The following is a 56,936-nucleotide window of genomic DNA, read 5'->3' as shown; positions in this document are numbered from 1 at the left end:
GCCAACGCCACCACGTCGGCCCGGCCACGCAGTTCCTCGCCGAGTTCCTGGCAGCCGCGCACGGCGAGGGCGTTGCTGCCGCCCTCGGGGACGACGTACGCGTCCTCGGCGCCCGCGGCGCGGAGAATCGCGTCCAGCGTCTCCGGATCGGCCTTGTGGCGGTACGCCGACCGCGCGACGAAGTGCAGCCGCATGCCGTCGGCCGCGCACCGGGCCAGCGACGGGTTGAGGGGGCGGTCGGCCAGTTCCTCGCCCCGTACGACCCCCACGGTGGGCAGCCCCAGCAGGCGGCCCGCGGCGGCCGTGGCCCGCAGGTGGTTCGAGTACGCGCCGCCGAAGGTGACCACGGGGCGGCCCGCCGCGGCGCGCAGGTTCAGGGCGAGCTTGCGCCACTTGTTGCCGACCAGCTCCGGATGGATCAGGTCGTCCCGCTTCACCACCAGCCGCACACCGTGCCGCCCGAACCTCTCGTCCTCGACGTGCTGGAGGGGGGACGGCAGGTTCGGCTGCAGGGCGGCGAGGCTGTTCACCTGCCCATTGTCGGGCAGAGGGGCCGGGCGAGCGGGGGTGTGGAGGCGGGGCGGCGCGGGCCCCGGTGTGCCGGCGGGACGGTGGTCGCCACCGCCCCGCCCTCAGCCGGAGACGCGTGTCACTTCAGCCGGTCGTCGATGCGCTCCCTCATCGACGCCATCGTGAAGCCGCGGGGATCCACCTTGCCCGGCTGCCACTCCAGGTGCCCGATCACCGAGCGGGCCGTCCAGCCGTGGTGGCGGCAGACCGCCGCGGAGACACGTGCGATGGCGTCCAGCTGTGCCTCGGGCCAGGGATCCTCGCCGTCGCCGAGGTTCTCGCACTCGAAGCCGTAGAAGTGGCGGTTGCCGTCCGTGTTCGCCTCGTTGTCCGGCGGGAGGGCCTTCTCGGCGATCACCGCCTGCAGGACGTCGTCGTCGCCCAGCCCGGCGTGGTTGGCGCGGCCGTAGCCCACGAGGTGGACACGGCTGTCCTTGGTGATGACGCCGTGGCACAGCGGGCCGGGCAGGCCCGAGTAGCCGTCGCGGCAGATCTCGACGGTTCTCGCGCTGCCCGACGTCACCGTGTGGTGGATCATCACGCCGTGGACCGGGCCCCAGGGGCCCTTGTGGTTGCGATTGTGGTGCTCCCAGTCACCGACCTCGACGACCGTGACGCCTTCGTCCCTGAGGATGGTGAGAAACCTGCCCGCGGACATGGGTGGGGCCATGACCGCCTCCTTCGCACTGGGCAACGGCCACCTGTCGCGGCCGCCTCGTACCGCAGCTTGTACTCCCAACCAGACGGTCGCGACCAGTCCTTTCGCACGGTGAGCGAGCCGATCCGGTCAGGCGGCCACCGGGCCCTCGGGGCCTGTACCGGGATGATGGTCGGACCGCCGGCGCCAGTCGTCCGGAGGTGAGGTCGAGCGGTTGTGCGATGAGGCCGACGCGACGCCGCCGGCTGTGGCGTGAGACCGGTGCGGCGCCGCCAGTCGTGCGGTGGACCGGTGCGGCGCCGTTGGTGCGGCGCCGCACCCGTTTCAGCCTCGCAGGAAGCCGTCGCCGTGCGTGGCGACGTGGGCCTCCAGTGCCTGGAGGGCCTGCTGCGTGGCTGCCGGCGAGCCGGTGCCGTGCCGCTCGGCGTAGTACGCCGCGCCCAGCTTCTTCAGCAGATCACTGCCGGCCCGCTGGGTCTGCACGTCGTCGAGCTTCTGCTTGCCCTGGACAAGGCCGCGCTGTGCCTGCTCCTTTGCGCGGTCCAGAAAGCCTGCCATGACGTCTCCCGTCGTCGAGTGGATCGAGTCGTTCGAGGGTGGGGGGTGAGTCGATTGGTCGAAGGTGGCCGAAGGGCCCGTCACGCCGACAAACGGACGACCGGATCTTGAAGTTCCCATCTCCACGCATGAGCACATCCGTCCCGTCCCTCGCCGGCGTTCCGGCGGGGGACCACAGTGTGCCCAGCACGGCGAAGATCCATTCCCGCTCTTTCGGGTAATAGCACCATCACCCTCCGTGCTGGAAGGCTGTCCGTGAGATCGGCGCACGACCGCGAGATCAGGGCACGACCGGGAGGGCATTCCTTTATGTCGGTAGGCGAAGAGGTCCACGCGCAGGAAAAGCCGCAGCAGAGTCTCGGCACCTCGGCCGCGCGGAACCTGGCCACGACCACCAAGTCCGCACCTCAGATGCAGGAGATCAGCTCGCGCTGGCTGCTGCGGATGCTGCCGTGGGTGAACGTCCAGGGCGGCACGTACCGGGTGAACCGGCGGCTCAGCTACGCGGTGGGAGACGGCCGCATCACCTTCGTGAAGACCGGTGACCAGGTCACCGTCATCCCCGCGGAGCTGGGCGAACTGCCGGCCCTGCGGTCGTACGAGGACGACGACGTCCTGGGCGAGCTCGCCCGGCGCTGCGAGCAGCGGGAGTTCGAGCCCGGCACGGTGGTCGCGGAGTTCGGCAGCCCCGCCGACGAGGTGTTCCTGCTCGCCCACGGCAAGGTGGAGAAGATCGGCACGGGGCCGTACGGGGACGACGCGGTCCTCGGGGTCCTGGCCGACGGGGCGTACTTCGGCGACCAGGCGCTCCTCGACCCGGACGCGATCTGGGAGTACACGGCACGCGCGGTGACCGCGTGCACCGTCCTCGCCCTGCCCCGCCAGGCCCTCGAGCAGATCGCGGAGCGCTCCGACTCCCTGCGCGAGCACCTCCAGCAGTTGCGTTCCATCCCCGCCCAGCGCACCAACAAGTACGGCGAGAAGGAGATCGAGCTCGCCGCCGGCCACACCGGCGAGCCGGACATCCCGCACACGTTCGTCGACTACGAGGCCGCGCCGCGCGAGTACGAGCTGAGCGTCGCCCAGACCGTCCTGCGCATCCACACGCGCGTGGCGGACCTCTACAACCAGCCCATGAACCAGACGGAGCAGCAGCTCCGGCTGACCGTCGAGGCGTTGAAGGAGCGCCAGGAGCACGAGCTCATCAACAACCGGGAGTTCGGTCTGCTCCACAACTGCGAGTACGACCAGCGACTCCAGCCGCACGACGGCGTGCCCAGCCCGGACGACCTGGACGAGCTGCTCAGCCGGCGGCGCGGATCCAAGCTGTTCCTCGCCCACCCGCGCGCGATCGCCGCGTTCGGCCGTGAGTGCAACAAGCGCGGGCTCGTGCCGGAGAGCGTCGAGATCGCGGGCAACCGCATCCCAACCTGGCGCGGGGTGCCGATCTTCCCGTGCAACAAGATCCCGGTCAGCGACACCAGGACGACGTCCATCATCTGCATGCGTACCGGGGAGGAGGAGCAGGGAGTCATCGGGCTCCGGCAGTCGGGCGTCCCGGACGAGATCGAGCCGAGCCTGTCCGTTCGGTTCATGGGCATCAACGAACAGGCGATCATCAAGTACCTGGTGACGGCCTACTACTCGGCGGCGGTGCTCGTGCCGGACGCGCTCGGCGTTCTGGAGAACGTCGAGATCGGCCGCTGGCGGTGACCGACCGCGCCCCGCACGCCTTCCTTCGCGGACTCTCCGAGCTGAGCCCGTGGGTGGGTTCATGACGGAGACGACACGGAGCCCGACCGAGATCCTGGAAAGGCTGAGCCCCATCTCGAGTTCCATAGGCCCGACAGGCTCGACGGACGATCCATCGGACCAGGAAGGCGCGGCAGCCCTGGGAAGCCCGGCAGACCCGGAAGGTCAGGCAGACCCGGAAGGTCCGGCTGCCTCGGTACCTCGGGCGTCCTTGGCAGCACCGGCAGCACCGGCAGCACCGGCACCGCCAGTGCACGCGGTGTCCCGCGCCCCTCAGGTGAACCCGGCAGGGGACACCCGTTCGGCAGGCTCGGCGAGTCCCGCAGGTCCGACACACCCCGTTGGTGAGGTGAGCCCCGCTGCTGCGGCGGGCATCGCGGGGGCGATCGGACCGCAGGGCTCGTCGAGCCCCCTCGACGCGCGGGAGGCGGCCGGAATCCTGGAGCGGGCTCGGGCATCGGTCGACCCCGAGCTGCGCCGGGCCGTCGAGTCGTTGCCGGGGTCGATGCGCCGGATCGCGCGCTACCACTTCGGCTGGGAGCACGCGGACGGCAGCCCGGCGTCGGGCGGCGCGGGCAAGGCCATACGTCCGGCACTCGTGCTGGCCGCGACCTCGGCGCTCGGCGGGCCGCAGTCCGTCGCCGTACCGGCCGCCGCGGCGGTGGAGCTGGTGCACAACTTCACGCTGCTCCACGACGACGTCATGGACCGGGACAGCACCCGCCGGCACCGGCCCACCGCCTGGTCCGTGTTCGGCGACGCGGACGCGATCCTCGCCGGGGACGCCCTCCAGGCGCTGGCCCAGCGGCTGCTCGCCGAGGACCCGCACCCGGCGTCCTCGGCGGCCGCCGCCCGGCTGGCGGCCTGCGTCGTCGAGCTCTGCGCGGGCCAGCACGCGGACACGGCCATGGAGAAGCGAGCCCCCGACGAGGTCACCCTCGACGAGGCGCTCGCCATGGCCGAGGCCAAGACGGGGGCGCTGCTCGGGTGCGCCTGTGCGTTGGGAGGGCTGTACGCCGGTGCGGACGAGGAGGACGTGCAGGCGCTGGACGCGTTCGGGCGCGCGGCCGGGCTCGCCTTCCAGCTCATCGACGACGTGATCGGCATCTGGGGTGACCCGAGGCGCACCGGCAAGCCGGCCGGGGCGGACCTCATGGCCCGCAAGAAGTCGCTGCCCGTCGTCGCCGCCCTCACCTCCGGCACCCCTGCGGCGGCCGAACTCGCCCAGCTGTACGGACTGCCGTTCGAAGCGGGAGAGCTGGAGCGCACGGTCCTCGCGGTGGAGCGGGCGGGAGGGCGTGACTGGGCCCAAGGACAGGCGGCCGACCGTATGTCACAGGCGATGCACGAGCTGTCCCGTGCGGTACCCGACCCGGAGGCGGCGGGCGGCCTCCTCGCGCTGGCGGAGTTCGTGACGCGACGCAGCAACTGAGCGTCGCGTCCATGCAGGCAGAGATCGGCGCGTCCGCGCAGACGAGGATCAGCCGTCCGTGCGGATGACGACCCGCAGGTGAAGACCCCGGAGCCGCCGGTCCCGTGCTGACCTGACTTCGTACGGCATCGGTGGCTCCGGCCAGGGCGGGTCCCGCGCATCCCCACGGTGCGCGGGCCCCGCCCGTCTCCGACGAGCGGGGCGGAACGCGGCAGCCCGGGGCCAGTGGTCCGTGGTCCGTGGTCCGTGGTCCCGGGGCAGGGTGCCAGGATGCAGGGGGTGAGCGTTGTCGGCCCTATCCCTCCGGCACGATCGTCTCGACGATCCGCTCCAGTAGTCCGTCCGGTACGTCCACGCCCGGCAGTACGCCGTCAAGGACGCCGGGAAGTGTCAGCTGTTCGAGGATCAGGCCCCGCATGGCGAGGTAGAGCACCGTGACGGTTTCGTCGCCTCCGGGCAGCCCGGCCTGCCGGTGGAACTCGATCCCGTACTCCAGGTCCCCGCGGACCGACTTCATGTACGAGGCGCGGAGTTCCGGGCGACGCGAGGCCTCGATGCGCATTTCGTAGCCCGCGAGGAATCCGCTGCGGTCGCGAAGGGCGCGTCCCATGAGGTCGCGCATGAAGGCGAGGACGAGGGAGCGGTCCTTCGGTGCCTCAAGCAGCCGTTCGATGACCGCGGGGTCGGGCGCGAGGCGCTCGTGCAGCCGCGCGTCGATCTGCCGGAGCAGGTCGTCGCGTCCGGTGAAGTAGTTGGACGCGGTGCCCACCGGCACCTCGGCCTCGGTGTCCACGGCGCGGAACGTCAGCCCGCGCGCTCCCTCCCGAGCCAGCACCTCCACGGCGGCGTCCACCAGGGCGCCCCTGCGCTCCGGATTCCTCACCATCCTGGCCTCCTCGGGTAATTCCCTTGCAACCACTCCATGTGAAGTACTATAACTGAAGTTGTTCAAGCCCGAGCCGTCCCCCGACCGGGGCTCGGCGTCAGGCCGCACGGCCCTTCTGTCACCTACGGAAAGAGACCGGTTTGCGTCAGCTCACGTACTTCATCGCCTGCTCGATCGACGGCTTCATCGGGGATCCGGGCGGTGACGCGTCGTCCATGTACCCGTTCGTGGACGAGGAGTTCTTCGAGTTCCTGAAGGCGGAGTACCCGGAGACGATCGCCACCCACGGCCGCCGCGCCGTCGGCATCGACGACCTCCCGAACAAGAAATACGACACGATCATCCAGGGCCGTGCCAGCTACGACCTGGCGCTGGGCATGGACGTCACCAGCCCGTACGCCCACATGCGCGAGTACGTCGCCTCACGCACGCTCAAGGAGTCGCCCGACCCGCACGTCGAGATCGTTTCCGAGGATCTGGTCGGCAGGGTGCGCGCACTCAAGTCGGAGGACGGTGAGTTCGGCATCTACCTCTGCGGTGGTTCGCAGATCGCCGGTGAGCTGATCGACGAGATCGACGAGCTCGTCATCAAGACGTACCCCGTCGTGCTGGGCACCGGCATGCCGATGTTCGGCTCCGGGTTCGCCGTCACCGAGTTCACGCCGGGCGAGGTGCGCACCTTCAAGAACGGGGCGATCGTGCGGACGTACACGAGGAAGCGCTGATCCGCGGAGCCCGGGGGCAGCGACGGCTCCGAACACCTCCGGCACGGAGGGGGCGCGGGGCTCCGTCCCGCAATACCCTTGGGGGATGGACAGAGATGAGCAGGTCTGTCCCGTCTGCGGACAGCCCGTCGCCACGGTGGTACGGCGCCACAAGACGCTCGGCACCTGGGTGCCCGTCTGGACCCCGGGGCCCTGCCGGAACCCGCAGTGCACCGCGTACGCCGAGTCGGCCGAGGAAGGAGCCCGGGGCAAGCAGCCCGGCGGGCCGGCCGTGAAGGGCGCCGCGGCCTCGCCGCCACCGAAGTAACCCGGATGGCGGGCCGGAAATCACCCGCGTGGCCGTGTAGAGAATCGCCGGTCGGCTCCGACGTCTCCTGTGAGAGCCGCCCACCAGGGCGGCCCGACCGAAGGAAGCCGGAGGAGCGGAATCATGAAGTACCTGGTGATGATTCAGGGCACACAGGCCGACTACGAGGGCATGCGCGGCAAGGAGTCCCCGGGTTCCCCCAACTGGAACCCGGAGCAGCTGCAGTCGATGTACGCCTTCATGGGCGAGCTCAACAACGACCTCGCCGAGTCCGGGGAGATGGTCGACGCACAGGGCCTGGCCGAACCCGCGCGGACCCGGTCGGTCGGGCTCGGCACCGACGGCAAGCCGGTGATCACCGACGGCCCGTACGGCGAGACCAAGGAGGTGCTCGCCGGGTACTGGGTCCTGGAGTGCGAGAACGTGGAGCGGGTCACGGAGATCGCCGAGCGCATCCTCCAGTGCCCCGGCCCCGAGGGCATGACCGTGTACCCGGTGGTGATCCGTCCCATCCTGGACGGCGCGGGGGACGTGTGAGCCGTCCCGCCGGGCGAACGACCGAGGTCGAGGACCTGCTGCGCCGTCACGCGCCGCAGGTCCTCGGCGCGCTCGTACGCCGCTACGGGCACTTCGACGCGGCCGAGGACGCCGTTCAGGAGGCGTTGCTCGCGGCCGCCGGGACGTGGCCGTCCGGTGGGGTGCCCGACAATCCGCGCGGCTGGCTGATCAAGGTCGCCTCGCGGCGGCTCACGGACGCTCTGCGCAGCGAGGAGGCGCGGCGGCTGCGGGAGGAGAGGGCGGCGGCCCTCACGCCCCGCGACGCGTTCGTGGCGCCTCCGCCGGGCACGGCCCGGGCGCCCTCCGAGGACGACACGCTCACCCTCCTCTTCCTCTGCTGCCACCCTGACCTCACCCCGCCCGCGCAGATCGCGCTGACCCTGCGGGCGGTCGGCGGACTGACGACGGCGGAGATCGCCCGGGCGTACTTCGTGCCCGAGGCGACCATGGCCCAGAGGGTCAGCCGGGCGAAGCAGCGGGTGCGGGGCGTGCGGTTCGGGCGCCCGGACAACTGGGAGGAGCGGCTTCCGGCGGTCCTCCACACGCTCTACCTGATCTTCAACGAGGGCTACACGGCGACGTCAGGGGCGAGCCTCAGGCGCGCGGAGCTGGCGGGCGAGGCGATCCGCCTGACCCGTACCGTGCGGTGGCTGCTGCCCGAGGACCGCGAGGTGGCCGGGCTGCTCGCCCTGATGCTCCTCACCGACGCCCGCCACGCCGCCCGCACCGGCCCGCACGGCGAACTGGTCCCGCTCGACGAACAGGACCGCGGCCTCTGGGACAAGGCGGCGATCGACGAGGGCGTGGCGCTGGTGACGGAGGCCCTGTCGCGAGGACGGGAACACCGGCGGGAGCCGGGACCAGGGCGGGGTGAGCGGACGGTCGGGCCGTACCAGGTGCGGGCGGCCATCGCGGCCGTCCACGACGAGGCGCCGTCGCCCGAGGCGACCGACTGGCGGGAGATCCTCGGCCTGTACGACATCCTGGTCGCCCTCGTCCCCGGCCCGGTCGAGCGCCTCAACCGGGCGGTCGCGGTGGCCATGGTCCACGGCCCGCACGCGGGGCTCGCCGAACTCGACACCCTGGAGCCCGAGCTGGGCGCGACCCACCGCCTCGACGCGGTCCGCGCCCACCTCCTCGAACGCGCCGGCGACACGGAATCGGCCCGCGGCGCCTACGAGTCGGCCGCCCGCAAGACGCTCAGCCTCCCCGAACAGCGCTACCTGCAGGAGCGGGCCGCCAGGCTGAAGCCATAGCCTCAGGCGGAAGCCGCGACCGGCAGTCCACCCGTCTCCGGGTCGCGGCCCGTCAGGCAGTACGTGCCGCCGGCCGGGTCCCGCATCACCGTCCAGCGGGCGCCGTCGGCGACGAACGTGGCGCCGAGTTCCTCGTGCCGGACACGGACCGCCGCGATGTCGGCGCACGCCAGGTCGAGATGGGCGGAGGCGGGGCGGTCGGTGCGCAGGCGCTGCAGCAGGACGCGCAGGGGAAGGCCGGCGGGCGGCCTCAGTACATGGAACTCCGGCAGCGAGCCCGGCTGCGAGTCCCAGCCCGTCAGGCCGGTCCAGAAGGCGACCTCGGCGGCGAAGGCGGCCGGAGCCACGTCGACGCACACCTGGTCCAGACGGCTCCGACCGACCACCGGCGGCCGTACGGACTCCCCGTCCCACCGCACCGCGCAGAACAGCTGGCCGCCGGGGGAGCGGAGCACCTTCCCGATGGGCAGCGGGGCGACGACCTCGGCGCCCGGCAGGACCGCCGCGTCGGCCAGGGCCGAGGGGTCCTCGACGGCGAGGTCGAGGTGAGCGCCGCCGTGCCCGTCCTCGACCCCCTGCACCTTCACGCAGGCGTCAGCCTCACCTGCATCAGCGCCCTCGGGCAGCAGCGTGACGAACTCGTCCCGCTCGCCCCGGGGTTCGGACAGTCCGGTCGCGGTGACCGCCGTCCAGAAGTCGCACGCCTGCCCGAACCGGGCCATCGGCCGGTCGACGAAGACGTAGGCCCATCGGATCGCCTCAGCCATGCGTGCCGCTCGCTCTCGTACGGTTCGGGAGCCGGTGTGAACCCGCGCACCGGCGCCTCCCGCGCCGATCGCCTGGCTAATCTACTCGGGTGACCACGGAGCTGACCGTTCTCTCACGGGTCGCGTATCGAGACCGGGAGGTCACCGGGCCCCGGCTGCGCGCCCTGCTCGCGCTCCTCGCGGACGACCCGCGCACCGGCTGCAGTACCGCACGCCTGGCCGACGGCCTGTGGCCCGAGGAGCGGCCGGAGAATCCGACCAAGGCGGTCCAGGTCCTGGTCTCCCGGGCGCGTGCCCAACTCGGCGCCGACGCCATCGCCTCCACCGCCACCGGCTACCGGCTCGCCCTGCCCGAGGACCGGGTCGACAGCTCGGCCGTGCTGCTCGCCGCCGCCGCGAGCGCCCGCGCGTCCCGGTCCGGCGACCACACCGCCGCCCTCGCGCACGCCGAGGCCGGGCTCGCCCTGTGGGACGGGCCGCCCGCAGCCGGCCTGCCGGAGGGCGGCCCGGTCGATCCGGTGTCCACCCTGCGGGCAGCGCGCGCCGCGACGTACGCGACCCTGACCCGCGCCCGCGCGCTGAGTCTGGCCCGCCTCGGCCGGCACGCCGAGGCCCGCGAACCGCTCACCGCGCTCGTCCGCGACCACCCGCGCGACGAGGAGGCGCTCGGCGAGCTGCTGCGCTGCGAGGCCGCCACCGCCGGACCCGCCACCGCGCTCGCCCGCTACGACACCTACCGCCGCGCCCTGCGCGAAGAACTCGGCGGAGACCCCGGCCCCCTGCTCCGGGCGCTCCACGAGGAACTGCTGCGCGACGAGGCCCCCGCCGTCCGCCGTGGCGTGCCGCAGGAGCCCAACCCGCTGCTCGGGCGCGCGGACGACGTGGCCGCCGTACGGGGGCTGCTGCGGGACTGGCGGGTCGTTTCGGTCGTCGGCGCGGGCGGCCTCGGCAAGACGCGGCTCGCCCACGCCGTGAGCCGGGCCGCCGAGCAGAAGTCCGTGCACTTCGTGGGGCTCGCCGGAGTCACCGCCGACGGGGACGTGGCCGGCGAGGTCGCGTCGGCGCTGGGCGTCGCCGAGCCCCTGTCACACCAGGCTCCGGCCAGGGACGTGGTGCCGGCCATCGCCGCCGCCCTCGGCCCCGGCTCCGCCCTCCTCGTCCTCGACAACTGCGAGCACGTCGTGCGCGGCGCCGCCGACCTGGTGCACGCCCTCGTCGCCGGCACCAGGAATGTGCGCGTCCTCACCACCAGCCGCGCCCCGCTCGGCCTGAGCTCCGAATCCGTCTACCCGCTCCCGGAGTTGAGCCTCGCGACGACCGTCGAGCTCTTCGGGCAGCGGGCGCGCGCCGCGCGTCCCGGAGCCGAACTGCCCGCCGACGCCGTCGAGGAACTGTGCCGTCACCTCGACGGGCTGCCGCTCGCCGCCGAGTTGGCGGCCGCCCGCGTACGGGTCATGTCCGTCACCGAGATCGCGCGCCGACTCGACGACCGCTTCGCGCTGCTGCGCGGTGCCGCCCGGGACGCTCCCGAGCGGCACCGCACACTGCTCGCCGTGGTCGACTGGAGCTGGAACCTCCTCGACGAGCTTGGGCAGCGGGGGATGCGGACCCTGTCCGTGTTCCCGGACGGCTTCACCGCGGCCGCGGCCGCGCGGCTCCTCGGCGACGAGAACGTCTCGGACACCGACGTGCTGGAGGAGCTCGTCGACCAGTCCCTGCTCAAGGTCACGGAAACCGCGGCGGGCGTACGGTTCCGGATGCTGGAGACGGTACGGGAGTTCAGCGCGGCCCGCCGGGAGGAGGCCGGGGAGACGGCCGACGCGACGGACCGGTTCGTCGCCTGGGCCCGCGAGTTCGGCCGGGAGCACCAGGCGACGGTCTTCGCCGCCGACTCTCCCGCCGCGCTGGAGCGGCTGCGCGGTGAGCAGGACAACCTGCTGCACGCCCTGCGCCTCGCGCTCACCCGCGCCGACGGCCCTACGGTGGCGGCGGTGACCGCGCTGCTCGGCGGGGTGTGGACCATCGAGTCCAACTTCACCCGCCTCGTCAGACTGTGCGACGAGACGGCCTCGTTCCTGCCGCGGTTCCGGCCCGGCCCCGCCGACCTCGACGCCACCCGCACCGCCCTGGCACAGGCCACCGCCTTCCAGTTCATGCTGCAGGGTCCGACCGTCCGGACCCTCCGCTTCCTCCTCGCCCTGCGGGCGCTGCCCCCGGCGACGCCGGACACACTGCCCCGGGCGGTGGACGTCGTGCTCCGGGCCGTGGTTGTCGGGCTCAGGACCGTCTCCCAGGCGCGGGGCCCCTGCAACCCGGCGCTGCGGGCACTGTGCGAGAGCACCGAACCGCTGGTGGCGGGCGTGGCCAACGGCCTGGCGAGCTACCTGTGGGAGCAGCGGAACGACATCGACCGCGGTCTGGAAGCCGCCCGGCAGTCCCTCGCCGCGTACGAACGGCACGGCCTCCCGTGGCCCCTCGCCCAGGCCCACGCCCATGTCGGCGACTTCTGCCTCAAACTCGGCCGTGGTGCCGAGGCCCGACGCCATCTGCTCGCGGCCCTGCGCTTCCAGGAGCAGCTGATGGGGCCCTGGCGCGACGTGATCGGCATCCGCTGGGGCTTGGTGACGGCGAGCCTCCAGCTCGGGGACGTCGACGAGGCCGAGCACTGGCTGGAGCAGACGGTGGTGAACCGGTCCGACGAGGCGTTCGGACTGCTGGCGGTGGACCAGGGCATACGGGCGGAGATCCTGCTCGCGCGCGGGCACGTCGAGGCCGGTCTGCGGGTATGGCGCCAGGCCGCCGAGCCCCTCCCGGACACCGGGGACCCGCTGCTGCGCGGCGAACCGGCCGGCCTCGAGTCGTGGACGGTCGAGGCCCAGTCCGCCGCCGTGATCGCCCACGCCCGGCACGGACGGCTGGACCTCGTGCCGGACGTCGTCGCTCAACTGCCGGGCAAACTGGAGGCGTTGCTCACGCTGCCCGCCGCGCCCCAGCCCCTCTACGTGATGGACCTACCGGTCTGCGGCACGCTCCTGCTGACGCTGGCCTTCATCGACGCGGACCGGGGGAGGAAATCCTCGGCGGCCCGGCTGATCGCCCTCGCCGAACGCTTCCGCCGGAGCTTCCGGCCCACACTGTCCCCCGCCGACGTCCGCGAACTCGTCGGCCGCACCGCCAGGGCGGCGTACGACGACGCGGTGTCGGCGTACGCCGCCCTGGGGCGGGACGAGCTGCGGGAGGCCGCGCTGGAGGTGGTGCGCGCCCGCGACACCGGTCACTGACCGCGTTCGTACGCGGCGCGCGCCCAGAAGTACCCGACCACCGAGAGCCCGACGCACCAGGCCACCGCGATCAGTGCGCTGTCGCCGATCTCCGTGCCCAGCAGCAGCCCGCGCAGGGTGTCGATGATCGGAGTGAACGGCTGGTACTCCGCGAACCAGCGAAGTCCGGTCGGCATCGAGTCCGTGGGCACGATCGCGTTGCCGAGGAAGGGCAGGAACGTCAGTGGCAGGGGCGCGTTGCTCGCCGCCTCGGGGGTCTTGGCCCGCAGTCCCATGGCGGCCGACAGCCAGGTCAGCGCCAGGACCACCAGCGCCAGGACGCCGATCGCGGCCAGCCATTCGACGGGCGTCGCCGTGGGCCGGAACCCGATGGCCAGCGCCACACCCGTGACAAGTGCGATGCTCACCATTGTCTGGACCACCCCGCCCCACACGTGTCCGTTGAGCACGGCCGCACGCGAGATCGACAGCGTCCGGAACCGGTTGACGATGCCCTCGGTCATGTCGACGCACACGGACACCGCGACCGAGACGGCCCCGGAGGTGGCGGCCATCAGGATGATGCCGGGTGCGACATAGTCGACGTAGTCGCCCTTGCCTCCCGCCGGGCCGATTCCGCTGCCCAGGGCGTTGCCGAAGGCGTACACGAAGAGCAGCAGCATCAGGATCGGCATCGCGGCGACCGAGAGCGTCATGGACGGATAGCGCAGGGCGTGCTTCAGGTTCCGGCGGAGCATGGTCGCCGAGTCGCTGAGGGTGTAGGTGAGGCTGCTCATCGCACGGACTCCTTGATCGTGCCGGTGTGGGTGTGGCCGGTGGTCTGCTCGGTCAGAGCGAAGAACACGTCGTCCAGGTCGGGCGTGTGCACGGAGAGTTCGTCGGCCTCGACGGACTCGGCGTCCAACCAGTCGAGCAGGGCGCGCAGTTCGCGGGTGCTGCCGTCGCTGGGGATCTGGAGGGTGAGCGCGTCGTCGTCGCGGGACGCGTCGCGCAGGGCACGTCCGGCGCGCTCGTACGCCTCGGGGTCGGCGAACCGGAGCCGTACGTGCCCGCCCGGGACGAGCCGCTTCAGCTCCTCCGCGGTGCCCTCGGCGACGAGCCCGCCGCCGTGGAGCACGGCGATGCGGTCGGCGAGCTGGTCGGCCTCCTCCAGGTACTGGGTGGTGAGGAAGACGGTGACACCGCCCGCGACCAGGTCCCGCACGATCTGCCACATGGAGTGGCGGCTGCGCGGGTCGAGTCCGGTGGTCGGCTCGTCGAGGAAGATGATCCGCGGCTCCCCGACGAGCGTCATCGCCAGGTCAAGCCGTCGTTTCATACCGCCGGAGTAGGTGGCGGGCAACTTCCGTGCCGCGCCCGTGAGATCGAACCGCTCCAGCAGCTCGGCGGTCCGCCGTCGCCCCTTCTTCCGCCCCAGGTGGTGCAGATCGGCCATGAGGAGCAGGTTCTCCTCACCGGTGAGCATGCCGTCCACGGCGGCGAACTGGCCCGTCACCCCGATCTGCGCCCGTACGTCACGCGGCTCCCGCACCGGGTCGTACCCGCCGACCCGCACCTCACCGCCGTCGGCCGCGACGAGCGTCGACAGGATCTGCACCATCGTCGTCTTGCCCGCGCCGTTCGGCCCGAGCAGCGAGAAGACCGTCCCCTCGGCGACGGTGAGGTCGATCCCGTCGAGCACGACATGATCGCCGTAGGCCTTGCGCAGCCCGCGCGCCGTGATCGCGGGTCCGGGTGTCGTGGCCGCCGCGGCCGCTGCCCTTGATGTCGTCGTCATGGCAGAAGCGTCCGGGGAGCCGGCTTCAGGACGGCTTCAGAACGGATTCAGGGACGCGTTCAAGCGGGACCAGAGCCTGCGAGGGAGGCGGTACGACGTGAAATCCGCAGCTCAGCGCCCGGATCTCTGGCACGATGCCGGACGTTACTCCCGCACGTGGAAGGGAGCGCGCTGACATGGCGTTCGTCGGCGAGGTATGGCACGTGACGACGCGGGACGGGGCCGTGCTCGGAGAGATCGGGATCGAGGAGGCGGACTTCCCCTGGCTGCGGGGGCGGTTCACCGCCCGGCCGGGTTTCGAGGACGTACGGCTCCTCTTCGAACGGGAGCTGGCGCTGCTCGACCGGATCGAACAGGCGGAGGAGGAGCGGCAGGCGGAGGAGGAGTGGGAGGCCGCCTACGGTGCCGTCCGCGAGGCGGTGCTGCTCGTCGCGCCCGGCCGGCCCGTCGCGGAGTTCCTGCTGCACATCGAGGGGGACCAGGCGTGGTTCCGGTGGAGCGAGGAGCCGTTCGAGGTGCCGTTCGGGGAGGGATGAGCGGGGACGTGCGAAGGGGCCCGGCCGTGATGTCGGCCGGGCCCCTTCGGTGAGTTCGCGGGCCCGCGGGGGTGCACCGCTCGCGAGTCGTCGCGATGGGGCCTTCGGTCAGGCCTTCTTGGTCTCCCAGAAGATCTTGTCGATCTGGGCGATGTAGTCGAGCGCCTTCTGGCCGGTCGCCGGGTCGGTGGACCCCTTGGCGGCCGAGAGGGCCTTGAGGGCGTCGTTGACCAGCTGGTGCAGCTCCGGGTACTTCTCGAAGTGCGGCGGCTTGAAGTAGTCGCTCCAGAGGACGGAGACGTGGTGCTTGGCGAGCTCGGCGCGCTGCTCCTTGATGACGGTCGCGCGAGCCTGGAAGTGCGGGTCGTCGTTGGCGGCCATCTTCTCCTGCACGGCCTTCACCGACTCCGCCTCGATGCGGGCCTGGGCCGGGTCGTACACACCGCAGGGCAGGTCGCAGTGCGCGCTGACCTTGACCTTGGGGGCAAACAGGCGGGAAAGCATGGAGCAATCCTTCCTCGTGATCGTCTTCTCAGGTTGGACACTACTCCGTGGGAGACGGGTTTTCGCGGGTGCCCCCATGGGCTTAGGACAAAAGTCCGGGGTGAGACTGGGACTGGGACTGGTGGAGGATCCGACCGGGGAGGTGCCGGTGATGCCGGAGCTGTCGCAGGAGACGGAGCGGGGGAGTGCCGTGCTGCCGTTCGGGGTGGCCGAGGTGACGGGGCCGTCGATGGTGCCCACCCTCCGGCACGGGGACCGGCTGGTCGTGCACTACGGGGCGCGGCTGAGGGCCGGTGACGTGGTCGTCCTGCGGCATCCCTTCCAGCAGGACCTGCTCGTGGTCAAGCGGGCCGCCGAGCGGCGCGAGGGCGCCTGGTGGGTGCTTGGTGACAATCCGTACGCCGGTGGGGACAGCACCGACTACGGCGCCGTGCCGGACGAGCTCGTGCTCGGCAAGGTGCGGTTCCGGTACCGGCCCCGGCCCGACGGTCAGCGTTCGCCGTTCGCGCTCGTCCGCTGGGCGCTGGCGGCCGCCCGGCCCGTACTCGCCGACCGGTCCGCCTCCAGGCGTTTGCGGGCCCGGTAGGCGGCCACGTTGGCGCGGGTCGCGCAGCGGTCGGAGCAGTAGCGCCGGGAGCGGTTGGTGGACGTGTCGAGGTAGGCGTTGCGGCACGGCGCCGCCTCGCACAGGCCCAGGCGGTCCACGCCGTACTCGGTGAGGTGGAAGGCCAGGCCCATCGCGGCGATGGCGGCGTAGCCGGCGGTCGCGTTGGACGGGTGGTCCGCCAGGTGCATGTGCCACAGGGGGCGCCCGTCGTCGTCCCGGAAGTCGTGGCCGGAGATCTGCGGGCTCACCGGGAACTCCAGGAGCAGCGAGTTCAGCAGGTCCACGGCGAGTGTCTCGTCGCCGGCGTCCGCCGCCTCGAAGACCGCGCGCAGCCGTGCCCGGACCGAGCGGAAGCGGGTCACGTCGGCGTCGGTGGCGCGGCGGGCCGCCGACTGGTTGACCTCGAAGAGGTCGCGGACGGCCTCCACCGAGGTGAGCGCGTCCGTGCCCCGGTCCGGCTCCTCGGTGTTGACGAGACGGACCGCGTAATCCGAGTAATAGGCCAGTTCCACTTGTAGTCCTTACGGGGGCGCTCTATTGTCGTGCGGGCGGAGAAGTAACGACTGACTGTGCTTTCAGGGTATTACGGGGTGCTGCGAGACGCAGTGCTGAAAGGGGCTCCCATGACCACCACCACCGGAACCGACTGGCACGCCTGGCAGAAGAGCTGGGACCGGCAGCAGGAGTGGTACATGCCGGACCGCGAGGAGCGGTTCCGGGTGATGCTGGACATGGTCGAGGCCTTCGCCGGCCCCGCACCCCGCGTTCTGGATCTCGCCTGTGGCACGGGAAGTATCACGGCCAGGCTGCTCGCACGGTTCCCGGAGGCCACCAGCGTCGGCGTCGACCTCGACCCGGCCCTCCTCGCCATCGCCGGGGGCACCTTCGCCGCCGACGACCGGGTCACGCTCGTGACGGCCGACCTGAAGGACCCCGAATGGGTGACGCGGCTGCCGTACGACACGTACGACGCCGTGCTGACCGCCACCGCCCTGCACTGGCTGCACTCCGAACCCCTCGCGGCCCTCTACGGTCAGGTCGCGGAGCTCGTCCGCGACGGCGGTGTCTTCATGAACGCGGACCACATGATCGACGAGAGCACGCCCAGGATCAACGCGGCCGAGCGCGCCCACCGGCACTCCGGTATGGATCAGGCCAAGGACAACGGAGCCGTCGACTGGGCCGAATGGTGGCAGCTCGCCGCACAGGACCCCGTCCTCGCCGAGCCCACTGCCCGCCGCTTCGAGATCTACGGCGAGCACGCCGACGGTGACATGCCGTCCGTCGAGTGGCACGCGCGGACGCTGCGGGAGAAGGGCTTCGCGGAGGCCCGGCCGGTGTGGCGCTCGCCCTCGGACGCGCTCGTGCTGGCGCTCAAGTAGGGGCGCGAGCAGGGGCTCGTGCCGGAGCTCGAGCAACCGGGCCGACAGGAAGGGGCGGTACGGAGATCCGTACCGCCCCTTGTCGTACCTGTTCTCAGCGGATTCCCGGCGGAGCGTCAGAGCACCTTCGACAGGAACGACCGCGTGCGCTCGTGCTGGGGGTTCGTCAGCACGTCACGGGGGTTGCCGGACTCGACGACCACACCGCCGTCCATGAAGACGAGGCTGTCACCGACCTCGCGGGCGAAGCCCATCTCGTGGGTGACGACGACCATCGTCATGCCGGACTCGGCGAGGTCGCGCATGACGTCGAGCACGTCACCGACCAGCTCCGGGTCGAGCGCCGAGGTCGGCTCGTCGAAGAGCATCAGCTTCGGGTCCATGGCCAGTGCCCGGGCGATGGCCACGCGCTGCTGCTGGCCGCCGGAGAGCTGGGTCGGGTAGTTGCCCGCCTTGTCGACGAGGCCGACGCGGTCCAGCAGCTCCATCGCCCGCTGCCTGGCCTGGCTTTTGCTGACGCCCTTGACCTGGACCGGGGCCTCGATGACGTTCTCCAGGGCCGTCATGTGCGGGAACAGGTTGAAGCGCTGGAAGACCATGCCGATGTCCCGGCGCTTCAGGGCGACCTCGCTGTCCTTGAGCTCGTACAGCTTGTCGCCCTTCTGGCGGTAGCCGACCAGCTCCCCGTCCACGTACAGGCGGCCGGCGTTGACCTTCTCCAGGTGGTTGATGCACCTGAGGAAGGTCGACTTGCCGGAGCCGGAGGGGCCGATGAGGCAGAACACCTCACCCGACTTCACCTCCAGGTCGATGCCCTGGAGGACCTGCACGTGGCCGAACGACTTGTGGACGCCCTCGGCCTTCACCATGGCGGTCGTCATGCCGTGACCCCCTTACGGCTGGAGAGGGACGTGAGGTGGGTCCGGACCTTCTGCCACGGGGTCGGCGGCAGCTGGCGGCTGGAGCCGCGGGCGTAGTACCGCTCGACGTAGTACTGGCCCACGCTCAGGATCGAGGTGAGGATCAGGTACCAGGTCGCCGCCAGGAACAGCATCTCGACCGTGGCGCCGGAGGTCTGGCCGATGTCCTGGGCGAACCGCAGGAGTTCGGGGTACTGGACGGCCGAGACCAGCGAGGTCGTCTTCAGCATGTTGATGACCTCGTTGCCCGTGGGCGGCACGATCACGCGCATCGCCTGCGGGATGACGATCCGGCGCAGCGTCTTGCCCTGGCTCATGCCGAGCGCGTGGGCCGCCTCGGTCTGGCCCTCGTCTACGGCCAGCAGACCGGCGCGGCAGATCTCGGCCATGTACGCGGCCTCGTTGAGACCGAGTCCGAGCAGCGCCGTCAGGAACGGCGTCATGAAGTCGGACCACTCGTCCTTGTAGATCGGCCCGAGATTGATGTACTCGAAGACGAACCCGAGGTTGAACCAGACGATCAGCTGGACGAGGACGGGCGTGCCGCGGAAGAACCAGATGTAGAACCACGCTATCGACGAGGTCACCGGGTTCTTCGACAGCCGCATCACCGCCAGGGTGATGCCGCCGACGATGCCGATAAGCATCGACAGCACGGTCAGCAGCAGGGTCTCGCGGACGCCCTTGAGAATGCGGTCGTTGAAGAAGTAGTCGGGGATGGCTCCCCAGTTGATGGCGCCGTTCGCGAACGCCCACACCAGCAGGCCGAGGATGCCGAGGGCGACGACCGCGGCGACGTACCGGCCGTAGTGCCGGACCGGGATGGCCTTGATGGCCTCCGGCCCGGTCGGCGGGGTGTCCGCCGGCCTGTCCGTCTTCTTGATGTCAGTCACGGATGTTGCCTTTCAGTGACGCGATGAGGAGTACGCGCTCACTTGCCGCCGTTGAGCGTGGCCGCCTTGACAGCGCCGTCCACGACGCCCCACTTCTTGATGATCTTGTCGTACTCGCCGTTGGCGATGACGGCGTCCAGGGCCGCCTTGATGGCGTCCCGCAGCTCGGTGTTCGACTTGGCGATCGCGATGCCGTACGGGGCCGCCTCGACCTGCTCGCCCACGATCTCGAAGTCCTTGCCGCCGCCCGAGGTCTTCACCGCGTAGGCGGCGACCGGGAAGTCGGAGGAGCCGGCGTTCGCGCCGCCGGAGCGCAGCCGGGTCTGGGCCTGCTGGTCGTTGTCGAAGGCCTCGACGGACATGGGCTTGCCCTTGGGGCACTTCTTCGCCTCGGACTTGGCCAGGTCCTGCGAGACCGTGCCGCGCTGGACGACCAGCTTCTTGCCGCACAGGTCCGCCCAGGTCTTGATGCCCTGGGTGTTGCCCTTCTTGGTGTAGATCGAGACGCCCGCGGTGAAGTAGTCGACGAAGTCGACACCCTCGCCGACCTTCTTGCCGGTCTCGGAGTCGACACCCTCCTGGCGGTCCTTGGTGTCCGTCATGGCCGACATGGCTATGTCGTAGCGCTTGGAGCGCAGACCGCCGAGCAGCGTGTCGAAGGTGCCGTTCTCGAACTCGAACTTCACGCCGAGCTGCTTGCCCATGGCGTCGGCCAGGTCGGGGTCGATTCCGGCCGTCTTGCCCGAGTCGTCCTTGAACTCGACCGGCGCGTACGCGATGTCCGAGCCGACCTTGATGACACCCGCCTTGCGGACGTCCGCGGGCAGCTTGTCGGCGAGCGGCGCGGAGTTCGTGTTCGCGGTCCCCGAGTCACTGCCGCTGTCCTTGGTCTGGTCACCGCAGCCGGTGAGCAGCAGGGCGCCCGTTACCGCGATCGCTCCGACCGCGGCTGTCCGGGAGCGCATGGCGGTGGTACGACGGGTCTTGCCTGCGGTCATGGTGGTGTCCTCCGGCTGGGGTGGATGAGAGATACAACGGTTGTGCCGTTTGGTCGACGACAACACGCGTCCTTGCGTGTGGCGACCTTGTGTGATTACGGCATCTTGCCATTCGGACTTGGGCATTCAGGCGACTGGATATGTCAAAATCGGATAACGGGTGACCCCCGAACCGACGCGGGATGGCCCGCCAGGGCCGAATGCCGTGCGGGAATACCCCCTTCCGGCCGGAAGATCTTCGGTGCATCTCGGGATGCGGTCGGACGCGAAGCCCCCGTGTGCGCGGCCGGTTGACGGTTGCTGTGTGACATGTCACGGACGTGATCGCAGGGTCGGCAAATCCGGTCACACCTCACGTCTCCGGCGTGTGATCTTCGCGTGATGGACTCGTCCCCGATGGCGTCCGTCCGGTAAGAAGGTTCCTTACACCCCTCATCCGGGGCCCAGGGCGCGTGTGCGGCGCGCCCGTCGCGCATTGCCCGTGCGTATCCGGCCATCCGCCTGTACGTATCGGCCATTCGGCCATCCGTCCATGCGTATAGGTCCGTGCGTACAGGTCGTCCGTGTCGTCCGTATAGGTCGTCGGGACCTTTGCGTGGTGCCCGCCCACCCCTGACCGGGAGTGGACACCCTCAAACAATGAAGACTTAAGGGGTAAACAGAACATGGCAGCGGAGATCGTGAACCCTCGCACCGACAACAGCGGCGGCAACGCGGACCAGGAAGGCGAGGGCGAGCCCCTCGATTCCTTCGACCCCGCGTTCGCGCTGCACCGCGGCGGCAAGATGGCCGTGCAGGCCACCGTGCCGGTCCGCGACAAGGACGACCTGTCCCTCGCCTACACGCCCGGCGTCGCCCGCGTGTGCACCGCCATCGCCGAGCAGCCGGACCTCGTCCACGACTACACCTGGAAGTCGTCCGTGGTCGCCGTGGTGACCGACGGCACCGCCGTCCTCGGCCTCGGCGACATCGGGCCGGAGGCCTCCCTCCCCGTGATGGAGGGCAAGGCGATCCTGTTCAAGCAGTTCGGCGGCGTCGACGCCGTGCCGATCGCGCTGGACTGCACGGACGTGGACGAGATCGTCGAGACGGTCGTCCGGCTCGCGCCCTCGTTCGGCGGTGTGAACCTGGAGGACATCTCGGCGCCGCGGTGCTTCGAGATCGAGCGGCGGCTGCAGGAGCGGCTGGACATTCCCGTCTTCCACGACGACCAGCACGGTACGGCGGTCGTGACCCTGGCGGCCCTGCGCAACGCCGCGCGGTTGTCGGGGCGGGAGCTGGGTGACCTGCGGGCGGTGATCTCGGGTGCGGGCGCGGCCGGGGTCGCCATCGCGAAGATGCTTCTGGGGGCCGGGATCGGGGACGTCTCGGTCGCGGACCGCAAGGGCGTCGTGTCGGCCGACCGGGACGACCTGACCCCGGTCAAGCGGGAGCTCGCGGAGATCACGAACAAGTCCGGGCTGTCGGGGTCGCTGGAGGCGGCGCTGGCGGGTGCGGACGTGTTCATCGGCGTGTCCGGCGGTACGGTGCCGGAGCCGGCGGTGGCGTCGATGGCCGAGGGGGCGTTCGTGTTCGCCATGGCCAACCCGAACCCCGAGGTGCACCCGGACGTCGCCCACAAGTACGCGGCCGTGGTCGCCACCGGGCGGTCCGACTTCCCGAACCAGATCAACAACGTGCTGGCGTTCCCCGGCATCTTCGCCGGGGCGCTGCAGGTGCGGGCCTCGCGGATCACCGAGGGCATGAAGATCGCCGCGGCGGAGGCGCTGGCGTCGGTCGTCGGTGACGACCTCGCGGCCGACTACGTCATCCCGTCGCCGTTCGACGAGCGGGTCGCCCCGGCGGTCACCGCTGCGGTCGCGGCGGCGGCCCGGGCGGAGGGCGTGGCACGCCGCTAGCCGCTCCGCGGGTTCGCCGTGTTCGTTCGGGCTCCGTCTGCTTGGGCGGGGCCCGAACTGTTTTCTGGGTTTGTGTCAGGGGAGTGGTCAGTCGGTCTCGTCTGCCCGGTTGTGTCCGTGGGCGGCCGCGGGTTCGTCGTGGCTGGTCGCGCAGTTCCCCGCGCCCCTTTCGGGGGCGTGCCCGAGACCACGAAGCGGCACACGGCGGCTGTCGGGTACGCAGGGACGCCGCCGGGTGCGGCCCCGTGCTTTTAGGGGCGCGGGGACCTGCGTGACAAGCCACGCACCGCCCGCAGCCGACCACGAACAGAGCCCGGCAGACGAGTGGCCTCGCCCAACCGCCGGAGGCGAGCGGCGGGGAACTGCGTGACAAGCCACGCACCGCCCGCAGCCGACCACGAACAGAGCCCGGCAGACGAGTGGCCTCGCCCAACCGCCAGAGGGACACGTCACAGGCAGGGCTGGTTCCCCTCGGCCCGGGCGGAGCCCTAGGGTCAAGGTCATGTTCGCTGCTTACGCTGCTCGGATTGACCGTGACCAGCCCCTTCACGGGTTGGAGTTGGGGGAGCGCCCGGCTCCCGAACCGAGGCCCGGCTGGACGACCGTGAGAGTGAAGGCGGCCTCGCTGAACCATCACGACCTGTGGTCCCTGAAAGGCGTCGGACTGGGCGAGGACAAACTGCCCATGATCCTCGGCTGTGACGCGGCGGGTGTGGACGAGGACGGCAACGAGGTCGTGCTGCACTCGGTGATCGGTCAGAGCGGCCATGGCGTCGGCCCCCACGAGCCCCGCTCCATCCTCACCGAGCGTTACCAGGGAACGTTCGCCGAGCTCGTCGCCGTACCCACGTGGAACGTGCTGAAGAAGCCCAAGGAGCTGTCGTTCGAGGAGGCGGCCTGTCTGCCCACGGCGTGGCTGACGGCGTATCGCATGCTCTTCACCAACGCGGGTGTGCGGCCGGGCGACTCGGTGCTCGTGCAGGGGGCCGGAGGTGGCGTGGCCACGGCGGCCATCGTGCTGGGCAAGGCCGCCGGACTTCGGATGTTCGCCACCAGCCGTGACGAGGCGAAGCGCAAGCGAGCCGTGGAACTGGGCGCGGTGGAGGCGGTGGAGTCGGGGGCGAGGCTTCCGGAGCGCGTCGACGCCGTCATCGAGACCGTGGGCGCCGCGACCTGGTCCCACTCCTTGAAGTCCCTGAAGCCCGGTGGCACGCTCGTCATCTCGGGTGCCACCAGCGGCGACCGTCCCTCCCACGCCGAACTCACCCGCATCTTCTTCCTGGAGCTGAAGGTGGTCGGCTCCACGATGGGCACGAAGGACGAGCTGGAGGATCTGCTGTCCTTCTGCGCGGCGACGGGCGTGCGGCCCGTGATCGACGAGGTGCTGCCCCTGGACCGCGCACGGGAGGGCTTCGAGCGGCTGGAGGCCGGTGACCTGTTCGGGAAGATCGTGCTGACGACTCCTTGAAGGACTGAGGGGTCCCTGCTCCGCGGGTGACCTCGTGAAAGGCGGGCTCGACACTGTCGGGCCCGCCTTTCGTGTGCCAGGAGGAGGGAGAGGATGTCAACCAGGGTTGACATTCCCGTCTCGTCAACTTAGGTTGACGTCATGACCGAAGCAACGGATCTCGCAGCGCGTGCGGGTGACCGTGATCCGCGGATCGGACTGCGGGCGGTCGCCGCACTGCGGAGGCTGCTGGAGCAGCTGGAGGCGGTTCAGGTGCGCAGTGCGCGTCATCAGGGGTGGTCGTGGCAGGAGATCGCCGCTGAACTCGGAGTCAGCAGGCAGGCCGTGCACAAGAAGTACGGGAGGCAGTGATGTTCGAACGGTTCACGAAGGACGCCCGCGCCGTCGTCCTGGGCGCGGTCGAGCACGCCGAGCGTTCTCGCGCGGACATGGTCGACGAGGAGCACCTGCTGCTCTCGCTGCTCGACCGGGAGGCGAGCCGCGCCGCGTTCGCCCTGGACGCCCTGGGCCTGGCCGAGCGGCGGGGCTCCGTGGAGCGCGCGCTCGCCGAGGCCCGCCGCCGTGGCGGCCTGTCCCGCGCCGACGCCGAGGCGCTCTCCGGCCTCGGCATCGACCTGACGCAGATCGTCTTCCGCGTCGAAGAGGCCCATGGGGTCGGGGCGTTGGAGTCCGGGACGGATGCGGGGAGGGGCGGCAGGTGGTTCGGTCGCCGTTCCTTCGCGCGAGGCGCCAGGGAACTGCTGTCCCAGTCCCTCCGCCTCGCCCTGGCTCATCGCGACCGTCATATCGGGGACGAGCACCTCCTTCTGGCCCTCACGGCCCGCCCGGGAGTCCCCGCCGAGGTTCTCGCGGATCACGGGGTGACGTACGCGGCGGTGGAGCGGGTGCTGTGGGGCGGCGAGGGGGAGGCCAAGGCCGGCTGAGATCCCCGGCTCCCGGCCCCTGGGGCCTCGGGTCCGCGGCCGGCACCCGCACCCAGCACCGCACCCATTACCGCACGCGCCACCCGCGACGCCTCACCCCCTGGGCGCTCGCAATGCCGCTCCGATATGGGCCGCCGCCGTGGACAAGCGGCGGCGGGCCTCGCTGAGTTGGTCCTCCGTGACACCGTGGTCGCGGGCCGCGTCGCGGATGTCGTCACGGAAGCGGTCGAGGAGGCGGTCGAGGTCACGGGCGGGCTGGCCCGTGGGGGCCTCGTGGGCCCAGACGGGCTCGTACTCGGCGGGGAAGGTGTCCGGAGTGGTCGTGTACTCAGGGGGCGGCGTGGCGGCTGTGGCCGACCGTGCCGTGCCCGTCTCCGCGCCCGTGCCCGTCTCCGCGCCCGGGCTCGTCCCCATGTCCGTGTCCGTGCCGGACGTCGCCCCTGGGCGGCCGAAGCCGAAGTCCTTCCCGAAGTCCTTGCCGAAATCGCCGAACTCCTTGGCCAGTTCGGACAGGCCCTCGCGTACGCCGGTCGGCCAGTCGCCCCGCGCGAAGTGGTCCTGGACCTGTTCCTGGACCCGCTTGGCGATGCGCTGGAACTCCTCCTGCGCCTCCGTGCGGGCGTGCTCCTGGGCCTCCTTGGCCTGTCGGCGGGCCTGCTGGGCCTCCTCGCGGGCCCGACGGCTCTCGTCCTTCGCCCGGCGGGCCTGCTCCTTCCACTCCTGCTTGACGCGGCGCATCTCCTCCTTCGCGGTGCGCCAGGCCTCCTTGTCGGCGTAGTCACCGAACTCGCCGAGCGGGCCGTGCTCTCCATGCCCGCTCCTGGTGCCCTTGCGGGCCTCGGAGGCGGCGGCGCGCATCTCGCGACGCAGGTCGCCCGCCGCGCCCCGGACATCGGCACGGATCTCCGCGGCCAGCTCCGCCACCGACTCGCGGATCTCCAGCTCCAGATCGGCCAGCTCGCCGCTGCGGTCGGCCAGCTCGGCGCGGCCCGCGTCCGTGATCGCGTACACCTTGCGGCCGCCCTCGGTGGTGTGCGTGACCAGACCCTCGGCCTCCAGCTTGGCCAGGCGCGGGTAGACCGTGCCCGCCGACGGTGCGTAGAGGCCCTGGAAGCGCTCTTCCAGGAGGCGGATCACCTCGTAGCCGTGGCGCGGAGCCTCGTCCAGCAGCTTCAGCAAGTAGAGGCGGAGGCGTCCGTGGGCGAAGACGGGGGGCATGTCAGAGCACCTTCTTGTCGGTCGTGCCGTCGGACGCATTCTCTCCGGAGGCGCTGCCTGCCGGTATCGGATCTTCCGGTTCCGGCGGGTTGGCCGAGTTCGAAGAACGGGGGGAGGTCGCCGGGGTCGTGTCCCACGGCTCGTCCTCCGACGGGGGCCTGCGGAGGAGGGCGATCGAGCCGGAGATCGTCGTCGCCCTGAGCCTGCCGTTGCCCTCGCCCAGGCGGCCGGTGATCTTGTGGGCACCCCAGGGGCCGCTGACCCTGAGGTCGTCGAAGGCGTTGGAGATCGTGCCGCTCGCGGTGTTCGCCTCGACCTCCGCGTCCGCGGGGTGGGCGAGCCGGATGGCGATCTCACCGGAGATGCTGGTGAGGCCGACGTCCGCCGGGCTGCTGGTGGGATCGATGTCGAGGATGATCGAGCCGCTCACCGATTCGGCCTTCACGGTCGGGCAGGAGGCCTCGATGACCGTCAGGTCACCGGAGACGGAGTTCATCCGCAGGTCGCCGGTGACGGCCTGGGCCTCCACGTTCCCCGAGACCGTCGTCGCGCGTACCGGGCCCGAGAGGCCGACCAGGGTCGTGTCGCCCGAGACGCCCTTCACCTCCGTGCGCCCGTCGAGCCCGGAGACGACGGCTGTGGCGCCGATGACGCCAAACTCGACGTGGGTGCGGGCCGGGACGGCCAGGGAGACCACCACGTTTCGCCGCCATCCCTTGCGGTCGAGCCACTTCAGGAAGCCCTTCCAGGGGAGGTCGTCGTACGCGACCGTCAAGGTGCCGTCCTTCTGCGTCACCGTCAGGGGTGGGCCCTCGATGGCGGACACCTCCAGGCGGGGGGAACCCTCGTCCGTGCCCACGACGTTCACCGTTCCATTGACGATGCGCACGTGGAGCGCCGTCACTGGGTCGTCGAACGTGAGCTTCCGCGGCTCGGTGACGGACCACTCGGACATGGTGCTGACCTCCTCGACCGGCGGCGACGCGCCATATCGCGTCTTTCGCTATTCACGATATATCGCGGTCATGGAAAGTCAAGGCGCTCGTTCTGGTGATCCTGTGGAGTGCGAAGGGGGTGCGAAGGGGGGTGCGCTGGGGTGAATGAGGACAAAATGCCGTCATGTGGGAGCGATGTGTGAGTCGTGGTGCGAGGGCGCGCCGAGGGGAGGCTTGACGCCCGCCCGACTTACTCGTCTTCCTCGTCGTCCAGCCGTGCCAGCCACGTGGCCAGCCGCTCCACCGGTACCTCGAAGTCCGGGTTCAGGTCGACGAACGTCCGCAGCTGCTCGGCGAGCCACTCGAAGGTGAACTCTTCCTCGCCGCGCCGCTTCTCCAGTTCCTCGATGCCGCGGTCGGTGAAGTACATGGATCGTGCTCCGTTGGTTCTGTGAAGGGTGGGAATCGTCCCTCGCGGGAAGAACTCTTCCCCTACGGGAAGACAGGGCGAGGACTTCCCGTGAGAGAAGCCAAGGAAAAGGATAGGCGGCGGAGCGAGGCGCCCGAGGCGTCCTCGCGCGCCGACCATCACGCCACTGGCCTGCCGCTGGCCTGTCACTGGCCTGCGCAACGGGCGGGCGGGACCACGGGGCTCGGGGGAACGGGGGATGTCATGGAGGACGCGGTGACGCGCGTCGCGCGGATCGAGATGCCGGACGGGACGCCCGTGTGGGCCCGGATATCGGGGGCCGGGGAGCTGGCCGTGCCGTCCGGGGAGCTGTCCTACACCGACACCGGGTTCGCCGACCGCGTGGAGGCGCAGGTCGAGAGCCTGCAGGCGGTCGTCACGAGTGTCGCGCGCTCGCTGGCCGAACCGTTGCGGGCGGTCCGCCCGGACGAGGTCAGCGTCGAGTTCGGGATCGAGCTGACGGCGAAGGCGGGCAAGGTCGTCGGTCTGCTGGCGGACGGCGAGGCCAAGGCGGGCATCAAGGTCACGCTGACCTGGAACGGCGGGCCGCCTGACCCGGACGCACCTGCTTCCGGCCTGCCCGTTCAGAGCTCTTCTGTCTCTGGTGCGTCCGGCGCCGGCCTGCCTGGTCACGGCCTGTCCGTCGCTGGTGCGTCCGGCACGGGCTCGTCCGACCAGGGCCCGTCCGTTTCTGGGACGTCCGGCACGGGCCCGCCCGGTCACGACCCGTCCGCCCCCCGCTCGACCGCTCGCGGCTCGGCAGCTTCTGGCCCGGCAGCTTCTGGCTCGGCCACTTGCGGCCCGGCCGCTTCCGGGCCGGAGGCGGCACGGGGTGAGTCGCCCGGGGCTGCGCGCGCGGGCGCGTCTCCCGGCGCTTCGGTGCACGGAGGCGGGGGCGCTCCCTCCACGGGGAGTGGGGTATGACCGACGGGCACGCCCCGGGCGCATCGGACGGGTTCGGCGACGCCCACCGTGCGCTCCGTGAACTCGTCATGGCCGCGACCGTGCGCATCCATCGGGCGGGGGTCGGGTATGCCCTCGACGAGCCCGGGACGTTTCTCGGCAGCGGCTTCTTCGTCGCGCCGAACTGGGTTCTGACCTGCGCGCACGTGCCGAGGAGCGGGAAGGGGGGCGAGGTCACCGTGGTCCACGAGACCGGCCCGGGCCGCGGCATGTCCGCTGTCGCCGGAGTGGTGGCGGCCACCCTCCCGGAGCATGCCGGGGTCCCCGCACAGGGCAGCTGGCCGGCTCCGGACCTCGCCCTCGTGCGGCTCCGCGAACCCGTCGACCACGAGTGCGTGTACGTCTCCGAGCGGCCCGCGGTGTATTACAGCGAGAGCAAGGTGCTCCACGCCGGCTGGACCGTGCTGGGCGGCCAGTTGGTGCTCCTGGACGGGCCGCTCTCGGTGCACGGCGGGGTGCGTGGCGCGTCGGCGGGGGTGCAGATGCGGCTGGGGGACAACGACCTGCCCCTGGGCGTCTCCGGGGGGCCGGTGGTCGACCCCGAGCGCGGCGAGGTCATCGGCATCCTGAAGTCCCGGTCGGACCGCGGCAGCGGGGGCACCTCCGTGGGGATCGAGCAGTTACGGACGCTGCCGGTGCCGCGGGACGGGACGCGCGCCGAGCACGACGACCTGTACCAGGCGGTCCTGCACGCGCACGACCGCTACCACCGCGACAGGCAGCGGCACGCCGACTCCGTCCGCCCCACCTGGGCCGACGCCCAGAGCCAGCTCCGCGCTCGCCCGGGGCGCACCCTCAGCCCGGACGAGCGCGTCGAGCTGCTCGGCCGCCTCGCGGACCTCCCGCCACCGGTCAGCACCCGCGGCCTGCTCGACATCCTCGACTCCCTGCCGGACCACGAGGCCGCCGTTCCGCCACCGGCGCCGCGCGGCTGGCGTGACGGTCTCGGCGCGCTGTACGCGAGCGCGCGCCAGGACGGTGCGCTGAAGCTCGTGCTCGACTACGTGGTGGGGGCCCTGTTCGCCGAGCGCCCGTTCTCGACGCCCGGCACCCCGGACGCCGAACACGCCCTGTGGGAGTGGGTGCGGCAGGCCGCCCAGCGCCTCTCCCCGAAGCACCGGCTCAGGTTCGCGCAGCTGAGGATGGAGTGGCTGCGGCAGAGGTCGCCGGTGGCACAGGGGTATCAAGGATCTCAGGGGCCTCAGGGGCCTCAGGGGCCTCAGGGGCCTCAGCGGTCGCAGACATCGCGCCCGCCGTCCGGAGGGCACTGGCGGGGACAGCCGGGCCCCGCAGGACTCCTGCCTCCGGGAACCCCGGCCGTACATCCCGGAGAACCGACCGCGCCCCGGGGTCGGCCGTGGCCCGCGCCCGAAGACAGCACGGGCGGGCAGGCGGGGCCCGGGCGATGGGAGGAGGGTTCCGACCCGGCGCGCAGGGAGCACGAGGAGGCGCTGGCCGGCGGTGCGCTCCGCCGGTCCGCGCTGCTCGAACTCCTCGAGCGCGGATGGCAGCGCTACCACTGCGACTGGCGGGTCTCCGTGGTGCACCCCGACGGGGAGATCGAGCGCCTCGACGAGGCCGAGCAGGTTCCCCTGGAGAGACTCCCCGAGCGCCTCGCCGGAGCCCTGGCAGAGGCGTTCCGCCGCTGTGACGAGGACGCGCGGCCCGCGGTCCTCCAGGTGGCGCTGCCCCACGCGCTGCTCGGACTCGCCGTGGACGCCTGGCAGTTGGCCCCCGATGAGCCGCCGCTGGGCACGGACCGCCCCGTCGTCGTACGCAGCGCCGACCGTGAACAGCCGCTCGACGGCGGAGATCCCTGGCCGTTCGAGCAGGACCGGTCCTACGGCGACGACCCGCGCGCCACACCTGACACGCACCAAGGACACGGCCTGCACGACGCAAACGGCCTGCACGACGCACACAGCTTGCACGACGCGCACGACGAGCGCGCGTCCCGCTGGCACTGGGTGCACGCGCACACCGCCAAGGCGGAAGTCCTGGACTGCGACGACGGCTTACGGGTACCCGTACCGACCATGAGCGGGCTGCGCGGCCTGCACCACGGTGCCGTCCCGGTGCTGTGCCGCTACGGCGACCAGCGCTTCGAGGACGACATGACGGCGCTCGTCCGGGTCGTGCACGGTGGCTTCGGCGTGGCCCTGTGGCGGCGCTGGAGGGGTGGACGGGACGCCGTGTGCGGCGAGTTCCACCGCAGGGCGGGCGACACGGTCGCGGTCGCGGGTGGCGCCGACCGGCTCCCCGAGCTGGTGCGCACGCTGCGCGCCGGGGTGCGCGCGGGGCGTACGGAGACGTTCTGGGCCGAGGGCATCGCGCTGCTCTACGACGATCCGCACCACCCCCTGCCCGGTAGCGACGGTGACCTGCTGGAGGCTCCATGACCTCACCAAGTCCCGGAGCCCGCCGGGCACTTACCAGGCTTCGTGCGGGTCGATACGGTGATGCACGTTCGACGGACCGTAACGCATGTTCGACGGCTGCCAGGGACGGACGAGTGACGACGAGGACCGGACCATGACCGAATCCAGTGAGTGGCTCATCTACCGAGGCGCCGGCGAACCCCACGACGGTATGGACCGGCTTCCCCCGCCCCCGCCGTGGCGCGACTTCGCGAGCCGGGAGACCGCCGGACCCGGTGCGGACGGCTCCCGGAACCGCCGGCTCGGCACGCACCGGGACCTCGCCGAGCTGCACCGGCCCGGAGCCGAGGAACTCGAGATGATCAACGCGGCGCTCTATCTGCGCCGCCCCCTCCTGGTCACCGGCAGCCCCGGCGCCGGAAAGAGCACGCTCGCCCACTCCGTCGCGTACGAACTGGGCCTGGGCGACGTCCTCAAGTGGTCCATCGTCAGCCGCTCCACGCTCCAGGACGGCCTCTACCACTACGACGCCATCGCCCGGCTCCAGGACGTGCAGATCGCCGCGCAGGGCGGGTTCGGAAGCGCGGCGGGCAGCCCCGGAGCGGTCGAGGGCATCGGCAGCTACATCCGCCTCGGCCCTCTCGGTACGGCCCTGCTGCCGTCCGACACACCCCGCGTCCTGCTCATCGACGAGCTCGACAAGAGCGACATCGACCTGCCGAACGACCTGCTCAACGTGCTGGAGGAGGGCGAGTTCGCCATCCCCGAACTGGAGCGCGTCGCCGACCGGCTGCCGGACGGGGAGGCCGAGGTGCTCACCGCCGACGGCACCAAGGTGCGGGTGCGCGACGGCCGGGTGCGCTGCCGCGCCTTCCCCTTCGTCGTGCTCACCAGCAACGGGGAACGTGACTTCCCCGCCCCGCTGATGCGCCGCTGCATCCACCTGGAGCTCGGCCGGCCGGACCACAAACGGCTCGCCACCTTCGTACGCGCCCACCTCGGCGACGAGGCCGCGCGCCGCGGTGACGACCTGATCACCCACTTCCTGGAACGCTCCCGCAGCGAACTCCTCGCCGCCGACCAGCTGTTGAACGCGATCTACCTCACCGACGCGGCGGCCCCGACCAGCCGCGACCGACTGGCCGACCTGCTCATCCAGCGACTCGACCGCCCGAGGTGACGCGCTGATGCCCGACGCTGCGGCGCGCCACGGTCCGGGCCACTCCGGGGAGACACCCGGCGAGGGCCCCGACCCCGGACATTCCGTCGTGCCCGGGGACGACACGATCGTGCCGGGGGACGACACGTTCGCGCCCGAGGACGACCCGATGGCCGAACTGATCGTCCGGCTCAGGGAGATCGGCCTCGACCCCGACGGGGAGGCGCTGTGCGACGCCCTGTGGCTCGCCCGCTGGACGCGATCCGCGCACGGTGACGAGGAGACCGAGCCGCCCGCCCCACCCGGCCTCGACCCCGGGGGGTCGGGTACGACGACCCCCGGCGCCCTGACGGCCCCCGGCGAACCGGACCCCTCGCCCCCTCCCGCGCCTGTGCGGCCCCAGCCGTACGACGGGGAGGGTGACCGGCGCGTGGCCCTGTATCCGGTGCCGCAGCACGGTGCGCCGCGCGCCGGCGGTTCGGTCCGGACGACTGCGCTGCCGATCGGGGTTCCCGCGGCCCCCGCCTTCCCCGCTCCACTCGAACTCCAGCGCGCATTACGGCCGTTGCAGGGCTACCGGAGCGCCGCGCCGCCGCTGCGCAAGGTGCTCGACGAGACCGCCACGGCCGAGCTGAGCGCGCGGGCCGGAGGGCTGATCCTGCCGGTCCACCGGGCGGTGACCCGCGCCGACGCACGGCTGCAACTGGTCATGGACGCCTCGTCGTCGATGCGCGTCTGGGACCGGATGTTCGCCGAACTGGAGCAGGTCTTCGGCCAGTTGGGCGCCTTCTGGGACATCCAGGTCAGCCATCTCCACCAGGGCCCGGACGGCGCGCCGGCCGTCAGCCGCAGCCCGGAGGTGTACGCGGCGCCCCTGCACTCCACGGACCGGCTGAGCGACCCCACCGGACGCCGGATCACCCTCCTCGTCAGCGACTGCGCGGGCCCGCTCTGGCACAGCGGCCAGGCCCACCGGCTGCTGCACCACCTGTCCCGGCAGGCCCCCGCCGCCGTCCTCCAGCCGCTGCCGCAACGCATGTGGAACCGCACCCGGCTGCCCGTCACCTACGGCGAGCTGACCCGGGGCGAGGCCCTGGGCGGCGCCGCCGCGCTGCGCGTGCGCACGGCTCGCGGAGGGACACCGGAGCACCGCAAGGGCGCGCTCCCCGTGCCCGTGCTGCCCCCGGAGCCGGTGGCGCTCGGAGCCTGGGCGCGGCTGCTGTCCGGGGCGGGCGCGGGCCCGGTGGCCGGTGCGGTCGGCTGGGTGCGCGCGGACCAGCCCCACGCACCGGCGGCGCGTCCCGGCCGCCGCCCCTCCCCGCTCGAACTGGTCAGCCGGTTCCGCTCCACGGCGTCCCCGGCCGCCGGCCGCCTCGCCGTCTACCTGGCGGCGGCCCCGCTCTGCCTGCCGGTGATGCAGCTCGTGCAGCGGACGATGCTGCCCGACTCCGGTCCGTCCGAACTGGCCGAGGTCCTGCTCAGCGGCCTGCTCACGCGTGCCAGGCAGAACTACGGGACGGACGGCGCCCAGTGGTACGAGTTCGCGCCGGGCGTGCAGGAGTCGCTGCTGTCCCCGCTGGCCCGGGACGAGGCCATGCTGGTCCTCAAGCACTGCTCGCAGTACATCGAACAGCGCTTCGGCAAGGGCGGCCCCAACTTCCCGGCCCTCGCCCTCGCCCAGCTCGGCGAAGGCGACGGCGACGGTGACGGCGGGGGTGGTGACGGCGGCGGTGACGGCGCGGCCGGACGCCCGTACGCGCCCGGCGACGGCTACCCCGGCGGGACCATCGAGAACGGGTTCAACGGCGCGACGGCCCTCGTCCCGCAGCCCTTCGCGGAGGTGGCAGCCCGGGTCCTGGAACAGTTCATGCCGCTGCCCCGGCAACTGGCGCTGTACGGCAGCAGGGAGCGCACCGGAGCGGTCGAGGAGCGGCCCACGCACCAGGCCGTGAACCGGGCCCGCGACCTGGTCGCCCGCTTCGACCGTGAGGGCATGGTCCAGGACCTGATCGACGCGGTGCAGCTCCTGCGCGGCGCCACCCAGCACGAGCAGCCCACGGACCGGGATCCCGAGCTGTGGGCCGAGTACGCCCACTGCGCGCTGCGCCTGTGGGAGGTGCAGGGCGGCGCCGACCTGCTGCGCGAGGCGGAGACGGCGGCCGAACAGGCGGTGGCGCACCCCGGCGCCGTACGCGAACGGGCCGTCCTCGCCCGGGTGCTGCGCTCGGCCGCCACCGACCGCAGGCGCCACGGCGACCGACGGGGCGCACTCGACCTGCTGCGGCGCGCCGACCGGGAGTACGCGGTGGCCTGCGCCGATCCCCACCTCGACGACGACAAGGAGGCGCTGCGGCTCACTCTGGAACGAGTGGGCGCCCTGGAGACACAGTGGCTCCTCGGCGGCGACAGCGCGCTGCTCCAGGGCGCGGCCGGCATGCTGGAGGCGTTCGCCGACGCCTGGCCCGACCGCGGCGAGCGCCCGCCCGAACTCCCGCTCGCCCACGGCCGGATCCTGCTCCGCCTGTCCGGCGCCACGGCCGACCCCGAGCAGGCCCGCGGGTACGCGGAACAGGGCGCCCAGTCGCTGCGCGCGGCGCTGGAGGCGGCCGTGGACGACGGCACGGCCACCCCGGAGACGGCACGCGACCGCGTCCGCGTCCTGCTCGACCTGGTCGACGCTCTCCTCAGGGCGGGCGGCGACCTGGACGACGCCCGGGCCCGCGTCGACGAGGCACTCGCCGTCACTCGCGAACAGGGCCTGCGCGCCGCGCTGCTGGTGCGCGCCGGGCGCATCCACGTGGCCCGGTACGCCGACTCGGGCGACCCACGCGAACTCCAGGACGCCGCCGACCGGTTCGGCGAGGCCACCCACCGCATGCCCCGGGACGCCCCGGCCCACGCCGACGTGCTCGCCGAATGGGGGGAGGCACTGCTGCGCCTGGCGAGCCTGCAGACCGGCGTCGCCCGCGCCCAGGACCCCCTGTCGCGCGCGATCCGCGTCCTGCGCGACTGCCGTAGGGAGACCCCCGCGGGCAGCGCCCGGCTGGCGCACCGTCTCCTGCTGCTCGGCCGCGCCCTGATGCTGCGGTACCGCGGCCGGGGCGACCGTGTCGACCTGCGCGAGGCCGAGCACCTCTTCGGGCTGGCGGCGGCCGACGCGGCCGACGCCCTCCTGGCGGCCCACTGCTGGCTCGAACTGGGCCAGGCCCAATTCGAGGCGTACCAGAGCCTGGGCCGCCCGGCCCGTCTCGACGAGGCGGTGGACGCGTTCCGCAGCGCCGCGGAGTCCGCCCGCGAGGCCGAGGACGTGGCCGAGACCGACCGCCGGCGCCAGGAAGCCGTGGAGCTCGGTGCGCAGGCACACCACTGGCGGGGTATGTCCTACGAAGCGGGCGCCCGCCCACGCGCCGCCCGCGAGGCCTACCGTTCCGCCCGGGCCGAGTGGGCACGGCTGCCGGACGACATGGTGGGCACGGGCGAGCCGACGGCGCGGCAGACGGCGCAGCGGCTGGCGGAGCTGGAGTGACAGGGGAGAGGGAAGGGGAGATGGGAATGGACGTACGGGGTGAGTCCGCCGCGGACGCGTACCCCACGGGACCGGGCGCTCCGCTCCCGGACCTGCTGGAGCTGGACCTGGCGGAGCTGAGGACGGTTCAGCACCCGGTGCTGAGCGAGGTGCTGGAGGATCTTCGGGAGCGGGCGGTGCGGCCGACCGAGACGCTGTGGGCGTTCGACAGCTCTTTCTGAGGTCAGCGACCCACCCTGCGTGAAGAGCCGCTTCCGGTCGAAAACATCTGCTGAACCGGTCAGAAGGAACGCACGGCGTTTGTCGGTACCCGGCCCGGGAATGCGCTCCGAACGGGCAGGGGGCCGTGGCGCGCGGGCGCAGGCCGTACAGCATGGGGGTGCCTGAGTGTCTGAAAAGGTCGCTCCCCCTCTTCCGGTGTCCGGGAGCCCCTCCCCGTTCAGACAGTTCATCGTGAAAGTCCACGGCCGCTGCAACCTGGCGTGCCGCTACTGCTACCTCTACGAGGGACCCGACGACTCCTGGCGTACCCGGCCGGCCGCCGCACCGCCCGCCGTCCTGGACCGCACCGCGTCCCGTATCGCCGAGCACGCGCGATCCCAGGGGCTGACGGCGCTCTCCCTGGTCCTGCACGGTGGCGAACCCCTGCTCGCGGGAGCCGACACGCTCGCCGGCTTCACCGACCTCGTACGCGACCGGGTTCCGCCTCACTGCACGGTGCACGCCGTCGTCCAGACCAACGGCACGCTCCTGACGGAGGCCCGCCTCACCACACTGGCCCGCCACGACATCCGCGTCGGCATCAGCCTCGACGGCGGCCTGCCCGCCCACAACGCACGGCGCGTCGACCACGCCGGGCGCCCGTCCTGGCCGGCGGCCGTGCGCGGGGCACGCCTGCTCGCGGACCGCTTCCCGTCGTCGTACGCCGGAATCCTCACGGTCGTGGACCCGACGCTGGACCCGGTCGAAACGTACGACTCGCTCCTCGCCCTGCGCCCACCGGCTGTGGACCTGCTGCTGCCCCACGGCAACTGGTCGGCCCCGCCACCGCATCGCGAAGGTGCCCGCTACGGGGACTGGCTGTGCGCTGTCTTCGACCGCTGGTGGCGGGCCGGGCGACGCGAGACGCGGGTACGGCTCTTCGAGGAGTGCGTCGCCCTGCTGCTGGGCCTGCCGGCCGCCACGGAGGCGTTGGGCCTGGCGCCCTTCGACGCGGTGGTCGTGGAGACGGACGGATCGATCGAACAGGTGGACTCACTGAAGTCCTGCTACGCGGGCGCGGCGGAAACCGGCCTCGACGTCTTCCACCACGCCTTCGACGAGGCCCTGAGCCACCCGGGTACGGCCGCACGCCAGGCGGGCCCGGCCGCCCTGGCCGCGGTCTGCCGGGCCTGCCCACTCCTCCACGTCTGCGGCGGCGGCCACTACGCCCACCGCTACCGCTCGGGCCACGGCTTCGCCAACCCCTCGGTCTACTGCGTGGACCTCCAGCGCTTCATCCGGCACGTGGCGGCCCGTCTGACCGAGGACGTGACCACGGCCCCCGCCTCCGCCCTGTCATCCGCCTCTCGCGACGGGGACACCCGGTGATCTTCCCGTCGGTCCCGGACCGGGCCCTCCTCGAACTCGGCCGCACCGAAGGCGGCCCCGACACCCTCGCGCTCCTGATCCGCGACCAGGACACACGGCGGATGCTGATGCTGCGCGCGGTGCTCGACGCGGCGGACGGCGCCGACCCCTCGGTGTGTTCCGCCGCGGCCCGGAGGCGGCTGCGGGAGGACTGGGCGCTGCTGGAGGAAGCGGACCGAGTGGCATCGGCCGTGGGCGGGACCACCGGGTACGGGGCCACTGGGTACGGGGCCACCGGGTACGAGACCGCTCACGCAACCGGTGGCGAGGACGTAGCGACCAGCGGGCACCGCACAACGGACCGCGACACGCCCGCGAGCTCTCCTCACTCGCCCGTCCGGGCCCGTCTCCTCCACCCCTTGCTCGGACCGTGGGCCAGGCGCTGTCTGCGAGGGCTCGGTGCGGGGGCCGGGCCGGGCACGGAGCGGCAGGCCCGTGAACTGCGCCACGACCTGGCCTACTTCAGCGCGGTGGCCGCCATGGCCGCCGCGCGGAGCGGGATCTCCTTCGCCGTGCCGCTGACGGCGGCCGACGGAGCTCTCACACTTCCCTCCCTGGGGACGCTGCGTACGGCGGCACCGGGGGACGTCCGGGTCGACGTGGTCCACCGGCGCGGCCGGCTGACGTTACGCCAGGCCGGGGCCGCGGACACCGTGGTGCACCTGGAGAGAGGTGTCGGGGCCTGGTCCCCGGCCCCCGCCTGGACACCCGCGTACGCGCTGCCCGGCCTGCTGCCGGGTGCCGCCCCCGTGCCGCTCGACGACCTCGATCCCTATCGCGTCGTGCGCGGCGGCCCGCGCCACCCGCGACTGGGCGGTCCCGTGACCCTGGACGACACGGAGCGCAAGCTGTGGCTCCAGTCCTGGTCGGGCACCGCGGCCGTGCTCCGCCTCGGTGGCGAGCAGCGGGTCGCCGAGGCCGCCGCTCTCCTGCGCTGCCTGGTGCCGCTCGAGATGCCGCTCGGCGCGCGTGCGGGCGCCCCTGACACAGGCAGTTGCAGTGGCACCAGACGCGAGGCCTTCGGCGCTCTGCTCAGCAGTACGCCACCCACCCCGGGAGCTTTCGCGGCGACGCTGGTCCATGAGTTGCACCACACCAAACTCGCCGCGCTCAGTGACATGGTGACGCTCCACCGGGCGAGCCCGCGGGAACGGTACTTCGCACCCTGGCGCCCCGACCCGCGGCCGTACGACGGCCTGCTGCAGGGCGCCTACTCGCACCTGGCCCTCGCGGACTTCTTCCATCGCCGCGCGCTCGCCGGAGCTCAGCCGGCCGACGAGGACTCCGTCTGGGGCCGGTTCGCGCGCCATCACGAGCAGGCCGGGGCAGTGCTCCCGACTCTCGTCGGCTCGCCCGACCTCACCCCGCGGGGCCGCCGGTTCGTCGACCAGATGGTCGCGGTGTACGAGCGGATGGCGGAGCATCCGGCGCCCCGGGGGCACACCGCCCGCGCACAGGCATACGTGAGCGCCGCGCGCGTCCTGTGGGTGCAGCGCAACGCCTCCGTCGCGCCCCCGCCGAACGAGGCAGGACGAGGGCCGACCGGGTGAGGCTTTCAGCGACCTTTGCGACCGGTCCGCGAGCGGTCCGCGATCTCTTGCGCGAAGATCGTCGGGCCGAGGAAGAGAACCGAAACGCTACCGCCCGGTTGCCGACAGTGGCTATCGCGGCGCGGCGTCGAAGTTCTACCATTACGCGCGGGGAGGCCGCTGCATGTCTGGAGCTCGTACGCCGGTCAGGCCAACCGAGAGGGGGGCCGCGAAGCAAACGGTCACGATCAGCTTCGCGGGTTTCAACCGGCCCTGGGCCGTCTGGATCGGTGACCGACTGGAACGGCGCGGGATCCGTGTCGTGTACCTGCGGTGGGACTCCCCGGCCGAGATCCCCCTCGTGGACCTGCTGCGTGACCTGAAACTCGCCGAGGGCCGGATCCTCGTCATCGTCAGCGAGTGGTACTTCCAACTGGGCCCCCGCACCCACGAGGAGTGGAACGCGGCCCTGCGCGAGGTCGTGGCACCCGACCCGTCGCGTTTCGCGGCCGTCTCGGTCACCACGTCCTCGGTCCCCGCCGCCACCGCCGCGCTCGCGCCGACCGATCTGTCCACCATGGGTCCCGACGAGGCCGAGCGGCGTCTGCTGGACCGGCTCGACCTGCCGGGAGATCCGCTGCCGGACTCCGGTGACGGCGAGCGGCGCGGGCCGCGCTTCCCGGCGGCCACGCCCGAGGTGTGGGGCGGGGTGCCCCGCCGCAACACCCGCTTCACCGGCCGCGAAGCACTGCTCAACGAGGCCTATCACCTGTTGCAGGGCTCCGAACAGGCCGCGGGCGTGGTGGCGCTGCACGGCATGTCGGGCGTGGGCAAGACGCAGTTCGCGGCGGAGTACGTGTACCGGTTCGGCTCCGAGTACGACGTCGTGTGGTGGGTCAACGCCGAGAGCCGTGTCACCTACCGGCGCTTCCTCGCCGAACTCGCCCCGAGACTGGGCCTGTCCACGGGCGCGGAGTACGGCGAGCGGCTGCGCGCGGTGCGGGACTCGCTGCGGCGCGGCGACCCGTACGGGCGCTGGCTGCTGATCCTGGACGGAGCCGACGAGCCCGACCAGATCTGGGACCTGGTGCCCACCGGCCCCGGCCACGTACTCATCACCTCACGCAACCCGGAATGGGGCGAGCACAACAGCCGACTGCTGGAGGTGCCGGTCTACAGCCGGGACGAGTCGGTGGCGTTCATCCGGCGCCGCGCGCCGCGGCTGACGGAGACGGAGGCCCACCAGCTGGCCGAGGCGCTGGAGGACCTGCCGCTCCTGCTGGACCAGACGGCGGGCTGGCTCAACGACTCCGACCTCTCCGTCGAGGAGTACATCCAGCTGCTGGACGGCGGCATCGACCAGGACGTGGTCAAGGTGTCCGCGGACTTCCCGCTCGCGTTCCAGACGGCCTGGTCGATACTGCTGAACAAGCTCCGCGAGACCGTCCCGGAATCCGTCGATCTGCTGCGGCTGTGCACCTTCTTCGCCCCGGGCTCCATCCCCGTACGGCTGCTCAAGGAGATGCCGCTCGACCAGATGCCCGAACAGATCGCCGGGCTGGTCAACGACCCCCTGCTGTGGAACAAGGCGATCAACCAGCTGCGCCAGTACTCCGTGGTCCGCCTGGAGTCCCACGAGTCGATCGGCGACGAGGTCGTCTCCTCCGGAGAGTCGCTGTACCTGCACCGCATGGTGCACCAGATCGTGCGCAAGGACATGCCGGAGGAGGACCGGCGCGAGTTCATCGACGTGGTGCGGCGGGCGCTGGCGGCGGCGGATCCCGGGCGCCCCACCGACACCCGCCTGTGGGAGACGTACGCGGAGATCGTCCCGCACCTGGAGTACGCCGACGTCCTGCACAGCAAGGACCCCAACGTGCAGCGGCTGGTCCTCAACTGCCTTCGCTACATGTGGTTCACCGGCGAGTACACGTCGGGTATCAGACTCGGCGAGCGTGCCCTGGAGGCCTGGCGGTCCCTGCACGGCGAGACCCACCCACGGATCTGGGAGCTGACCTACCACTACACCAACTCACTGCGTTCGGCGGGGGACTACCAGACCACGGAGGCCATCGAGCGGGCGGCCGTCGAACACCTGCGGGAGGAGCGCGGCGAGCGGGACCTGGACTACCTGCGTGCGGCCAACGGTCTCGCCGGCGACCTGCGGGGCCTCGGCCGCTTCGACGAGGCGCTGGAGCTGTCCCAGCGGCTGTTCGACACCTACCGCGAGCTGCTCGGCGAACAGGACTCGCGGACCCTCAACGCCCTGAACAACCTGGGAGCCTCGCTGCGCCTGCTGGGCCGCTACGAGGAGACCCTGGAGATCGACCGCCGCACGCTGGAGGCGCGCCGTTCACTGCTGCGGGGCCGGCATCCATGGACCCTCTCCTCGGAGACCTGTTACGCGATCGACCTGCGTCTGCTGGGCCGTTACACCGAGGCGGAGTCGGTGCAGGCGAAGAACGTGCGTGAGTACCGCCTCGTGATGGGGGCGGACAATCCGCGCACCCTGCGTGCCGAGCACAATCTCGCGCTGTGCCAGCACCGCGGCGGCGACCGGGACAGGGCGGGCCTGCTGTTCTCCCGCGTACTGGAGCGTGGCGAGCGGGTGATGGGCGAGACGCATCCGTGGACCCTGATGTTCGCCGTCAGCCAGAGCTGCTTCGCACGGGAGCACGGCGACATCGACCAGGCGCGCGAGGCGAGTGAATCCATCATCGCCCGCTACGAACTGATGCTCACCGACGGGCATCCGTTCCTCGTCGGCGTCCGCGCCAACCAGGCGCTGATCCTGCGCAGCGTGGGCGAGCGCGACCACGCCTACGCCCTGGCCGAGCAGGCGCTGGCCGACATGGCCGCGGCGGTGGGCGAGAACCACCCGTGGACCCTGGGCTGCGCCATCAACGCGGCCGCCGTGCGCAACCTCGTCGGCGACCCCGAGTCCGCAGCCGCCCTCAGCGGGGACACGGTCACCAGGGCCACCGAGGCACTAGGGCGCACCCACCCCCTGACCCTGTCCGCCCGCATCGCGTACGCCGCCGACCTGCGCGGCCTGAGGGACCGCCAGCAGGCCGAGAAGGTCGAGCAGGAAGCCCTGCAGGACCTCGCCGCGACGCTGGGCAAGCAGCACGTCCACACCATCTCGGCGCGCTCCCGCAACCGCCCGTACTGGGACTTCGAGCCGCAGGCGACCTGACACGACCCGCACGCCGAAGGGCCCGGCCCCGGAATCTCTCCGGGGCCGGGCCCTTTCGTCAGCCCATCAGACCGATGGCGTGTGCTCAGCGGCTCACGCCTCGAACACCTCACGCACCAGCTGCTCCTGCTCGGCCTGGTGGCGCTTCGCGGAGCCCACCGCCGGGGACGAGCCGTGCGGGCGCGAGATGCGCCGCAGACGCTCGCCGTGGGGCACGTCCGCGCCGACCGCCAGGTCCAGGTGGTCGATCAGGTTCAGGGCGATGAACGGCCAGGCGCCCTGGTTGGCCGGCTCCTCCTGGGCCCACAGGTACTTCTCGGCGTTCGGGTACTTGGCGATCTCCGCCTGCACCTCGGCACCCGGGAGCGGGTACAGCCGCTCGAGGCGGATGATCGCCGTGTCCGAGACGCCGCGCTTCTTCCGCTCGGCCTCGAGGTCGTAGTAGACCTTGCCCGCGGTGAAGACGACCTTCTTGACGGCCGCCGGGTCCACCGAGGCGTCGCCGATGACCGGGCGGAACTGGCCGGTCATGAACTCGTCCGCCTTCGACGCCGCCGCCTTCAGACGCAGCATCGACTTCGGGGTGAAGACGACCAGCGGCTTGTGGTGCGGGTTGTGCACCTGCCAGCGCAGGAGGTGGAAGTAGTTCGACGGCAGGGTCGGCATCGCGACCGTCATGTTGTTCTGCGCGCAGAGCTGCAGGAACCGCTCCGGGCGGGCCGAGGAGTGGTCCGGGCCCTGGCCCTCGTAGCCGTGGGGGAGGAGCAGGGTGACGCCGGAGGTCTGGCCCCACTTCTGCTCCGCCGACGAGATGAACTCGTCCACGACCGTCTGGGCACCGTTGACGAAGTCGCCGAACTGGGCCTCCCACATGACCAGGGACTCCGGCCGGGCGAGCGAGTAGCCGTACTCGAAGCCCATCGCGGCGTACTCGGACAGCAGGGAGTCGTAGACGTTGTAACGCGCCTGGTCGTCCGACAGGTACAGCAGCGGGGTGTAGTCCCCGCCCGTCTCGCGGTCGATCAGGACCGCGTGACGCTGACCGAACGTGCCGCGGCGGGAGTCCTGGCCCGAGAGGCGCACCGGGACGCCCTCAAGCAGCAGGGAGCCGATCGCCAGCGTCTCGCCCATGCCCCAGTCGATCGCGTCGTCCTCGATCATCGCCGCCCGGCGCTGCAGCTGCGGCAGCAGACGCGGGTGGACGGTGACGCGGTCGGGGATGTTGACCTGGGACTCGGCGATGCGCTTGACGACCTCGGCGGACACGGCCGTGTCCACGGAGACCGGGAAGCCCTCCTGCGGGTCGTGGGACTCGCCCGACGCCGGCTGCGCGGTGGCCTCGCGGACCTCGGTGAAGACCTTCTCCAGCTGGCCCTGGTAGTCCTGCAGCGCCTGCTCGGCCTCTTCCAGGGTGATGTCGCCGCGACCGATGAGGGACTCGGTGTACAGCTTGCGCACCGAGCGCTTCTTGTCGATCAGGTCGTACATCAGCGGCTGGGTGAAGGCCGGGTTGTCCGACTCGTTGTGACCGCGGCGGCGGTAGCAGATGAGGTCGATCACCACGTCCTTGTTGAACGCCTGGCGGAACTCGAAGGCCAGCCGCGCGACGCGCACGACCGCCTCCGGGTCGTCGCCGTTCACGTGGAAGATCGGGGCCTCGATCATGCGGGCCACGTCCGTGGCGTACATGGACGAACGCGAGGACTCGGGGGCCGCGGTGAAGCCGACCTGGTTGTTGATGACCACGTGGACCGTGCCGCCGGTGCGGTAGCCGCGCAGCTGCGACATGTTCAGGGTCTCGGCCACCACGCCCTGGCCCGCGAAGGCCGCGTCGCCGTGCAGGGCCACCGGCAGGACCGTGAAGTCCGTGCCGCCCTTGTTGATGATGTCCTGCTTGGCGCGGGCGATGCCCTCCAGGACCGGGTCGACCGCCTCCAGGTGGGAGGGGTTGGCGGCCAGGGAGACCGTGATCTGCTCGCCGTCGAGACCGGTGAAGGTGCCCTGGGCACCCAGGTGGTACTTCACGTCGCCGGAGCCGTGCATCGACTTCGGGTCGAGGTTGCCCTCGAACTCGCGGAAGATCTGCGCGTACGACTTGCCGACGATGTTCGCCAGGACGTTCAGGCGGCCGCGGTGGGCCATGCCGATGACGACCTCGTCGAGGCGGGACTCGGCGGCCGAGTCCAGCACCGCGTCGAGCAGCGGGATGACGGACTCGCCGCCCTCCAGGGAGAAGCGCTTCTGGCCGACGTACTTCGTCTGCAGGAAGGTCTCGAAGGCCTCCGCCGCGTTCAGCCGGCGCAGGATGCGCAGCTGCTCCTCGCGCTCCGGCTTGGTGTGCCCGCGCTCGATGCGGTCCTGGATCCACTTGCGCTGCTTCGGGTCCTGGATGTGCATGAACTCGACGCCGGTGGTGCGGCAGTACGAGTCGCGCAGCACGCCGAGGATGTCGCGCAGCTTCATCATCGACTTGCCGGAGAAGCCGCCGACCGCGAACTCGCGCTCCAGGTCCCACAGGGTGAGCCCGTGCTCGGTGATGTCCAGGTCGGGGTGCTTGCGCTGGCGGTACTCCAGCGGGTCGGTGTCGGCCATGACGTGGCCGCGGACCCGGTAGGAGTGGATCAGCTCGAAGACGCGGGCGGCCTTCGTGACGTCGTCGTCGTGCGAGGCGTCGATGTCCTTGAGCCAGCGGACCGGCTCGTAGGGGATGCGCAGCGCCTCGAAGATCTCGTCGTAGAAGCCGCTCTCGCCGAGCAGCAGGTTCGCGACCTGGCGGAGGAACTCGCCGGAGGCGGCGCCCTGGATCACCCGGTGGTCGTAGGTCGACGTGAGCGTCATGACCTTCGCGATGCCGAGCTTGTTGAGCGTGTCCTGGGAGGTGCCCTGGAATTCCGCCGGGTAGTCCATGGAGCCGACGCCCATGATCACCGACTGGCCGGGCATCAGACGCGGCACCGAGTGCACGGTGCCGAGACCGCCGGGGTTGGTCAGGGAGACCGTCACGCCGGTGAAGTCGTCCATCGTCAGCTTGTTGTCGCGGGCGCGACGGACGATGTCCTCGTAGGCCTGCCAGAACTCGAAGAAGTTCAGCGTCTCGGCCTTCTTGATCGCCGCGACGACCAGCTGGCGGTCGCCGTTCGGCTTGACCAGGTCGATGGCGAGACCGAGGTTGACGTGCTCCGGCTTGACCAGGGTCGGCTTGCCGTCCTTCTCCGCGAAGGAGTGGTTCATCGACGGCATGGCCTTGATGGCCTGCACCATCGCGTACCCGATGAGGTGCGTGAAGGAGATCTTCCCGCCCCGGGCGCGCTTGAGGTGGTTGTTGATGACGATGCGGTTGTCGAACAGCAGCTTCACCGGGACCGCGCGCACGGACGTGGCCGTGGGCAGCTCCAGGGAGGCGTTCATGTTCTTCGCGACGGCCGCGGACGGGCCGCGCAGCGTCACCAGCTCGGGACCCCCGGCGGGCGCCGCGGCGGGCTCGGCCTTCTTCGCCGGCTTCGCGGGCGCGGCCGCGGCGGGCTTGGGCGCGGCCGGTGCGGCGGCGGGCTTCGGGGCCGCGGGGGCCGGCGTCGCCGCTGAGGGGGCGGCGGCCTGGGCCGGAGCCGAGGGGGCCGCGGGCGCGGCCGGGGCAGCGGGGGCGGCCGGAGCGGCCGGCGCCTGCGCGGTGGTCGTGCCCGCCGAAGCCGGGGCGGCAGCCGCCCCTGGCTTGTAGTCGGCGAAGAAGTCCCACCAGGCGCGGTCTACCGAATTCGGGTCCTGGAGGTACTGCTGATAGATCTCGTCGACGAGCCACTCGTTGGGCCCGAAGGCCGCGGCGGGGTCCTTGCCCGCTCGGTCGGCGTCGGTCGAGATGCTCGAGTTACTGGGGGACTGTGGCGACACGGCGCTAACCGCCCTCTTCCGCTTCACAAGGTGATGGACAGCGGAAATAAAGGCTACGCCTCCGTGGCGGCGAAGGTCAGGCCGGGCCGGTCCATCGTCGTGTAAGTCACATCGGAATGCGTGTTTCAGGGCTGGAAATGGCGGGAAACAAGCGAGGTTCCGGTTGAGGGAGCATGCTGCGGCGGAGGCCTGCGGCGATGTGCGCGGGGCCCTGCGCGGAACGACAGCCTGATCACACGTGTCCGCCAGCGCGGACGCACACGGATCTTGCGGCTCCACATCGAACTTTACGTCAACTTGGCAGAGATGGAAGTCCCGGACGTGTGACATGGATCAGGCCAGGTGCGTTTGGTGGTTGGCCGGATGCGTCTCGTCTGCCGGGTTCTTGAGCGTGGGCGGTGCGCGTTGTGTGTGGCTGGTCGCGCCCACGCGGCGGAGCCGCGAAATGTCACAGTCCCGCGCCCCTGAAAAGCCTGGGCGCGCCCGGCAGCGGTCGCTTACCCGGCAGCCGGGTACGCCCAGGACTCATGAGCGCGCAAGTGCCTCAGCCCGCTGTGCGCTGGCCCGGGATGCCTGGGAGGTTCACCTGGATGCGGCAGCCGCGTTTGGACTCGGCCACGCCGATGCGGCCGCCGTGGAGGTCGACGGCCCAGCGGGCGATGGCGAGGCCCAGGCCCGTGCCGCCGTCGCTGCCGGGGCCGTGCGGGGAGCTCACGGCGCCACGGTTGAAGCGTTCGAACACGCGGTGCCACTCGGACTCGGGGATGCCCGGGCCCTCGTCCAGCACCTCCAGGTTCAGCGACTCGGGCGTGTTGCCGCGCCGCGCCTTCACCGTCACGCGGCCGTGCGGCGGGCTGTGCTTGACCGCGTTGTCGATCAGGTTGGCCACGACCTGGTGGATACGCTCCGGATCGGCGTGCGCCGTGAGCTCCGGAGGGTGCACGTCCAGGTGCAGGTGGACGTCCGTGCGCGTGTGCTTGCCGGAGTCGGAGGCGATGCCCCCGCGTGCCGAGGCGACCATGTTGGCCTCCTTGAGGACACCCGACAGGTAGGGCCACACCTCGAACCGACGCTTGCGGAGGGGGACGACGCCGTTGTCCAGGCGGGAGAGGTCCAGCAGGGTCTCGACCAGGCGCCCGAGGCGCTCCGTCTGCTTCAGCGCCGTACGCATCGTCTCGGTGTCGGCCACCGACACGCCGTCCACCACGTTCTCCAGGACCGCCCGCAGACCCGCGATGGGCGTGCGCAGCTCGTGCGAGACGTTCGCCACGAGCTCCTTGCGCTGACGGTTCTGGGCCTCCAGCTCGTCGGCCATGAGGTTGATCGTGTGGGCCAGGTCGCCCAGCTCGTCGCGGCGGCCGTCGTTCACCCGGCGCGTGTAGTCGCCGTGCGAGATGTACCGGGCGACCGCGTTCATCTCGTCCAGCGGCGCGGTGAGTGAATGCGCCACGAATTGCGTGATGAGAAGTGTGGCGATCATCGAGAAGACCGTGATGAAGCGGAGCTCGGTCTTGGTGTGCACCGCGATCATCGACAGACCCGTGGTGATCAGGACCGAGACGACGACGAGCGTGCCCAGCTTCGTCTTGATCGAGAACGGGCGTACACCGCCCCAGGGTCCCGCACCCTTGCGTGACTCACCGAGACCGCTCATACCGCCATCAGCCCCCTACGCGACCACCGGCTCAGGGTGTCGGGGTCTCCAGCGCGTACCCCACACCGTGCACCGTGCGGATCCGCTCCGCCCCGATCTTCCGCCGCAGCGCCTTGATGTGGCTGTCCACGGTCCGCGTCCCGGACGCGTCCGCCCAGTCCCACACCTCGGCGAGCAACTGTTCGCGAGAGAGTACGGCACGCGGGGTGTTCGCGAGGCACACCAGGAGGTCGAACTCGGTGGGCGTGAGGTGCACGTCCTCGCTGCGCACCCGCACCCGACGCTGCGCGTGGTCGATCTCCAGCTCGCCCAGGCGCAGGATGCCCGAGCGCGGGGTCGACGCGGCCAGCGCGGCGCGCTCCACCCGGCGCAGCAGGACGTGCACGCGCGCGGCCAGCTCCCGCATGGAGAAGGGCTTTGTCATGTAGTCGTCGGCGCCGACGCCGAGCCCGACCAGCATGTCCGTCTCGTCGTCCCGCGCGGTGAGCATCATCACCGGCACCGGCCGCTGTGCCTGCACTCTGCGGCAGACCTCCAGGCCGTCGAAGCCCGGCAGCATGATGTCGAGGATCAGCAGGTCGGGCTGCCAGGCCTCGGCGGTGTCGACGGCGGCCGGACCGTCGCCCGCGGTCTGCACCAGAAACCCTTCGGCCCGCAGGCGGGTCGCGATGGCGTCGACGATCGTCGGGTCGTCCTCAACGACCAGGACCCGGCGCTGCGCGCCCGGGGTCGCCGCCGTGCCGTTGTGGGAGGTGTGTGTCTGCTCCATCGCCCGCCCCTGTGTTGCTTTCCGGAATCCGTGGGGTGATTCCTTGATTGCGCATGACTGCGGTTGCCGCATGAATGATCGGCGTCAGAGGAGCAGCGTACGGGCAGTTACGGTGCCGCGGCTATCCAGGGCGGATCGCGAGGTGCACGACGTCGGGAACGCCTCGGGCAACCCGGATCTCTTCGGTACGCACCTGTTGGAACCCGGCATTCCCCAAGGTTTCCTCGAATTCCGTTGAGGGCTGCGCCGACCATACGGCGAGTACCCCGCCCGGCTTCAACACTCTTGCGCAGCTTGTGAGTCCGGATGGCGAGTACAGGCTGTCGTTGTCCTCGGTGACGGTCCAGTCGGGCCCGTTGTCGATGTCCAGGCACAGCGCGTCATATGTGTCGGACATCTCATTGACGAAATCCACGAGATCGGCTTCCGCGATCTCCGTACGAGGGTCCGCGAGCGCCTCGGAGGACAACTCGCCGAGAGGGCCGCGCCGGTGCCAGTCGATGACGGCCGGCTCGCGCTCCACCACGGTGATGCGCCCCCACCGCGGGTTGGCCGCCGCGTGCGCGAGCGAGAAACCGACGCCCAGGCCGCCGATCAGCACGCTCGGCTCCGGCCGTTCGTCCAGGGCGTCAAGGGCCGCGTCGACGAGGAGCCGCTCCGAACGGCCGTCGGAGGTGTCCATCAGGAAGCACCCGTTCGCGATGATCTGCAGCAACTCCCCGTGACGCCGTAACGCGACCTCGCCGTACGGGCCCTCGCGGCGATCGATGACTTCGGGGATGCCGTACTCGGGGACGTCGTACGAGGTGCTCATGGGCCCATCCTGGCAGTTCCGTCACGCAGGGCTCCGGGAATTTCCGCGCCGGGCGGCGGGGTTGCGCGTGTGGCCGGTGGCCCGGTGGCCTCCTGTGACCGGGTTGCTTCCTGTGAATCGACTGGGAATCGCGCTTCGCGTGGCGGGGATCACAGACAGGGGCGTACGGGACGTCAAGGCTGGGGTGGAACGACTGGGGCGGAACGGAGGGAGCGGCTCACTTGGACACCGTGGACGGGGCCGCGCCGCCCGACGTGACGCCGCCGGTCGCCGGGCCCGTACTGGACGGGATCCCGTCGCCGCGTGCCTCGACGCCCGAACCGTCAGGGGCTCCGACGAGCACGGAGCTCGCCCCGCGACCGTCGGCCCGCCCGCGCGCCAAGCGTGTGCGGGCCCTGCTTCCCACCCCGGCGGCGACGCCCTTCACGCTCGTGTACGCGGCCGTCCTGCTGGTCACCTCGGCGATCACCGAGTACGCCGACCCGTCCCTCGTCCACACCCTCCACCAGGGCTCCAGCACGGATGTGGCGCACCTGGTGCAGTACCCGGCGCTGGTGCTGTTCGCGAGCGCGCTGTGGGTAGTGGGCGGGGTCGGGTCGCCGTACGCGCTGGGTCTCGTGGTGGTCCTCACCGTTCTGGAACACCGCATCGGGGGCCGGCGCACGGCCGGTGTCTTCCTGCTGGGTCACGTGGGCGCGACCCTCGCCACCGAGGTCCCGGTCGGCCTCGCCGTCCTGGCGGGCCACCTCCCCGAGAGCTCCCTCCACCGTCTCGACTACGGCATCAGCTTCGGCGTGGCGGCGAGCGTGGGCGCGCTGGCGGGGCTGCTGTCCCCGTGGCTGCGATGGCCGTTGCTGGTGGCCTTCGGCGGCGTGCTGGTCGACGACCTGATCGCCTTCCAGGATCCGATGACGAACTGGGGGCATCTGATGGCCCTCGGGATCGGGGTCGCGACGTGGCCGGTGATACGGCGGTCGCTAGGCGGTGATGCCGTGGCTCCCGTGCGCCTTGATATGCCGTAGTAGGGCGGCGAGTTGAGGGCGGTGGGTGTGGAGTACGACGGTGGGGGTGTCGCTCTCGCGGAGGGCGAGGGTGGGGTGGGTGCGGGCGAGTTCGAGGCAGTTCGTGCCGTCACCCGATCCGGAGTACGACGACTTCTGCCAGCCGATCTCGGACATGTCCCCGCCTTCAGACGTGTTCCGCAAGGGAACGGATGAACTCCCGTGACTCCTTCACCGGGAGCGCGGTCTTGATGATGCGCTCCATAAGCACACGGTAGTTCGAGAGCTGGGTGTGTGCATCGAGGAATTCCGAGCTGGTGGCTGAATCGACCTGCACGGTGTCGAGCTGGGGGACGGGCCCGGACGCGTACATCACGGTGAGCCCAGGTAGTGGGAAGCCTCCCGCGCTGAACGGGATGACGCGCACCGTGACGTTCCGCCGTAGCGAGGACTGGCTCAGCTCTTTCAGCTGCGTGCGCATCGCGTCCGGCCCGCCGAACTGAAGTCGAAGTGCTGCCTCATGGATGACGAACGTGCATGCTGGAGGCTCGTCGCGGTCCAGGATGTCGCGGCGCTTCATACGGTGGGACAGCCGGCGCCGCAGTTCCTGCGCGGGCCAGGCGGGCACCGTCTCGGCGATGACGGCGCGGGCATACTCCTCGGTCTGGAGGAGTCCGGGCACATGCATCGCCACGAACACGCGCAGGCTGGTCGCGTAGTACTCCAGCTCGGCGAGATCGAGTCCGCCAGTCGCGATCTGGCCCCGGTACTCCTCCCACCAGCCTCGATGCCGCTCTCCGGCCATGGCGGCCAGTGCTTCCGCGTACGTCGTGTCCGGGCAGGAGTAGTGGGCGGCGAGTGTGCGTACGCGGTCCGGGCTGAGGCCGAAGCGAGCCAACTCCGTGTTGGTGACGTGGGAACGGTTCGTGCCCATGCGGTCGGCTGCATCCTGGATGGTCATCCCGGCTGCCTCGCGCATGCGGCGCAGTTCTGTCCCGAGCCGTCGCTGCCGTTCTGTGGTGAAGCTCCGAGTAGCCATGAATGCCTTCTTGTTGGCCGGTGCGCGTCCTGTCGATCCACTCGATCGGGTCGAAGGGATGCCAATGTCGCCATTCAGGGCGAACTTGTTATCCCAATACCTTACGGTGAGTGGCGGACCGGTTACACCGTAACGGGTCAATCTCTGCGCGCCCTGGGAGAGTCACCATGGACCAACGCCTGCCCGAGCCCCCCCCGCCGAGTGGGAGTACACCCTCCAGGTCCCCCACGACCCACTCGCTCCCTCCATCGCCCGGGCCACCGTCGGTCTCGTGCTGGACCGCCATGGACTCCCGGAACTCACGGACACCGCCGTCCTCCTGGTCTCCGAACTGCTCACGAACTCCTGCCGCTACGCGCCGGGCCCGGCCTCCGTGCGGCTGAAGTGGGCGGACAAGCGGCTCAGGGGGAGTGTGTGGGACACGGGGGCACTCCTCCCGCAGTCCAGGAGCCGCCCTGAGCCGGATGCCGACGGAGGGAGAGGGCTCACCCTCGTGGATCTGTGTGCCGACGCGTGGGGAAGCTTCGCGCTCGGCCTTGCCCGCGGCAAGGTGGTGTGGTTCGAGCTGCTGAGCAACTCGCCGGCTACTCGCGACGTTGAGCTGGCGCCTCTGAGGCAGCCGTCGGCCCTGTGAATTTCGCGCTCGTCAGCGGTGCCGCCACCGTCCACCCCAGCGACTGGTACAGCGCCCGCCCCGCCGGCGTCCCCGCCAGTACGCCGCTCTTCGCGCCCTCTTCGACCGCCGCGCGGGCGAGGGTGCGCATGAGGAGGGTGCCCAGGCCGCGGCGGCGGTGGGCGGGGGAGGCCTCGATCTGGTCGACGACGGCCGTCTCGCCGGTCGGGGCGATCTGGCCGCGTGCCGCCCGGGAGCCGTCCGGCGCGACGACGAGCACGCGGGTCACGCCGCAGCGTGACCAGATGCGGAGCTCAGGTGGCCCGGCTCCGGATCGACCCACCAGTGCGAGATGAGACCAATTGGCTTCTCAGTCCCAGCGACACGCCGTGAGATCGGTGTGTCGCTGGGACTCGCGAGCCACTCGGCGACCCTGCGGCGGTTCATTCACCAACAGCGTCTGTTGGTGAAGGGCCCGAGCCGGTGGCTTGATCGGTCCGCGAGTCTTGATCGCTGCCGAGCCTGTTGATTGGCTGGGCGGCATGACTGATCTGGGACCTGTCACCTGGCCACCTGCCCCGATCAGGACCGAGAGGCTCGTGCTCCGTGAGTCCGAGGCCCGGGACCGTACGGCGTTCATTGAGCTGCTGGCGTCGCCAGAAGTGCACACCTACCTCGGCGGCCCTCGCCCGCGTGACGAGCTTGAGCGCGAGCTGCGCGGCGTGCCCGAGCAGTGGCCCGGGAGTTTCGTCGTTGATCTCGACGGGGCGATGATCGGCCAGATCCTGCTCAGGAGAGCACCGGAGCACCGTCGCCCGGCTGCCGTGGGGAAGGTCGATCTCGGCTACCTGTTCCTGCCGCGAGCGTGGGGATGCGGGTACGCCGCCGAGGCCTGCGCGGCGGCACTCGGCTGGTTCGACGGAGTCCTTCCCGGCGAGCCGGTGGTGCTCGCCACCCAGACCGCCAACGTCGGCTCGATGCGCCTCGCGGCAAAGCTGGGGTTCACCGAGGTGGAGCGCTTCCAGGCCTGGGACGCCGAGCAGTGGCTCGGCCTGCGGCCCCCGGTCACGCCCTCCGATTGAGCTCGTGCTCGACAGCGCGGATCCGCAACTCGACGATGGGCGGTGCGGAGAGCGTCGGCGGAGAACGCCTGACATGCGCCCTGCTACGTGATGCCAGGAGCCGCCTGATCGGTCTCCCGGACCGCCGGCCTCGACCAGTCGGTCCGGCGCTCACTCACCCGAGGCCTGAGCGGTGCCCCTCACGCATCCTCGTGCCGTGTGTGCACATGGCCATCAAGCGGGAAGGCGGGTGGCGCTGCGGGCAGGACCTTGTCGAAGTCGTACCGGCTCTTCTGCGCGACGCGGCACGAAGCCAGGTTGTCCACCTGGTGCAGCAACTCCAGCCGCTGCAGTCCGTCAGCCCTCAGGGCGGCAAAAGCCCAGCCTGTGAGTGAATTCAGGGCACGGGGCGCCACCCCTCGCCCGCGAGCGTGTGCCGCCGTCCAGTAGCCCACCTCGGCAGAGGGATTGCCGGGAACTACTCCCTTGAGAACCACCTCGCCGACCAACTGCCCACGATCTGAATCGGGTTGCGCTGCAAAGACCGCGAAACTGAACCGGGCGCCTGCCACCCAACCCCGCTCTTGTGTCCGCACCCACCGGGCCGCGTCGGCCTCGTCGTCCACGACAGTGCTCGTCCAGCGGCGCAGTACTGGATCCCGGTACGCCTCGACCAGCGCGGCAACGTCCTCCATGCACCACGGACGAAGAAGGAGAGCGGGAGAGGACGGCGTTGAACCTGCACGCAGGGTAACGGTGTCATTCACCAGCTGATCGTACGCGGCAGTTCTGCCCTGAATTCTGATGCTCAGCAGTACGGCGGCTGGTTGGTCAGGGACGCCGCCACTCGCATCCAGACGCCGAACAGTCGATAGAGGCTGGGCACAGTGCCCTGGGCCTGGACGGTCCGGGTGTCTGCCTGGGTGACCCCTGGAATTCCCAGGAGCATCGAGGCCACCGATGCCGACTGCCAACGGACCCGGAGGGTGGACGGGGCCGCAGTGACGACTGGAGCCTTCGGCGGTGTGGAGAGACTGGCGGCGACCGCTTTCTCGATGGCCGCACGTGTCTCTTCCGCCGGGCGCAGATCTGCCGCGAATCGGTCCCGCGCGTACTTCACGGCCACAGTTGTCACTGAGGCGTCCCATTCCGTCATCTCCGCGCAGGCACAGTCGTCACCGGTGAGGACCGTCACCGGAACACCGACGGCGGCCGCGGTGGCGTGGGCCAGGCCGATCTCGCCCACAGGCCGGCCGTCCAGCCACATGTCTTCGATCTCGTGCCCCATGAAGCTGTGACTCAGTACGCCGAGCGCGCCGGCCCGCGAGTGATAGCCGACGCAGATCGCGGCGTCGTGCTCGGGGGTCACTCCTTCGAGCATGCCCATCGGCTTGGGCCTGCCGCGGATGAGGCGGGCCGCCGGGTGCAGGGTCTCGGGCAGGAGGTTGCGCATGGGGCCATGCGCGTCGTTGACGGTGATGTCGGTGGCACCGGCCGCGACGGCTCCCCTGATCGCGGCGTTGACGTCCTCCGCCATCATCAGCCGTCCACGCTCGTAGTCCCGGCCGCCGGGCTGGACGTCGTCGGCGTCCACGAGCCCGGTGACGCCTTCCATGTCCACGCTGATGTAGATCCGCACGCGCAATCTCCTCAAGCTTGATCGTCGAGGAGACGCCGGCCGCTCTTCCTCCGGTTCCTTCACCAGTTCACGATCATCTTGTTTCGGCCTGGGCCGGCACGGCTCGTTCGAGCTGCCGACCCGCCAAATCACAGGCCGAGTCGTGATCGCTGAGGGCGAACATCGAGAGGGAACATCAGGAGGCTCACAAGCATTGAGTCCCAGTAGCTCAAGTTGATTGTCGAGGGGAAGATCATGGCTGCTGAGAACGCTTCGTCCACACCGCTCACCCTGCCCGTGCTGCCGCTCGACGACGAGGTCGTGCTGCCGGGAATGGTGGTGCCGCTGGATCTGAACGACGCCGATGTGCGGGCCGCGGTGGAGGCCGCCCAGGCCGCCGCGCGCTCGGAACCGGGGAAACCGAGAGTGCTGCTGGTGCCGCGGATCGACGGGACCTACGCACGTACGGGGGTGCTCGGCACCGTCGAGCAGGTGGGACGGCTGGCCGACGGAGATCCTGGGGCGCTCATCCGCGGGCGCGGGCGGGTGAAGATCGGCGCGGGCACCACCGGGCCCGGGGCCGCGCTGTGGGTCGAGGGCACACGGGTGGAGGAGACCCTGCCCGAGCCGCTGCCCGGGCAGGTCGCCGAGCTGGTCAAGGAGTACAAGGCCCTTGCCACCAGCTGGCTGCGCAAGCGCGGCGCCTGGCAGGTCGTCGACCGCGTGCAGCAGATCGACGACGTCTCCGCCCTCGCCGACAACTCCGGTTACTCGCCGTTCCTGTCCACTGAACAGAAGGTGGAGCTGCTGGAGACCTCCGACCCCGTCGCCCGGCTGAAGCTCGCCACCGAGCAGCTCCGCGAGCACCTCGCCGAGCAGGACGTCGCCGAGTCCATCGCCAAGGACGTACAGGAAGGCGTGGACAAGCAGCAGCGCGAGTTCCTGCTGCGCCGCCAGCTCGAAGCCGTCCGTAAGGAACTGCGCGAGCTGAACGGCGAGAAGGGCGGGAAGGACGGGGAGGAGTCCGACGACTACCGGACCCGTGTCGAGGCCGCCGATCTCCCCGAGAAGGTCCGTGAGGCCGCCCTGAAGGAGGTCGACAAGCTGGAGCGGTCCAGTGACCAGTCGCCGGAGGGCTCCTGGATCCGTACCTGGCTCGACACCGTCCTCGAACTGCCCTGGAACGAGCGGACCGAGGACGCGTACGACATCCGGGGCGCCCAGGCCGTCCTGGACGCCGAGCACGCCGGCCTGGAGGACGTGAAGGAGCGCATCACCGAGTACCTCGCCGTGAGGAAGCGGCGCTCCGACCGTGGGCTGGGTGTCGTCGGCGGGCGGCGCGGCGGTGCCGTGCTCGCGCTGGTCGGGCCGCCCGGTGTCGGCAAGACCTCGCTCGGTGAGTCGGTCGCCCACGCCATGGGACGCAAGTTCGTGCGCGTCGCGCTCGGCGGCGTGCGGGACGAGGCCGAGATCCGAGGGCACCGGCGGACGTACGTGGGCGCCCTGCCCGGCCGTATCGTCCGGGCCATCAAGGAGGCCGGGTCCATGAACCCGGTCGTGCTGCTCGACGAGATCGACAAGGTCGGCTCCGACTTCCGGGGCGACCCGGCCGCCGCCCTGCTCGAAGTCCTGGACCCGGCACAGAACCACACCTTCCGGGACCACTACCTGGAGGTCGAGCTGGATCTGAGCGACGTCGTCTTCCTGGCCACCGCGAACGTGCTGGAGGCCATCCCGGAGGCGCTGCTCGACCGTATGGAGCTGGTCAGGCTCGACGGGTACACCGAGGACGAGAAGGTCGTCATCGCGCGGGACCACCTGCTGCCGCGGCAACTGGAGCGCGCCGGGCTGAAGGGCGACGAGGTCACCCTGGACGAGGGAGCGCTGCGCAAGCTCGCCGGTGAGTACACGCGTGAGGCCGGCGTACGGAACCTGGAGCGGTCCGTCGCCCGGCTGCTGCGCAAGGTCGCGGCCCAGCACGAACTCGGCGAGCGGGAGCTGCCGTTCACGGTCACCGAGGCGGATCTGCGCGGGCTCATCGGGCGTCCGCACCACGTGCCCGAGTCCGCTCAGGACCCGGCGGAGCGGCGCACGGCCGTGCCGGGCGTGGCCACCGGACTCGCCGTGACCGGCGCGGGCGGTGACGTGCTGTACGTGGAGGCGTCCCTGGCCGACCCCGAGACGGGCGCCGCCGGGCTGACCCTCACCGGCCAGCTCGGTGACGTCATGAAGGAGTCCGCGCAGATCGCGCTCAGCTTCCTGCGCTCGCACGGCGCGGAGCTGGAGCTGCCCGTGGGCGACCTGAAGGACCGGGGCGTGCACATCCACTTCCCGGCGGGGGCCGTGCCCAAGGACGGTCCGAGCGCGGGCGTCACGATGACGACGGCACTCGCCTCGCTGCTGTCCGGCCGGCTGGTCCGTACGGATGTGGCGATGACCGGTGAGGTCTCGCTGACCGGGCGCGTCCTGCCCATCGGCGGCGTCAAGCAGAAGCTGCTGGCCGCGCACCGGGCCGGTACCACCACGGTGATCATCCCGAAGCGCAACGAGCCCGACCTGGACGACGTGCCCGCCGAGGTCCTGGACAAGCTGGACGTCCACGCCGTCACGGACGTCCGTCAGGTCCTCGAACTGGCCCTCGCTCCGGCGGAGGTGACGGTTCCGGCCGCCGCCTGATCCGGGCCGGTCCCGACGGTTCGGGGGGAGGGGGCGGGGTTTTCCCCGCCCCCCCCCCCCCCACCCCACCCCAACACATACGAAGAGCACACCACAGAAAACCAATAACAATATTTAAGTTATGTTATTGGGTGTTGGTGTTGAGAAT

Annotated in this window: 48 protein-coding genes and 2 pseudogenes (1 of these 50 running past the window's edge); 26 read left to right on the top strand and 24 right to left on the bottom strand. The window is 71.2% G+C overall.

Annotation, left to right across the window (positions count from 1 at the left end; translation table 11 throughout):
- From AB0959_RS44920 to AB0959_RS44910, 3 genes are all read right to left on the bottom strand, one after another.
- On the bottom strand, positions 1-530 hold the 5' portion of the coding sequence (locus AB0959_RS44920; RefSeq protein ID WP_366832670.1) for a pyridoxal-phosphate dependent enzyme. Its footprint begins 367 nt before the window's first position; the window shows 530 of its 897 coding nt (coding positions 1-530); the start codon lies at positions 528-530; the stop codon falls past the left edge of the window.
- Between the two features lie 119 nt (positions 531-649).
- Positions 650-1,240 (bottom strand): N-acetylmuramoyl-L-alanine amidase, encoded by a 591-nt coding sequence (locus AB0959_RS44915; RefSeq protein WP_366832669.1) that lies wholly within the window; start codon positions 1,238-1,240, stop codon positions 650-652.
- 312 nt (positions 1,241-1,552) lie between these two features.
- A complete protein-coding gene (locus AB0959_RS44910) occupies positions 1,553-1,786 on the bottom strand; it encodes a hypothetical protein (RefSeq protein ID WP_366832668.1) in 234 nt (77 codons plus the stop codon).
- Positions 1,787-2,095: 309 nt separating this feature from the next.
- Between AB0959_RS44910 and AB0959_RS44905 the strand changes: the two genes are divergently transcribed.
- Both AB0959_RS44905 and AB0959_RS44900 read left to right on the top strand, forming a co-directional pair.
- Positions 2,096-3,499 carry a family 2B encapsulin nanocompartment shell protein gene (locus AB0959_RS44905; RefSeq protein ID WP_366832667.1) on the top strand — a complete coding sequence of 468 codons (1,404 nt, stop codon included), beginning with the start codon at positions 2,096-2,098 and terminating at the stop codon, positions 3,497-3,499.
- Positions 3,500-3,911: 412 nt separating this feature from the next.
- Positions 3,912-4,970: a family 2 encapsulin nanocompartment cargo protein polyprenyl transferase gene (locus AB0959_RS44900; RefSeq protein WP_366832680.1), complete on the top strand. Its 1,059-nt coding sequence runs from the start codon at positions 3,912-3,914 to the stop codon at positions 4,968-4,970.
- A gap of 295 nt (positions 4,971-5,265) precedes the next feature.
- Here the strand turns inward: AB0959_RS44900 and AB0959_RS44895 are convergent, their stop codons facing one another.
- Positions 5,266-5,856 carry a TetR family transcriptional regulator gene (locus tag AB0959_RS44895; protein WP_366832666.1) on the bottom strand — a complete coding sequence of 197 codons (591 nt, stop codon included), beginning with the start codon at positions 5,854-5,856 and terminating at the stop codon, positions 5,266-5,268.
- Positions 5,857-5,996: 140 nt separating this feature from the next.
- Between AB0959_RS44895 and AB0959_RS44890 the strand changes: the two genes are divergently transcribed.
- From AB0959_RS44890 to AB0959_RS44875, 4 genes are all read left to right on the top strand, one after another.
- Positions 5,997-6,581, top strand: coding sequence for a dihydrofolate reductase family protein (locus tag AB0959_RS44890; protein ID WP_366832665.1), 585 nt, complete (start codon positions 5,997-5,999; stop codon positions 6,579-6,581).
- A gap of 85 nt (positions 6,582-6,666) precedes the next feature.
- Positions 6,667-6,888 (top strand): hypothetical protein, encoded by a 222-nt coding sequence (locus AB0959_RS44885; protein ID WP_366832664.1) that lies wholly within the window; start codon positions 6,667-6,669, stop codon positions 6,886-6,888.
- Positions 6,889-7,011: 123 nt separating this feature from the next.
- A complete protein-coding gene (locus AB0959_RS44880; protein WP_366832663.1) occupies positions 7,012-7,425 on the top strand; it encodes a YciI family protein in 414 nt (137 codons plus the stop codon).
- Positions 7,422-8,702, top strand: coding sequence for a sigma-70 family RNA polymerase sigma factor (locus AB0959_RS44875; RefSeq protein ID WP_366832662.1), 1,281 nt, complete (start codon positions 7,422-7,424; stop codon positions 8,700-8,702). Before AB0959_RS44880 ends, AB0959_RS44875 begins: the two co-directional genes overlap by 4 nt.
- Before the next feature lie 2 nt (positions 8,703-8,704).
- Here the strand turns inward: AB0959_RS44875 and AB0959_RS44870 are convergent, their stop codons facing one another.
- Complete coding sequence (locus AB0959_RS44870) at positions 8,705-9,469, bottom strand: VOC family protein (RefSeq protein WP_366832661.1); 765 nt, start codon at positions 9,467-9,469, stop codon at positions 8,705-8,707.
- 89 nt (positions 9,470-9,558) lie between these two features.
- On the opposite strand from AB0959_RS44870, the gene AB0959_RS44865 reads away from it, so the two are divergent.
- Positions 9,559-12,750 (top strand): BTAD domain-containing putative transcriptional regulator, encoded by a 3,192-nt coding sequence (locus AB0959_RS44865; RefSeq protein ID WP_366832660.1) that lies wholly within the window; start codon positions 9,559-9,561, stop codon positions 12,748-12,750.
- Here the strand turns inward: AB0959_RS44865 and AB0959_RS44860 are convergent.
- Together AB0959_RS44860 and AB0959_RS44855 are read right to left on the bottom strand one after the other, a co-directional pair.
- Positions 12,744-13,526: an ABC transporter permease gene (locus AB0959_RS44860; RefSeq protein WP_366832659.1), complete on the bottom strand. Its 783-nt coding sequence runs from the start codon at positions 13,524-13,526 to the stop codon at positions 12,744-12,746. The two genes, AB0959_RS44865 and AB0959_RS44860, sit on opposite strands and share 7 nt — an antisense overlap.
- Entirely contained in the window at positions 13,523-14,527 is a 1,005-nt protein-coding gene (locus AB0959_RS44855; RefSeq protein ID WP_366832658.1) for an ATP-binding cassette domain-containing protein, read from the bottom strand. The genes AB0959_RS44860 and AB0959_RS44855 overlap by 4 nt, the downstream gene beginning before the upstream one ends.
- A gap of 176 nt (positions 14,528-14,703) precedes the next feature.
- On the opposite strand from AB0959_RS44855, the gene AB0959_RS44850 reads away from it, so the two are divergent.
- Complete coding sequence (locus AB0959_RS44850) at positions 14,704-15,063, top strand: hypothetical protein (RefSeq protein ID WP_366832657.1); 360 nt, start codon at positions 14,704-14,706, stop codon at positions 15,061-15,063.
- Positions 15,064-15,171: 108 nt separating this feature from the next.
- Here AB0959_RS44850 and sodN read toward each other — a convergent pair whose 3' ends face one another.
- Complete coding sequence (sodN, locus tag AB0959_RS44845; protein WP_007491258.1) at positions 15,172-15,567, bottom strand: superoxide dismutase, Ni; 396 nt, start codon at positions 15,565-15,567, stop codon at positions 15,172-15,174.
- Between the two features lie 151 nt (positions 15,568-15,718).
- Here sodN and sodX point away from each other — a divergent pair, with 151 nt between their 5' ends.
- Positions 15,719-16,153, top strand: a complete 435-nt coding sequence (gene sodX, locus AB0959_RS44840; protein ID WP_366832679.1) for a nickel-type superoxide dismutase maturation protease — start codon at positions 15,719-15,721, stop codon at positions 16,151-16,153.
- On the opposite strand, the gene AB0959_RS44835 is transcribed toward sodX, so the two are convergent.
- Complete coding sequence (locus AB0959_RS44835) at positions 16,057-16,686, bottom strand: CGNR zinc finger domain-containing protein (RefSeq protein WP_366832656.1); 630 nt, start codon at positions 16,684-16,686, stop codon at positions 16,057-16,059. The genes sodX and AB0959_RS44835 overlap by 97 nt on opposite strands.
- A 111-nt stretch (positions 16,687-16,797) precedes the next feature.
- On the opposite strand from AB0959_RS44835, the gene AB0959_RS44830 reads away from it, so the two are divergent.
- On the top strand, positions 16,798-17,556 hold the full coding sequence (locus AB0959_RS44830; RefSeq protein WP_366832655.1) for a class I SAM-dependent methyltransferase: 759 nt from the start codon (positions 16,798-16,800) through the stop codon (positions 17,554-17,556).
- Between the two features lie 116 nt (positions 17,557-17,672).
- Here AB0959_RS44830 and AB0959_RS44825 read toward each other — a convergent pair whose 3' ends face one another.
- The 3 genes from AB0959_RS44825 to AB0959_RS44815 are packed head-to-tail and all read right to left on the bottom strand — an operon-like array spanning position 17,673 to position 20,367.
- Positions 17,673-18,437 carry an amino acid ABC transporter ATP-binding protein gene (locus AB0959_RS44825; protein WP_366832654.1) on the bottom strand — a complete coding sequence of 255 codons (765 nt, stop codon included), beginning with the start codon at positions 18,435-18,437 and terminating at the stop codon, positions 17,673-17,675.
- Positions 18,434-19,369: an amino acid ABC transporter permease gene (locus AB0959_RS44820; protein WP_366832653.1), complete on the bottom strand. Its 936-nt coding sequence runs from the start codon at positions 19,367-19,369 to the stop codon at positions 18,434-18,436. Before AB0959_RS44820 ends, AB0959_RS44825 begins: the two co-directional genes overlap by 4 nt.
- A gap of 38 nt (positions 19,370-19,407) precedes the next feature.
- The gene (locus AB0959_RS44815; protein ID WP_366832652.1) at positions 19,408-20,367 is read right to left on the bottom strand and encodes an ABC transporter substrate-binding protein; all 960 of its coding nucleotides are present in this window, start codon (positions 20,365-20,367) and stop codon (positions 19,408-19,410) included.
- 665 nt (positions 20,368-21,032) lie between these two features.
- Here AB0959_RS44815 and AB0959_RS44810 point away from each other — a divergent pair.
- The 4 genes from AB0959_RS44810 (at position 21,033) to AB0959_RS44795 (ending at position 24,656) form a co-directional block, all read left to right on the top strand.
- Complete coding sequence (locus AB0959_RS44810; RefSeq protein WP_366832651.1) at positions 21,033-22,265, top strand: NADP-dependent malic enzyme; 1,233 nt, start codon at positions 21,033-21,035, stop codon at positions 22,263-22,265.
- A gap of 502 nt (positions 22,266-22,767) precedes the next feature.
- Entirely contained in the window at positions 22,768-23,733 is a 966-nt protein-coding gene (locus AB0959_RS44805) for a zinc-binding dehydrogenase (RefSeq protein WP_366832650.1), read from the top strand.
- 141 nt (positions 23,734-23,874) lie between these two features.
- Entirely contained in the window at positions 23,875-24,084 is a 210-nt protein-coding gene (locus tag AB0959_RS44800) for a helix-turn-helix domain-containing protein (protein WP_366832649.1), read from the top strand.
- Complete coding sequence (locus AB0959_RS44795) at positions 24,084-24,656, top strand: Clp protease N-terminal domain-containing protein (protein WP_366832648.1); 573 nt, start codon at positions 24,084-24,086, stop codon at positions 24,654-24,656. Before AB0959_RS44800 ends, AB0959_RS44795 begins: the two co-directional genes overlap by 1 nt.
- A 93-nt stretch (positions 24,657-24,749) precedes the next feature.
- On the opposite strand, the gene AB0959_RS44790 is transcribed toward AB0959_RS44795, so the two are convergent.
- The 3 genes from AB0959_RS44790 to AB0959_RS44780 form a co-directional block, all read right to left on the bottom strand.
- A complete protein-coding gene (locus AB0959_RS44790; protein WP_366832647.1) occupies positions 24,750-25,874 on the bottom strand; it encodes a helix-turn-helix transcriptional regulator in 1,125 nt (374 codons plus the stop codon).
- A gap of 1 nt (position 25,875) precedes the next feature.
- Entirely contained in the window at positions 25,876-26,829 is a 954-nt protein-coding gene (locus AB0959_RS44785) for a DUF4097 family beta strand repeat-containing protein (protein WP_366832646.1), read from the bottom strand.
- A 230-nt stretch (positions 26,830-27,059) separates the two neighbouring features.
- Positions 27,060-27,239 carry a DUF6104 family protein gene (locus AB0959_RS44780; RefSeq protein WP_366832645.1) on the bottom strand — a complete coding sequence of 60 codons (180 nt, stop codon included), beginning with the start codon at positions 27,237-27,239 and terminating at the stop codon, positions 27,060-27,062.
- Between the two features lie 243 nt (positions 27,240-27,482).
- Here AB0959_RS44780 and AB0959_RS44775 point away from each other — a divergent pair.
- From AB0959_RS44775 to fxsT, 8 genes and pseudogenes are all read left to right on the top strand, one after another.
- A pseudogene (locus AB0959_RS44775) lies at positions 27,483-27,845 on the top strand (CU044_2847 family protein); the annotation flags it as partial.
- Positions 27,846-28,198: 353 nt separating this feature from the next.
- Positions 28,199-30,640 (top strand): trypsin-like peptidase domain-containing protein, encoded by a 2,442-nt coding sequence (locus AB0959_RS44770; protein ID WP_366832644.1) that lies wholly within the window; start codon positions 28,199-28,201, stop codon positions 30,638-30,640.
- 133 nt (positions 30,641-30,773) lie between these two features.
- Positions 30,774-31,799 carry a MoxR family ATPase gene (locus AB0959_RS44765; protein WP_366832643.1) on the top strand — a complete coding sequence of 342 codons (1,026 nt, stop codon included), beginning with the start codon at positions 30,774-30,776 and terminating at the stop codon, positions 31,797-31,799.
- Positions 31,800-31,806: 7 nt separating this feature from the next.
- A complete protein-coding gene (locus AB0959_RS44760) occupies positions 31,807-35,304 on the top strand; it encodes an SAV_2336 N-terminal domain-related protein (protein WP_366832642.1) in 3,498 nt (1,165 codons plus the stop codon).
- Positions 35,305-35,330: 26 nt separating this feature from the next.
- A complete protein-coding gene (gene fxsA, locus AB0959_RS44755; protein ID WP_366832641.1) occupies positions 35,331-35,525 on the top strand; it encodes an FxSxx-COOH cyclophane-containing RiPP peptide in 195 nt (64 codons plus the stop codon).
- 166 nt (positions 35,526-35,691) lie between these two features.
- Positions 35,692-36,894 carry an FxsB family cyclophane-forming radical SAM/SPASM peptide maturase gene (locus AB0959_RS44750; RefSeq protein WP_366832640.1) on the top strand — a complete coding sequence of 401 codons (1,203 nt, stop codon included), beginning with the start codon at positions 35,692-35,694 and terminating at the stop codon, positions 36,892-36,894.
- Positions 36,891-38,483 (top strand): HEXXH motif-containing putative peptide modification protein, encoded by a 1,593-nt coding sequence (locus AB0959_RS44745; RefSeq protein ID WP_366832639.1) that lies wholly within the window; start codon positions 36,891-36,893, stop codon positions 38,481-38,483. Before AB0959_RS44750 ends, AB0959_RS44745 begins: the two co-directional genes overlap by 4 nt.
- A gap of 163 nt (positions 38,484-38,646) precedes the next feature.
- Positions 38,647-41,658, top strand: coding sequence for an FxSxx-COOH system tetratricopeptide repeat protein (fxsT, locus tag AB0959_RS44740; protein WP_366832638.1), 3,012 nt, complete (start codon positions 38,647-38,649; stop codon positions 41,656-41,658).
- Between the two features lie 93 nt (positions 41,659-41,751).
- Here the strand turns inward: fxsT and AB0959_RS44735 are convergent, their stop codons facing one another.
- The 4 genes from AB0959_RS44735 to AB0959_RS44720 all read right to left on the bottom strand — a co-directional run bounded on the left by AB0959_RS44735 (position 41,752) and on the right by AB0959_RS44720 (position 48,780).
- Positions 41,752-45,543, bottom strand: coding sequence for a multifunctional oxoglutarate decarboxylase/oxoglutarate dehydrogenase thiamine pyrophosphate-binding subunit/dihydrolipoyllysine-residue succinyltransferase subunit (locus tag AB0959_RS44735; protein WP_366832637.1), 3,792 nt, complete (start codon positions 45,541-45,543; stop codon positions 41,752-41,754).
- A 544-nt stretch (positions 45,544-46,087) separates the two neighbouring features.
- Positions 46,088-47,197 carry a HAMP domain-containing sensor histidine kinase gene (locus AB0959_RS44730; protein WP_366832636.1) on the bottom strand — a complete coding sequence of 370 codons (1,110 nt, stop codon included), beginning with the start codon at positions 47,195-47,197 and terminating at the stop codon, positions 46,088-46,090.
- A 31-nt stretch (positions 47,198-47,228) separates the two neighbouring features.
- The gene (locus AB0959_RS44725; RefSeq protein WP_366832635.1) at positions 47,229-47,966 is read right to left on the bottom strand and encodes a response regulator transcription factor; all 738 of its coding nucleotides are present in this window, start codon (positions 47,964-47,966) and stop codon (positions 47,229-47,231) included.
- 121 nt (positions 47,967-48,087) lie between these two features.
- A complete protein-coding gene (locus AB0959_RS44720) occupies positions 48,088-48,780 on the bottom strand; it encodes a spermidine synthase (protein ID WP_366832634.1) in 693 nt (230 codons plus the stop codon).
- 221 nt (positions 48,781-49,001) lie between these two features.
- On the opposite strand from AB0959_RS44720, the gene AB0959_RS44715 reads away from it, so the two are divergent.
- Entirely contained in the window at positions 49,002-49,802 is an 801-nt protein-coding gene (locus AB0959_RS44715; RefSeq protein ID WP_366832633.1) for a rhomboid-like protein, read from the top strand.
- Here the strand turns inward: AB0959_RS44715 and AB0959_RS44710 are convergent.
- Together AB0959_RS44710 and AB0959_RS44705 are read right to left on the bottom strand one after the other, a co-directional pair.
- Positions 49,758-49,958, bottom strand: a complete 201-nt coding sequence (locus AB0959_RS44710; protein ID WP_366832632.1) for a DUF397 domain-containing protein — start codon at positions 49,956-49,958, stop codon at positions 49,758-49,760. The two genes, AB0959_RS44715 and AB0959_RS44710, sit on opposite strands and share 45 nt — an antisense overlap.
- 10 nt (positions 49,959-49,968) lie before the next feature.
- Positions 49,969-50,820 (bottom strand): helix-turn-helix transcriptional regulator, encoded by an 852-nt coding sequence (locus tag AB0959_RS44705; protein WP_366832631.1) that lies wholly within the window; start codon positions 50,818-50,820, stop codon positions 49,969-49,971.
- A gap of 247 nt (positions 50,821-51,067) precedes the next feature.
- On the opposite strand from AB0959_RS44705, the gene AB0959_RS44700 reads away from it, so the two are divergent.
- Positions 51,068-51,454, top strand: coding sequence for an ATP-binding protein (locus tag AB0959_RS44700; protein WP_366832678.1), 387 nt, complete (start codon positions 51,068-51,070; stop codon positions 51,452-51,454).
- On the opposite strand, the pseudogene AB0959_RS44695 reads toward AB0959_RS44700, so the two are convergent.
- Positions 51,405-51,746 (bottom strand): annotated as a pseudogene (locus AB0959_RS44695) (GNAT family N-acetyltransferase); the annotation flags it as partial. The gene AB0959_RS44700 and the pseudogene AB0959_RS44695 sit on opposite strands and share 50 nt — an antisense overlap.
- A 229-nt stretch (positions 51,747-51,975) precedes the next feature.
- Between AB0959_RS44695 and AB0959_RS44690 the strand changes: the two are divergent.
- Positions 51,976-52,515, top strand: a complete 540-nt coding sequence (locus AB0959_RS44690; RefSeq protein WP_366832630.1) for a GNAT family N-acetyltransferase — start codon at positions 51,976-51,978, stop codon at positions 52,513-52,515.
- Positions 52,516-52,694: 179 nt separating this feature from the next.
- Here the strand turns inward: AB0959_RS44690 and AB0959_RS44685 are convergent, their stop codons facing one another.
- The gene (locus AB0959_RS44685) at positions 52,695-53,261 is read right to left on the bottom strand and encodes a GNAT family N-acetyltransferase (RefSeq protein WP_366832629.1); all 567 of its coding nucleotides are present in this window, start codon (positions 53,259-53,261) and stop codon (positions 52,695-52,697) included.
- 41 nt (positions 53,262-53,302) lie between these two features.
- Positions 53,303-54,133 (bottom strand): M55 family metallopeptidase, encoded by an 831-nt coding sequence (locus AB0959_RS44680; RefSeq protein ID WP_366832628.1) that lies wholly within the window; start codon positions 54,131-54,133, stop codon positions 53,303-53,305.
- A gap of 234 nt (positions 54,134-54,367) precedes the next feature.
- On the opposite strand from AB0959_RS44680, the gene lon reads away from it, so the two are divergent.
- Complete coding sequence (gene lon / locus AB0959_RS44675; RefSeq protein WP_366832627.1) at positions 54,368-56,788, top strand: endopeptidase La; 2,421 nt, start codon at positions 54,368-54,370, stop codon at positions 56,786-56,788.
- Positions 56,789-56,936: the final 148 nt, after the last annotated feature.

The sequence above is a fragment of the Streptomyces sp. NPDC046862 genome (genome assembly GCF_040704615.1).
Lineage (GTDB): Bacteria > Actinomycetota > Actinomycetes > Streptomycetales > Streptomycetaceae > Streptomyces.
The sequence above is the reverse complement of the archived record's forward strand: the minus strand, read 5'-3'. Positions and strand labels throughout refer to the sequence as shown.

Bases quoted from the DNA above. Each gene is read 5' to 3' on its own strand.
- AB0959_RS44915 (WP_366832669.1), bottom strand. From the start codon at position 1,240: ATGGCCCCACCCATGTCCGCGGGCAGGTTTCTCACCATCCTCAGGGAC.
- AB0959_RS44910 (WP_366832668.1), bottom strand. From the start codon at position 1,786: ATGGCAGGCTTTCTGGACCGCGCAAAGGAGCAGGCACAGCGCGGCCTT.
- AB0959_RS44905 (WP_366832667.1), top strand. From the start codon at position 2,096: ATGTCGGTAGGCGAAGAGGTCCACGCGCAGGAAAAGCCGCAGCAGAGT.
- AB0959_RS44895 (WP_366832666.1), bottom strand. From the start codon at position 5,856: ATGGTGAGGAATCCGGAGCGCAGGGGCGCCCTGGTGGACGCCGCCGTG.
- AB0959_RS44885 (WP_366832664.1), top strand. From the start codon at position 6,667: ATGGACAGAGATGAGCAGGTCTGTCCCGTCTGCGGACAGCCCGTCGCC.
- AB0959_RS44880 (WP_366832663.1), top strand. From the start codon at position 7,012: ATGAAGTACCTGGTGATGATTCAGGGCACACAGGCCGACTACGAGGGC.
- AB0959_RS44870 (WP_366832661.1), bottom strand. From the start codon at position 9,469: ATGGCTGAGGCGATCCGATGGGCCTACGTCTTCGTCGACCGGCCGATG.
- AB0959_RS44860 (WP_366832659.1), bottom strand. From the start codon at position 13,526: ATGAGCAGCCTCACCTACACCCTCAGCGACTCGGCGACCATGCTCCGC.
- AB0959_RS44855 (WP_366832658.1), bottom strand. From the start codon at position 14,527: ATGACGACGACATCAAGGGCAGCGGCCGCGGCGGCCACGACACCCGGA.
- AB0959_RS44850 (WP_366832657.1), top strand. From the start codon at position 14,704: ATGGCGTTCGTCGGCGAGGTATGGCACGTGACGACGCGGGACGGGGCC.
- sodN (WP_007491258.1), bottom strand. From the start codon at position 15,567: ATGCTTTCCCGCCTGTTTGCCCCCAAGGTCAAGGTCAGCGCGCACTGC.
- sodX (WP_366832679.1), top strand. From the start codon at position 15,719: ATGCCGGAGCTGTCGCAGGAGACGGAGCGGGGGAGTGCCGTGCTGCCG.
- AB0959_RS44830 (WP_366832655.1), top strand. From the start codon at position 16,798: ATGACCACCACCACCGGAACCGACTGGCACGCCTGGCAGAAGAGCTGG.
- AB0959_RS44825 (WP_366832654.1), bottom strand. From the start codon at position 18,437: ATGACGACCGCCATGGTGAAGGCCGAGGGCGTCCACAAGTCGTTCGGC.
- AB0959_RS44815 (WP_366832652.1), bottom strand. From the start codon at position 20,367: ATGACCGCAGGCAAGACCCGTCGTACCACCGCCATGCGCTCCCGGACA.
- AB0959_RS44810 (WP_366832651.1), top strand. From the start codon at position 21,033: ATGGCAGCGGAGATCGTGAACCCTCGCACCGACAACAGCGGCGGCAAC.
- AB0959_RS44805 (WP_366832650.1), top strand. From the start codon at position 22,768: ATGTTCGCTGCTTACGCTGCTCGGATTGACCGTGACCAGCCCCTTCAC.
- AB0959_RS44800 (WP_366832649.1), top strand. From the start codon at position 23,875: ATGACCGAAGCAACGGATCTCGCAGCGCGTGCGGGTGACCGTGATCCG.
- AB0959_RS44795 (WP_366832648.1), top strand. From the start codon at position 24,084: ATGTTCGAACGGTTCACGAAGGACGCCCGCGCCGTCGTCCTGGGCGCG.
- AB0959_RS44790 (WP_366832647.1), bottom strand. From the start codon at position 25,874: ATGCCCCCCGTCTTCGCCCACGGACGCCTCCGCCTCTACTTGCTGAAG.
- AB0959_RS44785 (WP_366832646.1), bottom strand. From the start codon at position 26,829: ATGTCCGAGTGGTCCGTCACCGAGCCGCGGAAGCTCACGTTCGACGAC.
- AB0959_RS44780 (WP_366832645.1), bottom strand. From the start codon at position 27,239: ATGTACTTCACCGACCGCGGCATCGAGGAACTGGAGAAGCGGCGCGGC.
- AB0959_RS44770 (WP_366832644.1), top strand. From the start codon at position 28,199: ATGACCGACGGGCACGCCCCGGGCGCATCGGACGGGTTCGGCGACGCC.
- AB0959_RS44765 (WP_366832643.1), top strand. From the start codon at position 30,774: ATGACCGAATCCAGTGAGTGGCTCATCTACCGAGGCGCCGGCGAACCC.
- AB0959_RS44760 (WP_366832642.1), top strand. From the start codon at position 31,807: ATGCCCGACGCTGCGGCGCGCCACGGTCCGGGCCACTCCGGGGAGACA.
- fxsA (WP_366832641.1), top strand. From the start codon at position 35,331: ATGGACGTACGGGGTGAGTCCGCCGCGGACGCGTACCCCACGGGACCG.
- fxsT (WP_366832638.1), top strand. From the start codon at position 38,647: ATGTCTGGAGCTCGTACGCCGGTCAGGCCAACCGAGAGGGGGGCCGCG.
- AB0959_RS44730 (WP_366832636.1), bottom strand. From the start codon at position 47,197: ATGAGCGGTCTCGGTGAGTCACGCAAGGGTGCGGGACCCTGGGGCGGT.
- AB0959_RS44725 (WP_366832635.1), bottom strand. From the start codon at position 47,966: ATGGAGCAGACACACACCTCCCACAACGGCACGGCGGCGACCCCGGGC.
- AB0959_RS44720 (WP_366832634.1), bottom strand. From the start codon at position 48,780: ATGAGCACCTCGTACGACGTCCCCGAGTACGGCATCCCCGAAGTCATC.
- AB0959_RS44710 (WP_366832632.1), bottom strand. From the start codon at position 49,958: ATGTCCGAGATCGGCTGGCAGAAGTCGTCGTACTCCGGATCGGGTGAC.
- AB0959_RS44705 (WP_366832631.1), bottom strand. From the start codon at position 50,820: ATGGCTACTCGGAGCTTCACCACAGAACGGCAGCGACGGCTCGGGACA.
- AB0959_RS44690 (WP_366832630.1), top strand. From the start codon at position 51,976: ATGACTGATCTGGGACCTGTCACCTGGCCACCTGCCCCGATCAGGACC.
- lon (WP_366832627.1), top strand. From the start codon at position 54,368: ATGGCTGCTGAGAACGCTTCGTCCACACCGCTCACCCTGCCCGTGCTG.